Origin of the sequence: Mesorhizobium sp. B1-1-1, from assembly GCF_006442955.1 — a bacterium.
GTDB lineage: Bacteria > Pseudomonadota > Alphaproteobacteria > Rhizobiales > Rhizobiaceae > Mesorhizobium.
The window spans coordinates 285,379-343,049 of the sequence record NZ_VFWW01000007.1; the positions used below are offsets into that span (position 1 = coordinate 285,379).

The 57,671-nt window shown below is 64.9% G+C and carries 51 protein-coding genes, 1 pseudogene and 1 riboswitch (1 of these 53 running past the window's edge); of the genes and pseudogenes, 23 read left to right on the forward strand and 29 right to left on the reverse strand.

Translation table 11 applies throughout. The features are described from left to right. Window positions 1–19: 19 nt before the first annotated feature. On the reverse strand, window positions 20–559 hold the full coding sequence (locus FJ986_RS16675) for an Lrp/AsnC family transcriptional regulator (RefSeq protein ID WP_140675093.1): 540 nt from the start codon (window positions 557–559) through the stop codon (window positions 20–22). 49 nt (window positions 560–608) lie between these two features. Between FJ986_RS16675 and FJ986_RS16680 the strand changes: the two are divergent. The 4 genes and pseudogenes from FJ986_RS16680 to dhaL all read left to right on the forward strand — a co-directional run bounded on the left by FJ986_RS16680 (window position 609) and on the right by dhaL (window position 4,341). Continuing rightward, window positions 609–1,798, forward strand: a pseudogene (locus FJ986_RS16680) (MFS transporter). A 59-nt stretch (window positions 1,799–1,857) separates the two neighbouring features. Next, a riboswitch (FMN riboswitch) is annotated at window positions 1,858–2,060 on the forward strand. A 76-nt stretch (window positions 2,061–2,136) separates the two neighbouring features. After that, on the forward strand, window positions 2,137–2,610 hold the full coding sequence (locus FJ986_RS16685) for a 6,7-dimethyl-8-ribityllumazine synthase (protein ID WP_140497787.1): 474 nt from the start codon (window positions 2,137–2,139) through the stop codon (window positions 2,608–2,610). 77 nt (window positions 2,611–2,687) lie between these two features. Then, window positions 2,688–3,695 (forward strand): dihydroxyacetone kinase subunit DhaK, encoded by a 1,008-nt coding sequence (locus FJ986_RS16690; protein WP_140497785.1) that lies wholly within the window; start codon window positions 2,688–2,690, stop codon window positions 3,693–3,695. Window positions 3,696–3,705: 10 nt separating this feature from the next. After that, window positions 3,706–4,341: a dihydroxyacetone kinase subunit DhaL gene (gene dhaL / locus FJ986_RS16695; RefSeq protein ID WP_181181896.1), complete on the forward strand. Its 636-nt coding sequence runs from the start codon at window positions 3,706–3,708 to the stop codon at window positions 4,339–4,341. Here dhaL and FJ986_RS16700 read toward each other — a convergent pair. From FJ986_RS16700 to FJ986_RS16710, 3 genes are read right to left on the reverse strand one after another with little or no spacing between them, the layout of a single operon-like run. Continuing rightward, window positions 4,338–4,781: an RpiB/LacA/LacB family sugar-phosphate isomerase gene (locus tag FJ986_RS16700; RefSeq protein ID WP_140497783.1), complete on the reverse strand. Its 444-nt coding sequence runs from the start codon at window positions 4,779–4,781 to the stop codon at window positions 4,338–4,340. The genes dhaL and FJ986_RS16700 overlap by 4 nt on opposite strands. Window positions 4,782–4,815: 34 nt before the next feature. Next, the gene (locus tag FJ986_RS16705; RefSeq protein WP_140675096.1) at window positions 4,816–5,574 is read right to left on the reverse strand and encodes a triose-phosphate isomerase; all 759 of its coding nucleotides are present in this window, start codon (window positions 5,572–5,574) and stop codon (window positions 4,816–4,818) included. A gap of 18 nt (window positions 5,575–5,592) precedes the next feature. Further along, entirely contained in the window at window positions 5,593–6,363 is a 771-nt protein-coding gene (locus FJ986_RS16710; protein ID WP_140580661.1) for a DeoR/GlpR family DNA-binding transcription regulator, read from the reverse strand. A 263-nt stretch (window positions 6,364–6,626) separates the two neighbouring features. Between FJ986_RS16710 and fba the strand changes: the two genes are divergently transcribed. Beyond that, on the forward strand, window positions 6,627–7,691 hold the full coding sequence (gene fba, locus FJ986_RS16720) for a class II fructose-bisphosphate aldolase (RefSeq protein WP_140559305.1): 1,065 nt from the start codon (window positions 6,627–6,629) through the stop codon (window positions 7,689–7,691). 21 nt (window positions 7,692–7,712) lie between these two features. Here fba and FJ986_RS16725 read toward each other — a convergent pair whose 3' ends face one another. From FJ986_RS16725 to ftsZ, 14 genes are all read right to left on the reverse strand, one after another. Then, complete coding sequence (locus FJ986_RS16725; protein ID WP_140580660.1) at window positions 7,713–8,504, reverse strand: amino acid racemase; 792 nt, start codon at window positions 8,502–8,504, stop codon at window positions 7,713–7,715. Further along, window positions 8,501–9,862 carry a cation:dicarboxylase symporter family transporter gene (locus tag FJ986_RS16730; RefSeq protein ID WP_140675099.1) on the reverse strand — a complete coding sequence of 454 codons (1,362 nt, stop codon included), beginning with the start codon at window positions 9,860–9,862 and terminating at the stop codon, window positions 8,501–8,503. The genes FJ986_RS16725 and FJ986_RS16730 overlap by 4 nt, the downstream gene beginning before the upstream one ends. A gap of 2 nt (window positions 9,863–9,864) precedes the next feature. After that, complete coding sequence (locus tag FJ986_RS16735; protein WP_181168569.1) at window positions 9,865–10,698, reverse strand: transporter substrate-binding domain-containing protein; 834 nt, start codon at window positions 10,696–10,698, stop codon at window positions 9,865–9,867. A gap of 227 nt (window positions 10,699–10,925) precedes the next feature. Continuing rightward, entirely contained in the window at window positions 10,926–11,867 is a 942-nt protein-coding gene (locus FJ986_RS16740; protein WP_140623640.1) for a TIM barrel protein, read from the reverse strand. Window positions 11,868–11,915: 48 nt separating this feature from the next. Further along, window positions 11,916–13,433 (reverse strand): glycerol-3-phosphate dehydrogenase, encoded by a 1,518-nt coding sequence (locus FJ986_RS16745; RefSeq protein WP_140675102.1) that lies wholly within the window; start codon window positions 13,431–13,433, stop codon window positions 11,916–11,918. Between the two features lie 45 nt (window positions 13,434–13,478). Next, on the reverse strand, window positions 13,479–14,519 hold the full coding sequence (locus FJ986_RS16750) for a 2-hydroxyacid dehydrogenase (protein WP_140497767.1): 1,041 nt from the start codon (window positions 14,517–14,519) through the stop codon (window positions 13,479–13,481). Between the two features lie 10 nt (window positions 14,520–14,529). Beyond that, window positions 14,530–16,083 carry an FGGY-family carbohydrate kinase gene (locus FJ986_RS16755; protein ID WP_140675105.1) on the reverse strand — a complete coding sequence of 518 codons (1,554 nt, stop codon included), beginning with the start codon at window positions 16,081–16,083 and terminating at the stop codon, window positions 14,530–14,532. Continuing rightward, window positions 16,083–17,207 (reverse strand): ABC transporter ATP-binding protein, encoded by a 1,125-nt coding sequence (locus FJ986_RS16760; RefSeq protein WP_140497763.1) that lies wholly within the window; start codon window positions 17,205–17,207, stop codon window positions 16,083–16,085. The genes FJ986_RS16755 and FJ986_RS16760 overlap by 1 nt, the downstream gene beginning before the upstream one ends. Beyond that, on the reverse strand, window positions 17,204–18,322 hold the full coding sequence (locus tag FJ986_RS16765; protein WP_140497761.1) for an ABC transporter ATP-binding protein: 1,119 nt from the start codon (window positions 18,320–18,322) through the stop codon (window positions 17,204–17,206). The genes FJ986_RS16760 and FJ986_RS16765 overlap by 4 nt, the downstream gene beginning before the upstream one ends. A gap of 4 nt (window positions 18,323–18,326) precedes the next feature. Next, window positions 18,327–19,184: a carbohydrate ABC transporter permease gene (locus FJ986_RS16770; RefSeq protein ID WP_140629088.1), complete on the reverse strand. Its 858-nt coding sequence runs from the start codon at window positions 19,182–19,184 to the stop codon at window positions 18,327–18,329. Between the two features lie 12 nt (window positions 19,185–19,196). Then, the gene (locus FJ986_RS16775; RefSeq protein ID WP_013896837.1) at window positions 19,197–20,120 is read right to left on the reverse strand and encodes a sugar ABC transporter permease; all 924 of its coding nucleotides are present in this window, start codon (window positions 20,118–20,120) and stop codon (window positions 19,197–19,199) included. 160 nt (window positions 20,121–20,280) lie between these two features. Beyond that, window positions 20,281–21,726 carry an extracellular solute-binding protein gene (locus tag FJ986_RS16780; protein ID WP_140559298.1) on the reverse strand — a complete coding sequence of 482 codons (1,446 nt, stop codon included), beginning with the start codon at window positions 21,724–21,726 and terminating at the stop codon, window positions 20,281–20,283. A gap of 45 nt (window positions 21,727–21,771) precedes the next feature. Beyond that, window positions 21,772–22,746 (reverse strand): sugar-binding transcriptional regulator, encoded by a 975-nt coding sequence (locus tag FJ986_RS16785; protein ID WP_181165158.1) that lies wholly within the window; start codon window positions 22,744–22,746, stop codon window positions 21,772–21,774. Window positions 22,747–23,105: 359 nt separating this feature from the next. After that, entirely contained in the window at window positions 23,106–24,143 is a 1,038-nt protein-coding gene (gene ftsZ / locus FJ986_RS16790) for a cell division protein FtsZ (protein ID WP_140497755.1), read from the reverse strand. Between the two features lie 474 nt (window positions 24,144–24,617). Here ftsZ and FJ986_RS16795 point away from each other — a divergent pair, with 474 nt between their 5' ends. The 6 genes from FJ986_RS16795 to fhuB all read left to right on the forward strand — a co-directional run bounded on the left by FJ986_RS16795 (window position 24,618) and on the right by fhuB (window position 32,208). Further along, on the forward strand, window positions 24,618–25,973 hold the full coding sequence (locus tag FJ986_RS16795) for a glutamine synthetase family protein (RefSeq protein ID WP_140514618.1): 1,356 nt from the start codon (window positions 24,618–24,620) through the stop codon (window positions 25,971–25,973). A 124-nt stretch (window positions 25,974–26,097) separates the two neighbouring features. Continuing rightward, window positions 26,098–26,760, forward strand: coding sequence for an AraC family transcriptional regulator (locus FJ986_RS16800; protein ID WP_246681806.1), 663 nt, complete (start codon window positions 26,098–26,100; stop codon window positions 26,758–26,760). After that, complete coding sequence (locus FJ986_RS30850; protein WP_246681807.1) at window positions 26,757–26,978, forward strand: helix-turn-helix transcriptional regulator; 222 nt, start codon at window positions 26,757–26,759, stop codon at window positions 26,976–26,978. The genes FJ986_RS16800 and FJ986_RS30850 overlap by 4 nt, the downstream gene beginning before the upstream one ends. Window positions 26,979–27,114: 136 nt before the next feature. Next, window positions 27,115–29,304 carry a TonB-dependent siderophore receptor gene (locus tag FJ986_RS16805; RefSeq protein WP_140675108.1) on the forward strand — a complete coding sequence of 730 codons (2,190 nt, stop codon included), beginning with the start codon at window positions 27,115–27,117 and terminating at the stop codon, window positions 29,302–29,304. Window positions 29,305–29,326: 22 nt separating this feature from the next. Beyond that, a complete protein-coding gene (locus FJ986_RS16810) occupies window positions 29,327–30,202 on the forward strand; it encodes an iron-siderophore ABC transporter substrate-binding protein (RefSeq protein WP_140675111.1) in 876 nt (291 codons plus the stop codon). Between the two features lie 11 nt (window positions 30,203–30,213). Then, window positions 30,214–32,208 (forward strand): Fe(3+)-hydroxamate ABC transporter permease FhuB, encoded by a 1,995-nt coding sequence (fhuB, locus tag FJ986_RS16815; RefSeq protein WP_210241339.1) that lies wholly within the window; start codon window positions 30,214–30,216, stop codon window positions 32,206–32,208. Window positions 32,209–32,223: 15 nt separating this feature from the next. Here the strand turns inward: fhuB and FJ986_RS16820 are convergent, their stop codons facing one another. Then, a complete protein-coding gene (locus tag FJ986_RS16820; RefSeq protein ID WP_140675114.1) occupies window positions 32,224–33,084 on the reverse strand; it encodes a MurR/RpiR family transcriptional regulator in 861 nt (286 codons plus the stop codon). A gap of 169 nt (window positions 33,085–33,253) precedes the next feature. Between FJ986_RS16820 and murA the strand changes: the two genes are divergently transcribed. From murA to FJ986_RS16865, 9 genes are all read left to right on the forward strand, one after another. Beyond that, window positions 33,254–34,510, forward strand: coding sequence for a UDP-N-acetylglucosamine 1-carboxyvinyltransferase (murA, locus tag FJ986_RS16825; RefSeq protein ID WP_140675116.1), 1,257 nt, complete (start codon window positions 33,254–33,256; stop codon window positions 34,508–34,510). Further along, the gene (locus tag FJ986_RS16830) at window positions 34,507–35,391 is read left to right on the forward strand and encodes an N-acetylglucosamine kinase (protein WP_140675119.1); all 885 of its coding nucleotides are present in this window, start codon (window positions 34,507–34,509) and stop codon (window positions 35,389–35,391) included. Before murA ends, FJ986_RS16830 begins: the two co-directional genes overlap by 4 nt. A gap of 174 nt (window positions 35,392–35,565) precedes the next feature. Continuing rightward, entirely contained in the window at window positions 35,566–36,498 is a 933-nt protein-coding gene (murQ, locus tag FJ986_RS16835) for an N-acetylmuramic acid 6-phosphate etherase (RefSeq protein WP_140520904.1), read from the forward strand. 140 nt (window positions 36,499–36,638) lie between these two features. Then, window positions 36,639–38,153 carry an ABC transporter substrate-binding protein gene (locus tag FJ986_RS16840; protein WP_140520905.1) on the forward strand — a complete coding sequence of 505 codons (1,515 nt, stop codon included), beginning with the start codon at window positions 36,639–36,641 and terminating at the stop codon, window positions 38,151–38,153. Window positions 38,154–38,302: 149 nt separating this feature from the next. After that, entirely contained in the window at window positions 38,303–39,262 is a 960-nt protein-coding gene (locus tag FJ986_RS16845) for an ABC transporter permease (protein WP_140520906.1), read from the forward strand. Further along, a complete protein-coding gene (locus FJ986_RS16850) occupies window positions 39,262–40,101 on the forward strand; it encodes an ABC transporter permease (protein WP_140520907.1) in 840 nt (279 codons plus the stop codon). Before FJ986_RS16845 ends, FJ986_RS16850 begins: the two co-directional genes overlap by 1 nt. Then, complete coding sequence (locus tag FJ986_RS16855; protein ID WP_140520908.1) at window positions 40,098–41,846, forward strand: ABC transporter ATP-binding protein; 1,749 nt, start codon at window positions 40,098–40,100, stop codon at window positions 41,844–41,846. Before FJ986_RS16850 ends, FJ986_RS16855 begins: the two co-directional genes overlap by 4 nt. A gap of 103 nt (window positions 41,847–41,949) precedes the next feature. Further along, entirely contained in the window at window positions 41,950–42,951 is a 1,002-nt protein-coding gene (locus tag FJ986_RS16860) for a serine hydrolase (RefSeq protein ID WP_140520909.1), read from the forward strand. Then, the gene (locus FJ986_RS16865; RefSeq protein ID WP_140520910.1) at window positions 42,951–44,066 is read left to right on the forward strand and encodes an anhydro-N-acetylmuramic acid kinase; all 1,116 of its coding nucleotides are present in this window, start codon (window positions 42,951–42,953) and stop codon (window positions 44,064–44,066) included. The genes FJ986_RS16860 and FJ986_RS16865 overlap by 1 nt, the downstream gene beginning before the upstream one ends. Here FJ986_RS16865 and FJ986_RS16870 read toward each other — a convergent pair whose 3' ends face one another. From FJ986_RS16870 to FJ986_RS16880, 3 genes are all read right to left on the reverse strand, one after another. Next, entirely contained in the window at window positions 44,067–44,495 is a 429-nt protein-coding gene (locus FJ986_RS16870; protein WP_140514598.1) for a GNAT family N-acetyltransferase, read from the reverse strand. A 65-nt stretch (window positions 44,496–44,560) separates the two neighbouring features. Continuing rightward, on the reverse strand, window positions 44,561–45,952 hold the full coding sequence (locus FJ986_RS16875) for a sigma-54 dependent transcriptional regulator (protein ID WP_140514597.1): 1,392 nt from the start codon (window positions 45,950–45,952) through the stop codon (window positions 44,561–44,563). Beyond that, on the reverse strand, window positions 45,949–47,754 hold the full coding sequence (locus FJ986_RS16880; RefSeq protein WP_140514595.1) for a sensor histidine kinase: 1,806 nt from the start codon (window positions 47,752–47,754) through the stop codon (window positions 45,949–45,951). The genes FJ986_RS16875 and FJ986_RS16880 overlap by 4 nt, the downstream gene beginning before the upstream one ends. A 323-nt stretch (window positions 47,755–48,077) precedes the next feature. On the opposite strand from FJ986_RS16880, the gene FJ986_RS16885 reads away from it, so the two are divergent. After that, the gene (locus FJ986_RS16885; protein WP_140497716.1) at window positions 48,078–49,406 is read left to right on the forward strand and encodes a dicarboxylate/amino acid:cation symporter; all 1,329 of its coding nucleotides are present in this window, start codon (window positions 48,078–48,080) and stop codon (window positions 49,404–49,406) included. A gap of 118 nt (window positions 49,407–49,524) precedes the next feature. Here the strand turns inward: FJ986_RS16885 and FJ986_RS16890 are convergent, their stop codons facing one another. From FJ986_RS16890 to FJ986_RS16915, 6 genes are read right to left on the reverse strand one after another with little or no spacing between them, the layout of a single operon-like run. Next, window positions 49,525–50,535, reverse strand: coding sequence for an ROK family protein (locus FJ986_RS16890; protein WP_140675122.1), 1,011 nt, complete (start codon window positions 50,533–50,535; stop codon window positions 49,525–49,527). Then, window positions 50,532–51,254 (reverse strand): ribulose-phosphate 3-epimerase, encoded by a 723-nt coding sequence (locus tag FJ986_RS16895; RefSeq protein ID WP_140672701.1) that lies wholly within the window; start codon window positions 51,252–51,254, stop codon window positions 50,532–50,534. Before FJ986_RS16895 ends, FJ986_RS16890 begins: the two co-directional genes overlap by 4 nt. After that, on the reverse strand, window positions 51,251–52,084 hold the full coding sequence (locus FJ986_RS16900; RefSeq protein WP_140672702.1) for an alpha/beta hydrolase: 834 nt from the start codon (window positions 52,082–52,084) through the stop codon (window positions 51,251–51,253). The genes FJ986_RS16895 and FJ986_RS16900 overlap by 4 nt, the downstream gene beginning before the upstream one ends. After that, window positions 52,081–52,902, reverse strand: coding sequence for a sugar phosphate isomerase/epimerase (locus FJ986_RS16905; RefSeq protein WP_140675124.1), 822 nt, complete (start codon window positions 52,900–52,902; stop codon window positions 52,081–52,083). Before FJ986_RS16905 ends, FJ986_RS16900 begins: the two co-directional genes overlap by 4 nt. Beyond that, window positions 52,902–53,978 (reverse strand): Gfo/Idh/MocA family oxidoreductase, encoded by a 1,077-nt coding sequence (locus FJ986_RS16910; RefSeq protein WP_140675127.1) that lies wholly within the window; start codon window positions 53,976–53,978, stop codon window positions 52,902–52,904. Before FJ986_RS16910 ends, FJ986_RS16905 begins: the two co-directional genes overlap by 1 nt. Window positions 53,979–53,982: 4 nt before the next feature. Continuing rightward, window positions 53,983–54,804 carry a sugar phosphate isomerase/epimerase gene (locus tag FJ986_RS16915; protein ID WP_140675129.1) on the reverse strand — a complete coding sequence of 274 codons (822 nt, stop codon included), beginning with the start codon at window positions 54,802–54,804 and terminating at the stop codon, window positions 53,983–53,985. 178 nt (window positions 54,805–54,982) lie between these two features. On the opposite strand from FJ986_RS16915, the gene FJ986_RS16920 reads away from it, so the two are divergent. Together FJ986_RS16920 and FJ986_RS16925 are read left to right on the forward strand one after the other, a co-directional pair. Beyond that, on the forward strand, window positions 54,983–56,131 hold the full coding sequence (locus FJ986_RS16920) for a Gfo/Idh/MocA family oxidoreductase (protein ID WP_140514586.1): 1,149 nt from the start codon (window positions 54,983–54,985) through the stop codon (window positions 56,129–56,131). 23 nt (window positions 56,132–56,154) lie between these two features. Beyond that, complete coding sequence (locus FJ986_RS16925) at window positions 56,155–57,105, forward strand: alpha/beta hydrolase (RefSeq protein ID WP_140675214.1); 951 nt, start codon at window positions 56,155–56,157, stop codon at window positions 57,103–57,105. Here FJ986_RS16925 and FJ986_RS16930 read toward each other — a convergent pair. Then, a protein-coding gene (locus FJ986_RS16930) for a LacI family DNA-binding transcriptional regulator (protein WP_140497700.1) crosses the window boundary here: on the reverse strand, window positions 57,093–57,671 show its 3' portion. It continues 456 nt past the right edge of the window; only the last 579 of its 1,035 coding nucleotides appear in the window; its start codon lies off the right edge, out of view — the gene reads right to left on this strand; its stop codon occupies window positions 57,093–57,095. The genes FJ986_RS16925 and FJ986_RS16930 overlap by 13 nt on opposite strands.

A 57,671-nucleotide genomic window follows, 5' to 3' on the forward strand; every position in this document is an offset into this window, starting at 1 on the left:
CGCTTATCGGCATCAGGCCTTAGTACAGGGGCTCGGCCATGTGCTTGGGCGCCGGCCACTGCGTCGTGACGCCGGGCTGCACCGGCCGCTCGAGATAGGTCGACAGCACCACGTAGCTGCGCGTCGAGGTGACGCCGGGTGTCTCGTAGAGGCGCGACAGCAGGCCTTCGAGCGCCCGCGTGTCCTCCGTGCGGACCTTCAGCAGCATGCAGGTGTCGCCGGCAACCGTGTGGATCTCCTCGACCTCCGGATATTGCGAAACCGCCATCAACTCCGGCGTCTTGCCCCAGCCCTTGGTGTCGATATGCACGAATGCCAGCAGCGGCTTCTTGACCGCCTTGGGGTCGATGATGGCAGCCGTGCCGCGAATGGCGCCGCTGCGCCGAAGGCGCTTGACGCGCTCATGCGTGGCGGGCGGCGAGAGGCCGACACGATCGCCAAGCTCAGCATAGCTGACCGTGGCGTCGTCGACGAGAACGCCTAATATCTTTCTGTCGATCGCGTCGAGATCGCGGGGCACCGGCCTGTTCTGCGGAATGCCATTTGTTTCTTCGTCCATAATGGAAATTCCCGATTGTAGCCGAATAAAATACGGCCATTATGAATATATGTCGAACAGCGATCAAGCAGCAACCCTGGGTGCGAATGCCCGGCCGCCCATCCCGGCGCTGGCCTATCTCTTGACCGGATGCATCGCCGTCATCGGCTCGAACTCCCTGGTGCTGGGTCCGATTGCTCCCGCCGTGGCCGTGTCGTTCGCGACCAGCGTGCCTGTCGTCATGATGGCGGCCGCCGCGTTCGGCCTCGGCACCTCGGCGAGCGCCTTGTTCCTGGCGCGCTACATCGACCGGGTCGGCGCGCGCCGGATCCTTCAGGCGGCCTTGCTGCTGCTGGCGTTGGCGCTTGTCGCAAGCGCTGCGGCGCCGACGGTGACGGCGCTGGTCGCCGCGCAGCTTCTCGCCGGCGTCGCCGCCGGCGTCGCCATGCCGGCAATCTATGCCAGCTCCGCGGCGATTGCCCCACCTGGACGGGAAAGCGGGACGATCGGCGTTGTGCTGACCGGATGGACGCTGAGCATGGTGGCCGGCGTTTCGCTGTCGGCGGTGCTTGCCGATCTCGTGCACTGGCGGGCCGTCTTCGCCGCCGTGGCGCTGCTGGCGGCGCTGGCGCTTGGCAGCCTTACCGCGTCGTCACTCCCGGATGTCAGAAAGGCCGGCCCGGCGCCGGCGCCGCTCGAGGCGCTCGGCATTCCCGGCATCGTGCCGCTTCTGATCGCCTGCGGCGCCTTCATGACCGCCTTCTATGGTGTCTATGGCTATCTTGGCGACCATCTGCACAGCGGGCTGGGTCAGCCGGTCAGCGCCAACGGCCTGGCCGCACTCGCCTATGGCGCCGGGTTCGGCACGGCGGCGCTCTTCGACGGCATCATCGATCGCCTGGGGGCTCGCCGCGTCATGCCCTTCGCTTACCTGCTCGTCGCCATCGTCTATGTCGCGATCGCCGCGACAAGCAACAGCTATGGCATGATGCTCGCCATGGTGGCGGCTTGGGGTCTCGCCAATCACTTCGGTCTGAACGTGCTGGTGATGCGTCTGTCGGCGCTCGATCCGTCACGGCGCGGCACGATCATGGGCCTGAACAGCGCGGTGACATATCTGGCGGTCTTTGTCGGCACCACCGGCTTCGGGCCGCTATATTCGGATTTCGGCTTTGCCGCATCGGCAATGTGGCGGCGTTGCTGATGCTGGTCGCGGCTTCGGCCGCCGCCTGGCGCACGCGCCAGCCACACAGGACGTGATGGGCCACCAGCCCGCGCGCGGTTGACAGCGGCGCCCCTGCCCTTCCATACAAAGCCGTTAATGTTCTCAGGGCGGGGTGAAAGTCCCCACCGGCGGTAAGGACTCCTGATTGCGCATGATTTCTTTCCGAAAACCGGTCCGGTTTTCGGGGTCATGCGCGGGACCCAAGCCCGCGAGCGCTTTCCGGCAAAACCGGAAGGGTCAGCAGATCCGGTGTGATTCCGGAGCCGACGGTTACAGTCCGGATGGAAGAGAACGAAACGGAAGACGGACCGCCCCGGCGGCCGGTTTTCGTATCGTGCGTCCTGATTCTGGTTCGAAACGGAAGGATGGACCCATGAATCAGCATTCCCACAAAGACTATGAAACGACCCGCGTTGCCGTTGTCAGGGCGCGCTGGCACGCGGATATCGTCGACCAGTGTGTCGCTGCCTTCGAGGCGGAGCTTGCTGCACTGGGCGACGGCCGCTTTGCCGTCGAAATCTTCGACGTGCCCGGCGCCTACGAGATCCCGCTGCACGCCAAGACATTGGCCGAGACGGGTCGCTACGCCGCGATCCTCGGCGCTGCCTTCGTCGTCAATGGCGGCATCTACCGGCACGAATTCGTCGCCGGCGCGGTCATCGACGGCATGATGAATGTGCAGTTGACGACCGGCGTGCCGGTGCTTTCGGCGGTACTGACGCCGCACAATTACCACGACAGCTCCGAGCACCACCGCTTCTTCCTCGAGCACTTCCAGGTAAAGGGCAAGGAAGCGGCCGGCGCATGCCTCCAGATTCTGGCGGCGCGAAGGCACATCGCCGCCTGAAACAGCCGAGAGCGGGGTGGAAATCGCGGTAACAGCCTGTAGTATCTCGGGAAAATGCCGAGTTCGGGAGGATGCCGGTGCAGACCAAGAAGATCATCAATGACGGCAACCGTGCCGTCGACGAGATGCTAGAGGGGATTCTGGCCGCGCATCCCAGCCATCTCAGGAGCGCGGACGGCAGCCCGCGCTCGATCATCGCCCGCAACGGACCGCGTCCCGGCAAGGTCGGGCTCGTCGTCGGCGGCGGCTCCGGCCATGAGCCGACCTTTCTCGGTTTTGTCGGCAAGGGCCTGGCGGACGCGGCGGCGATCGGCAATGTCTTTGCCTCGCCGCCACCCGATCCCATCCTTGAATGCGCCAAGGCGGCGAACGGCGGCGCCGGCGTCCTGTTCACGTACGGCAACTATGCCGGGGACGTGATGAATTTCGACATGGCGGCCGAAATGGCCGCCATGGACGATATCGAGGTGCGCACGGTGCTGACCACCGACGATGTCGCCTCGGCACCGCGCGACCAGCGGCAGAAGCGTCGCGGCGTCGCCGGCAATTTCTTCGTCTTCAAGGCGGCCGGCGCGGCCTGTGACCGCATGCTCTCCTTCGACGAATGCGAGCGCATGGCGCGCAAGGCCAACGACCATACCTTCACCATGGGCGTGGCGCTGTCGCCCTGCTCGCTGCCGCAGACCCGGCGGCCGAATTTCGAGATCGGCGCCGACGAGATGGAGATCGGCATGGGCATCCATGGCGAGCCGGGCATCGCGCGCGGCAAGCTCGGGACCGCCGACGAGATCACCGACGAGATGCTGGACAAGATCCTCGCCGAGATGGCGCCTTCGCCTGGCGACAAGGTTGCGGTGCTGGTCAATTCGCTGGGCTCGACACCGTTGATGGAGCTCTACATCATGAACCGTCGTGTCAAACAGCGTCTCGACGACATCGGCGTTTCCATCCATGCGACCTGGGTCGGCAATTACTGCACGTCGCTCGAAATGGCCGGCGCCTCGGTGACGCTGTTCCATCTTGATGGCGAGTTGCAGACCATGCTCGACCATCCGTGCGACTGCGCCATGTTCCGTGCCGGCTGAGGAGTGATCCGTGAGCATCGATAGCGCTGACCTGAAGAGAATGTTCGATGCGATCGCGGTGGCGATCGAAGCCGACAAGGACCGGCTCTGCCAGCTCGACGGCGTCATCGGCGACGCCGATCACGGCATCGCCATGGCGCTCGGCTTCAACGCAGTGCGCGACGCGCTGGCGCCACTCGACCTGGCGGCGACCGAGCCGACCGCGCTTCTCAACATGGCGGCTAAATCGTTCCTCAACGCGGTCGGTGCGTCGTCTGGCCCGCTCTATGCCACCGCCTTCATGCGCGCCGCCGCTGCCGTCAAGGGCAAGACCACGCTAGCTGATGCGGATGTCGTCGCGCTGTTCCAGGCGATGGCGCAAGGCATGCGCGATCGCGGCAAGGCCGAGATCGGCGAGAAGACGATGATCGACGCCTGGTTGCCGGCGGCGGAAGCGGCCGGCGCCAGCAATGCGGCGGGAAAAGGTCTTGCCGAAAGCCTCGACGCGGCAGTGGACGCGGCGCGCCTGGGGGCCGAGGCGACCAAGGACATGATCGCCGCCAAGGGCCGCTCCTCGCGGCTCGGCGAACGCTCGCTCGGCCATATCGACCCCGGCGCCGCCTCGGCCGTGACCGTCATCGAGGCTTTGCGCGACAACCTGGCTTAGGCCTGCTTCGCTTCATCGAGCTTGTTGATCGCCTGAACATTGCCGGCCGACGGTCCCTTCTCGTCGAACTCCGAGGCCAACCAGGTATCGACGATCGCCTTGGCGAGTTCCGGGCCGATGACGCGGGCGCCCATGGTGATGATCTGCGCGTTGTTGGATTTGGCGGCGCGCTCCGCGGAATAGGTGTCGTGGGTGAGTGCCGCCCGGATGCCAGGCACTTTGTTGGCCGAGATCGAGACGCCGATGCCGGTGCCGCAGAACAGGATGCCGCGGTCGTTCTCGCCGTCGATGATCGTCTGGGCGAGCTTTTGTGACAGGTCGGCATAAAAGCCGGCCTGGCTGAGGTCGCTGACGGTGAGGCCGGATTTTGTCGCGAGATGCGCGGCGATGACATCGAGCAACGGCTTGCCGGCGCTGTCGGCTCCAATGGCTATTTTCATGGTCGTGTCCTTTCTTGAATGAGATTTCGTTCGTTCAGATCGTCGCCGAGGCGCGCCTGAGGATGTCGATGTAGCCCTCCGCCTGCCAGGCCGAGCGGCCGATAAAGAGGCCATCGATGCTGGGCTGGCCGATCAGCTCGGCCGCGTTGCCGGGATTGACGCTGCCGCCATAGAGCACCGGCGGGATGGACGGCAGCAGGCCGCCGGCCACTTTCTTGATCAGCGCCTGCTGTTTTTCGGCATAGGCGGAGCTGGCCGGAATACCCTTGTCGCCGATCGCCCAGACCGGCTCATAGGCAAACAGGATTTTTGCCGCCTTCGCCTCGCCTTCGAGGAACAGCAGCGCACCCTCGACCTGGCCGGTCAACACCGCATCCGCCTTGCCGTTTTCGCGCTCCGCCAGCGTCTCGCCGACGCAGATCAGCGGTATCAGTCCGTGCTTGACGGCGGCCGCCGTCTTCAGGCCGACGGTGCGATCGGTCTCGCCGAAATGCTCGCGCCGTTCGCTGTGGCCGAGTTCGACCATGTCGAGACCGCAGTCGCTCAGCATCAGCGGCGAGATCTCGCCGGTCCAGGCCCCGGCATCGGCCCAGTGCATGTTCTGGGCACCGACCTTGACCCGCGTCGACGACAGCGCCTGCTTGACCTCGCGCACCGCCGTGAACGGCGGGATGACGAAAGGCTGGATGCGCTCGTCGAAGCCTGGCACGAAGCCGGCCAATGCCCCGGCGAAATCCAGCGCCTCGGCGAGCGTCTTGTTCATCTTCCAGCTTGTACCGACCCAATAAACCACGCCTGCGCTCCTTGATCCTCAATCCTTGTTGGCGACCACCGTCAGCGAAACGCCGGCGGCATCCAGTGCGGCGCGCATTCCGGGCTCAGGCGCGCGACCGGTGAAGACGGCATCGAACGCCTCGAGTTCGGTCAGGAAATGCAGCGCCGTGCGGCCGAATTTGCCGTGATCGACCAGAAGGTATTTGCGGGTCGCTGCTTCCATCATCAGCCGCTTGATCTGCACCACCTCCTGGTCCTGGTGGAAAGCGGAGGCGCCGTGGATAGCCGATGACGACAGGAAGGCGACGTCCGCGCGCAGCGATCTCAGCGAAGCCTCGGCAAGCAGTCCGAAGAAGCCGTGGAACTTCTTGCTATACTGGCCGCCGAGCGCAATCAGGTCGATGCCCCCGGCGCCGGCCAGGTCCTGGATGACGGCCAGATTGTTGGAGATCACCGTCAGCGGCCTGAAATCGGCGAGATGCCGTGCGATGCCGCCAGCCGTCGAGCCGTCGTCGATGATGACAGTCTGGCCGGGTTCGATCATCGCCACGGCGGCCGCCGCAAGGCGCTGCTTTTCCCCTGTCGCCTGCTTTTGCCGGTAGCGAAAATCGCTTTCGAAGAGACCGCTCGGCTGGATCGAAGCGCCGCCACGCACCTTGCGCAGGAAACCGCTCTCCTCAAGGTCGTCGAGATCACGATGCACCGTCATCCTGGAGACGCCAAAGCGTGAGGCAAGATCGTCGACGCTCGCCGCGCCGACGTCCATCAGAAAGTCCATGATGCCTTGACGTCTGCTATCGCTCTTCATTGCTGCCGTTATCCGCCAACCGGCGCTGGCTCCTCGACAAGATAACATATTTCTTCCTGAAACTATCATGATTTTTGTTATAATGAGATATTTTCCTGGGATATTCCCGTGGCTTTCATCACGGCCCTGTAACAAGAATTGCTGCCGGGACGGTGTCTGACGGTTGCGGTTGCGCGGAAATCCGGCCAGAAGCATCGGTGGGCTGGACGATGCGCGGACAGCCAGCAAGCAAAGGTTAGAAACCAGATACGGGAGACTATTCGTTGGCTCGCATCACACTGAGACAATTGCTCGATCACGCCGCCGAATACGGCTATGGCGTGCCGGCCTTCAACATGAACAACATGGAACAGGGCCTCGCCATCATGGAGGCTGCGGAGGAGACCAAGTCGCCGGTCATCCTGCAGGCAAGCCGCGGTGCGCGTGCCTATGCCAATGACGTGGTGCTGGCCAAGCTGATCGATGCGCTGGTCGAGATCCATCCCGACATCCCGGTCTGCATGCACCTCGACCACGGCAACAACGAGGCTACCTGCGTCACCGCGATCCAGCATGGTTTCACCTCGGTAATGATGGATGGATCACTCAAGGAGGACGGCAAGTCGCCGGCCGACTACGCCTATAATTCGGGCATCACCAAGCGCGTCGTCGACATGGCGCATTGGGGCGGCGTTTCGGTCGAGGGCGAGATCGGCGTGCTGGGCTCGCTGGAGAGCGGCGGCGGCGAACAGGAGGACGGCCACGGCATCGAAGGCGCGATCAGCCACGACCAATTGCTCACCGATCCGGTGCAGGCCGAGCAGTTCGTGCGCGACACCCATGTCGACGCGCTGGCGGTTGCCATGGGCACCAGCCACGGCGCCTATAAATTCTCGCGCAAGCCGGATGGCGCGGTGCTGGCGATGAACGTCATTGAGGAAATCCACCGCCGCCTGCCGAACATGCACCTGGTCATGCATGGTTCGTCCTCGGTGCCGGAGGATCTGCAGGAGATCATCAACAAATATGGCGGGCAGATGAAGCCGACCTGGGGCGTGCCGGTGGAAGAGATCCAGCGCGGCATCAAGCATGGCGTGCGCAAGATCAACATCGACACCGATAACCGCATGGCGCTGACCGGCGCGATCCGCAAGGTGCTGACGGAAAATCCCTCGGAATTCGACCCGCGCAAATATCTGACGCCGGCGATGGCGGCGATGAGGAAGCTGTGCAAGGAGCGTTTCGAGCAGTTCGGCACCGCCGGCAACGCGCCGAAGATCAAGCCGCTGCCGGTCTCGGAAATGGCCAAGCGTTACAAAGCGGGCAGCCTCGATCCGAAATTCGGCTAAACGACCAGTTCCTGGAGCGGTTCAGTGTTGGATAGAACCGCCGAACCGCTCCAGCTCTTTACGGGATGAGAACACCGGCCGAGGTCGCGGAACGTCCTGCGCGGCGAAGCCCAACCGTGTCAAACAGGCTCGCGCCAAGGCTGCATTGCTGTCGATGACGACCAATCCGTTCGTAGGCTTGAGGCTGGCGGCCACCACCGATAGTTCGGTGCAGCCGAGAATGGCCGTGTCGGTGCCGGCCGATCGCGCGATTTCAAGCGCGCGCTCGGTTTCGCTCGCCGCCTCCGCGATCGAACCGGCCTTGACGAGGCCGATCGCTCTATCGACGCGACCCTGGAATTCCGTGACAGCGGGAAAGCAGAGCTCAAATCCCGCCGCCGACATCCTGTCCCGATAGAAGCCGGAGACCAGCGTGCCCTGCGTGGCGAGGATCGTAACCTTGCCTCGGCCCAGGCTACGATGGGTTTCAGCTACGACCGCGTCGGCGATATGGATGATCCGCGCCTGCGAGCTCGCCGCCAACTGCTCATACCAATGATGGGCGGTGTTGCAGGGCATTGCGATACAGGCAACGCCGAGCGCATTGAGCGTCGAGACCGCGGCTTTCAAAGACGCCAACGGACCGTCATGGCCGGCAAGGATCGCCTCGGTCCTGTCAGGCAGCTGTGGCACGCTGAGGATGACGGCGGGCACATGCTCATTGTCCCGGAACGCCTGGGTCATTCGGGTCAGCTTGAAGTAGAAGTCAGCCGATGCCAACGGCCCGAGGCCGCCAATGACGCCGAGCTGGAGGCTGATGCCATGGTCGATCATCGAGCGGGCTCGGCTTCGAGCTGTTCCGACGCCGCTTCGACAGACTGCGTTGTCTCCCTGTGGCTGGGCGCGATCATTGCGGTGCTCGCCGCAACGGTGCAGACGCTAGACAGCGTCATGAACGTGTCGACGGCCGCGTCGACCGCGACGAACAGGGCGAACGCCGCCTCGAAGGGAATCTTCAGGTAGCCACAGACGATCGACATCTGGGACAGGATGAGCAGGCTGCCCATGCCGCCGGTCGTGAGCGCGAGAAGCGCCGAGGTGATGCCGACGAGCAGGAGGTCGGGGATTGCCAGCGGACGGCCGTAGAGCTGAGCGATGAAAAGAACACCAGACGTGTAAAGCAGCGCCGGGCCTGTCCGCAGCAATGCCGCCTGCAGCGGCACGAGCAGTTCGACGACCACGAGGCTGAACCGCAGACGCTCGCTCAGCAGGTTGATGACCCACGGAAGCGAGGCGACGGTAGAGCGCGTGGTGATGGCTACCATGAGAAGGGGCTGACAGGTCTTGATCGTGGCCCAGTAGCTTCGCCGAGAGCGGATGGCGATAACGCCAAATGCGCCGGCGATGAATGTGAGGCAGGAAAGACCCATCACCAGCAGATAACCGCCCATCAGCGTGAGCGGCTTGGTTCCGGTCGACGCGGTCTGATCCGCGATCAGGATGAAGGTTGCAAACGGCAATCCCCAGATGAACCAGTTGGTAAGGACCGTGCAGGCCCGGTAAACCGCGTTCAGCGCCTGAGACAGGCTCATGGACGAAGGCTGGGGAATCTTGCCCATCGCGAGCCCGAAAAGCAGGCAGAACAGCAGGACCTGGATGGTTTGACCGGAGGCCAGCGCGCTGAAGACGTTGTTCGGTACAAGATCGAGCAGTATCGAACGCCCGGTGTCGGATCCCTCATTGGGTGGTGGTTGGTAGGGGAATGCGAGATCGGTGGATACACTGCCCTGCGAATTGATGAACTCGCCAAGCTCGATGCGCGATTGAGGATTCTCGATCTGGCCCGGCTGAAGGACAAGCGAGTAGGTGCCACTCACCAATACGCTCAGGAACGACACGACCAGCACCGCCATACCCACGCGGCCAAGGTAACGGACCGAGTTGGGATCCTGAACCATCGACATGATCGAGAAGATGACCGACGAGACCAGGTAGGGCAGGACGACCATCTTGAGGAAATTCAGGTAGAGCTGCGCCACCGGGCTGATCGCATGGGCAAATGCTGGATAATAGAGGCCGCAAAGGATTCCCGCCCCGATCATCGCAATCGTCGTCGCGGGCGAGCGCAATATGCGCCTCGCCGCCAGGCCCCAATCGAAAGCCAAGGGTCCGGCTGCTTCCGTGACAGCCATCGTCAGGCTTTGCTCCCCAACCGGTAGCGCGCGATGATCTCGTCAGTGTTGAGAACCTGCTGACCGCGCGCGAGATCGAGGTAAAGGTCGATAAACGCCGCGAGATGCGGATTGTCCGGTCGCACACCGATTGCGATCGTGTCTACCTTGTCGGTCAGCGTGATCGAGCGCGCGGCGACCGTCATCGACGGATCGTCGACCATCAGCTTCTTGATCTCGAAATCGTCGCGATACGCCATGTCGATCGTCCCATCGCGGATCGCATCGACAACCATGTCCCAGCCTGCAAAACGATGAACTTGTGCATGCGGGAAGGTCGTCGCGGCATAGGTTGCGAATGAAGAGCCCTCGATCACGCCGAGATCGCCCGAGAAATCGCGGATGATCTGCTCGGGTGGTTTGCCTTGCGCGATGCGCGCCAGGTTGAGGCGATTGGCGATGAGGCCTTGGTGCAGCATGGCATAGGGCCGGGAATAGAGGATTGAGCGGCCACGGCGAAGGGTTCGGCTGAGCTTGCCGATGGCTATGTCCGCCTGGCCGGAAGTCAGCTGTTTCACCATGCCGTCGAACGTTGCGGCGGATCGGTCGAACACCGGCTCGACGCCGAGCTCCGCTGCTATGCCGCGGGCCAGTTCCATGTCTATGCCGCTGTTCCCCGATCCATCGGCCGGGAAGAATGGATCGGAGGCAAAGGCCGGCATTGCAATGCGCAGCGCATTGTCGCCGACGACGGGAGCGATCTCCGCCTGCTGTCCTGGAGTATTGGCCGCCCGAGCTTGCGCGACCAGCAAGCCGACGCTTCCGGCCGTGAGCAGCGTACGACGTGTAACCGACATGCGGATTCTCTAGTTCGCGAGGGAAGCCGGACAAACAAATCGGATCAATTCGCAGTATGCATGGCGAAGTTAAACAAAAGTATCTTTCGCATTGTACTTTTATAGCAATCAGCAGCGCAGGCTGCCGCAATACTCGCATTATCTAATATGTCATCTGGTTGCTTCGCTGGCGGGCCAACTGGTTGGACGTCAACAGCGCGAGTGGCATCGGCTCCCCACTCCGACCTCTACCCGTTTTTCGGCAGCAGGTCAGGCCTGCCCGTGTCGATAAAGGGCGCCCAGTAGTCGACCGATTCGCGGATCATGGCGACCACCTGGTGGTCGACCGGTTCGCGCTCGCGAAACGACAGTTCGAGGCAGATCTCGTTGTCGGTGCCGCCGCCGCGCCGCACCGTCTCCAGCAGCTTTTCAGGCGTGATGCGGCCGTCCCTGTTGTGAGCCGCGGTGAACGGCCAATGGCCACCCTTGTTCATCGACGATTGCTTGATGTGGATGATCGGCGACTTCCTGGGGAAAGTCTCGGCCCAGGCATAGGGATCGATATCGGCCGGGTTGCTGGAGGTGACGTCGCCATGGTCGATGTCGACCATCATCTCCAGCGGAATGGCCATCCCGGCCGCGTCGATCGCACCCTGCAGCAGCCGGCAATTCTCGATCGTGTGGCCGAACTCGCGGCCGACTGACATCGGCTCCCAGAACAGGTAGTTAAGCCCGGCCGCGCGGGCGTGTTCGGCGACCTCGCGCCAGCATTCCAGTGCAATGTCGAACAGGCGCGCGCGGCGCGCGGGATCATCATAATCGCGATGGGTGAAGATCGCGAATTGGGTACCCATGCCGCCGGCGCCAAGCTCCGCCGAGATGTCGGCAAAGGTCTTGAACCAGTCGACATAGTAGCGGCGCACGTCCGCGTCTGGATGGCCGAAATGGTTGAGCCGGCCGTAAGGACCGGTCATGCCCGAGGTCACGCGCACGCCCGTGCGGGAGAGTGCGCCACGAAACAGGCGGACGAATTTCACGATCGTCGCCGCCGGCCAGCCCGGATTGACGAATTCATGCGTGAGCTGAATATCCCTGATGCCGATGTCGTAGGCGATGGTATCGACCAGGTCGTCAGGCTCGGCAAAGCGGTTGACCAGCGGATTGGTGTTGAGGGAGAGCGTGAATGCCACGATCGCGATCCTCTCAGCCCTGTCGCGCTACATTGGCGATGATTGCCATCACCCTGCCCTCGCCAGCCGGCTCGCGCACCAGTGTTCGAAGGCCGATCTCTCCTCGGCGGAAAGATGCAGGCCGTGCTTGGTGCGCCGTTCGAGAATGTCGGCCGGTGTCTCAGCCCATTCCAGCTCGAACAGGTAACTGGCCTCGCGCTCGAAGAAATCCTTGCCGAAACATCGCCCGAGTTCCGCGAGCGAACGGGCCGCGCCGACCACAAGACGTGTCCTGGTGCCGTAGAGCCGACCGTAATGCTTGAGCAGCGATGCCGGCATCCATGGATACTCCCGCCCGAGATCTCCTAGAAACTGTTCGAAATCGGCATTGGCGATGTCGCCGCCAGGCAGATGCGCCTTCGCCGTCCAAGGCTTGCCCATCCGGGGGAAGAACGGAGCGATCCTGTCCAGCGCATGCTCGGCGAGCTTCCGGAAGGTGGTGATCTTGCCGCCGAAGACGGACAGCAGCGGCGCCTCAGCATCCGGCGCGTCGAGTTCGAAAATATAGTCGCGGGTCACGGCACTCGGGTTGTCGGCATTGTCGTCATAGAGCGGCCTGACGCCGGAGAACGAATAGACGACATCGCCGCGCGCGAGGCCGCGCTTGAAATAGCGGTTGACCACCCTGATCAGGTATTCGATCTCGCTCTCATCCGCCGCCACGTCCTCGGGTCGGCCGTCATAGGGAATGTCGGTGGTGCCGATCAAGGCGAGATCGCCCTGATAAGGATTGATGAAGATCACCCGCTTGTCGCTGTTCTGGATGAGGTAAGCTTGGCGGCCCTCCCAGAATTTGGGCACGACGATATGGCTGCCCTTGACCAGGCGGACATTGCGCGTCGAGTTCTGGCCAGCAACGCGGTTGATGATGTCGTTGACCCAAGGGCCAGCGGCATTGACCAGCGCCCGCGCTCGCACGGTGGTTTTCACGCCGGTCTTGCCGTCGCGCATCTCCACCGACCAGAGGCCGCCTTCCCGGCGGGCGGCGGTGCAGGCGGTTCGGGTGAAGATCTTCGCTCCGCGCTCGCGCGCATCCAGCGCATTGATCAGCACGAGACGGGCGTCGTCGACCCAGCAATCGGAATATTCGAAACCGCGCTTGAACTCGTCCTTGATCGGCGCGCCCTCGGGCGCGGTGCGCAGGTCGAGCGTGCGGGTGGCCGGCAGCCGCTTGCGGCCGCCGAGATGGTCGTAGAGGAACAGGCCGAGCCGCACCAGCCAGGCCGGCCGGTCGTCAGGACTGTGCGGCAGCACGAAGCGCATCGGCCAGATGATGTGCGGCGCCGATTCCAGGAGTACCTCGCGCTCGATCAGCGCCTCGCGCACCAGGCGGAACTCGTAATATTCGAGGTAGCGCAGGCCGCCATGGACGAGCTTGCCCGATCGCGAACTGGTGCCTTCCGCCAGATCGTCCTTTTCGCACAGGATGACGGAGAGGCCGCGGCCTGCTGCATCGCGGGCTATGCCGGCGCCGTTGACGCCCCCGCCGATGACGAAAAGGTCGACGATTTCGGGTCCGCCACTCATCTCGTCACGATCTCGCTGCCGGATTTACACACCATGGCTGCCGCCTCAGCACGGATTGACCGGAGGCAGCCCGGCGATATAGCGGCGCACTTCCTCGGCGGCCTGCTCGGCCGCATAGGTCACGGTGCGCACCGAGGCGCCGGCGATATGCGGCGTCAGCGTCACGTTGGGAAGCTGCAGCAAGGGCCAGTCCGACGGCACAGGCTCGACCGCGAACGTCTCCAGCATGGCGCTGGCGATCTGGCCTGAAACAAGCGCCTCATAGAGTGCGTCATAGTCGACCAGCGGCCCGCGCGCCGTGTTGACGAAGATCACCCCGGGTTTCATCCGCGCGATGGTGTCCTTGCCGATCAGGCCGCGCGTCTCCGGCGTCACCCGCGAATGCAGCGTGACCACGTCGGAGCGGGATAGGAGATCGTCAAGCGCGACCAGTTCGACGCCGGCGTTGCGGTCCTCTGCGCTCAACTGCACATAGGGGTCGCTGACCAGAACGTGGCAGCCGAAAGCGCGCAGCAGCCTGACTACCTTTGTTCCGATATTGCCGTAACCGACGACGCCGACCGTCATCTCGCTAAGCTCGCGGCCGGTGCGGTCGGCGCGGTAGAGATCGCCGCGCCATTCGCCCCTGCGCAGCGCTTCGTGGCCGACCCGGATCAGCCGCGTTTCGGCCAATATGGCGCCGATGGTGAATTCGGCCACGGCGGTCGCGTTGCGGCCGGGCACGTTGACGACGGTGATGCCATGCGCGCGCGCCGCTTCCATGTCGATGTTGATCGGGCCGCCGCGCGACACCGCGACCAGCTTCAGGGCCGGCAGGCGGCGCATCATGCCCTCCGACAATGGTGCAAGCTGGGTGACGAGGATCTCGGCATCGCCAATGAACTCGACGACCTCGTCGGGACGGCCGAAATACTCCTTGACCTTGTCGAGGCCGAGCGCCGGATCGCCGAATTCCATCGGCTCGTCGGGCCAGGCGGTCTGCAATGTCCTGACATCGAGGTCACCGCTCGCGACCTTCTCGATTTTGGCGCGAAACACCTCCGGAAGCATGAAGTTGTCACCAATGATCGCTATTTTCCTGGGCATACTCGACTTCTCAATTTGCCTGCACCGAAGCCATCGCGCGCCAGACCGGTCGCAGCGCCTGGTGCGCCAACACGTAGGACGGGGTCATCCTGTCGTAGATCGCGGCGAGGTCCCGATCACTCGGCTCCGCCTCGCCAAGCAGCGGCGTCACCCATTCCGCGACGCATTCGTCCATCGACTTGTACAGGCCGACGCAGACCGCGGCTATCATCGCCGCGCCGGCCGCCCCGGCCTCCTCGCGCTGGCTGGTGCGGATGTCTGCGCCGACGGCGGCTCCGAGGATCTTGCGCAGCGCCGGGCTTCGGGCGGCGCCTCCGGTCAGCCGGATCTCGCGCGGCAATGGCCCCATGGCGGCGTAGCAATCGCGCGCGGCGAAGGCCAATCCCTCGAAGACGGCGCGCACCAGGTCGGCATAGCCGTGGCGCGAGGATATGCCGACGAAGCCGGCCCTGGCATTGGCATCGACGAACGGCCCCCGCTCGCCGGCCTCGGACACATAGGGCTGGTAGAGCAGCGAGGCGGGCTGCGAGGCCGCGATCCAGGCATCGACGAGCGCGATCATCTCGCCATTGCTGCGGGTGATGCCTTGCGAGGCGAGGATGCCGGAGGCAAGCCCAAGCACCCAGTCGATGTTGAGCGTCGCCGCCATGTTGGACTGCATCTGCGCGAACACGCCGGGCGCCGGCATGGCCATGGTATAACCGGTCGCGGCCTCGTTGAGCTGCACGTCGTCCGGCGTCTCGGCCAGCCGCATATGCATGCCGGTGGAGCCGATGATTGTGCAGCCGGGCTTGCGCTCGCGGTCGAGCAGGCCGGCGCCAAGCGCGGTGCAGACGACGTCGACATAGCCGAGCACGACCGGCGTGCCGGCAAGCATGCCGGTGGCGGCGGCCGCCGCCTGCGACAGACCGGCGCTGTGCCTGGTGCCGTCTGTGACCGGCGGTAGCAAATGCCTGAGGTCGGCGACGCCGAGCACGTCGAGCACATCCTCGCTATAGTCGCGGGTGCGGAAATCGCCAAAGGTGAAGGTTCCCTCGGAGGGGTCGGTGGCGCGCTCGCCGGTCAGCTTGAAATAGAGCCAGTCCTTGCAGTGAAACGCCGTCGCCGCCTTGCCAAGCATTTCGGGCATGTTGCGCTTCATGAACACGAACTGCGAGCCCTGCTGGCAGGCGGCGAGCCCGCTGCCGGTCTTTTCGAAGCGCAGTCGGTCCTCGGGCCGCGCGCGGATCTCCTCGACGACGCCGGCGGCGCGCGCGTCGAGCCAGAGCCAGCCCTTCGCCACCGGCTCGCCCTTGCCGTCGATCAGCCAGGTGCCGTCGCCCTGCCCGGTCACCGCGATGGCGATGGTCCGGCCGGCGAGATCGGGCACTTTCTCGGCGAGCTGGCGCAAGGTCGCCGCCGCATCCACCCATGTGCGCGCAAGATCCTGTTCGGCGCCGCCGCCCGGCAGCGTCTCGTAATGGTTCGGCGTTGCCGCGGCGGCGATCTGCCGGCCTTTCGTGTCGAAGGCGATGGACTTGATGACGGAAGTACCGGCGTCGATACCGATCAAGAGATCACGCATCAGGCGAGCTCCATGCCGTGCGAAATGGCCTCGCCGCTCGCCTGGTCGAAGACATGCAGGTTCTTCGGGTCGATGCTGACATTGATCGGCGCGCCAAGGTCCAGCCGGGTGCGGTCGTGCTCGACCAGGACCAGCGAGCCGCCGGCGAAATCGGCCGCTATATGGGTCTGGTCGCCAAGCCATTGATTGGCCGAAACCCTGGCGGGGACCCCTTCCTTCGAGCGCCGCACCGCGTAAGGCCTGATGCCGATGACGACGCGCTCGCGGCTGAGCAACTGGTCGCGGACGGGAGCGCTGAAGGCGTCCTTGTCGTAGTCCAGCGACAGCCCGTCGGGAAGCCTGAGATTGATGCGCCCGGCGGTGGCGCCGACATAGGCCTCGAAGACATTCATCGGCGGCTCGCCGACGAAGGTGCCGGTGAACAGGTTCGCCGGACGCTCCTTGATCCTGTCCGGCGTATCGAACTGCTGCAGCACGCCGCCTTCCATCACCGCGATGCGGTCGGCAAGCGCATTGGCCTCGGTCTGGTCGTGCGTGACCAGGATCGCTGTCAAGCCGCGCTCCTTGATGAAATGCTTGATGCGGCCGCGCAGCACGGCGCGAAGCTGCGGCTCGAGCTGCCCCATCGGCTCGTCCAGCAGATGCAAATCGGCGTCGCGGATCAGCGCCCGGCCGAGGCTGGCGCGCTGCTGCTGGCCGCCGGAGATAGAGCTTGGGTAACGCTCCAATATATCCTCGATCTCGAGCAGCTTGGCGATGCTGGCGACCCTGGCCTCGACCTCGCTTCTGGGCAGCCGGGCCGCCTTGAGCGCGAAGGCCATGTTCTCGCGCACCGTCAGCGGCGGGTAGAGCGAATAGCCCTCGAAGGCCATCGCCACGTTGCGCCTGACCGGCGGCAGCGTGTGCACCTGGCGGCCGGCGACCGAGATCGCGCCGCGCGACACCTCCTCGAAGCCGGCGATCATGCGCAAGGTCGAGGTCTTGCCGCAGCCGGACGAACCGAGCAGCGCCACGATCTCGCCCTTGCCGATCTCCATCGTCAGCTTCTTGACGGCGTGGACGCCCCGGTCGATCGGGCCATAGAATTTGTCGACGCCGGAAATGGTGAGTGCGCTCGCGCTCATGCGGCTTCTCCGTTGCGCAAACTGACGACATTCTTCGAGCCGATGCGCTCGCCGCCGGCGCGATCGAACAACAGGGCGCTCTTGCCGTCGACGGCAATGTGGGCCTTGCCTTCGCTGCGGCCCGGTGTTCCGGCCGGCCGCGAAACCAGGATCTCGCGGCCGCGCAACGTGCGCACCAGCGTGACGATCTTTTCGTTGAGCGGGGTTTCGGCCTCGACCGTCACCGGAATGGCGCCGGGTTCATTTTCTCCGACGAAATGCAGTGCTTCCGGCCTGAGCCCGATGATGCAGTCGCGGCCGACCGCGGTCTCGGGAGCCCCGCCGAGATGGACCTGCACATTCGACAGGGCGACATGGATTCCCTTGGCGCCAAGCGCCGGCTTGACGTCGAGCAGGTTGATGGTCGGGTCGCCGAACAGCCGCGCGATCTCGATGTTGGCCGGCTCGCGATAGATTTGTTCGGGCGTGCCGAGCTGGCTGATGACGCCTTGCGACATCACCGCGATGCGGTCGCCGAGCGCCATGGCTTCCTTATAATCCTGGGTGACGTAGACGACGGTGGCGCCGCGGTCGGCTAGCAGGCGCGGCAGTTCGAGACGCATCTCGAAACGCAGCTTGGCATCGACATTGCGCAAGGGATCGTCGAGCAGCAGCAGCGGTGGCGAGCCGACCAGCGCACGGGCAAGCGCGGTGCGCTGCTTCTGGCCATTGGAGAGCGCACGCGGCTTGTGGGAGAGCACATGGGCGATCTTCAACAGCTTGGCGACACTCTCGACGCCGGCCTTGATCGCGCCTTGCGACGAGCGCTTGGCCTCCAGCGGCGTCGCGATGTTGTCGAACGCGCTCATATGCGGAAACAGTGCGAAATTCTGGAACGCCATGCCGACGCCACGAAATTCGGCGTCGACGTCGGTCATGTCCTCGCCGCCGATGAGGATCTTGCCTTCGTCGGGGTCGATGACGCCGGCGACGAGGCGCAGCAGCACCGTCTTGCCGGCGCCGGAGGGTCCGAACAGGACCAGCGTCTCACCGTCGGCGACGGTCAGCGAAAGATTGTCGAGCACGGTCTGGCTCTTGTAGCGCTTGACGAGGTTTCTGAGTTCGAGGCTGGCCATGGAACTACCCCTTCACCGCGCCGAGCGACAGGCCTTCGACCAGATAGCGCTGTGCATAGAGGGCGAGCGCCAGCGTCGGCGTGATCGACAGGACGATGGCCGCCGAGATCTGGCCGTACTGGATGCCCGAGGAGGTGATGAAGGCGAGCGCGCCGACCGTCACCGGCTGCTTGTCGGCCGAGGCCAGCACCAGCGCGAAGACGAAATTGTTCCAGGCGAAGATGAAGGCAAGCAGGCCGGCAGCGGCGATGCCGGGGCCGGCGAGCGGCAGCGCGATCTTGCGGAAGGTGGCAAACCAGGAATGGCCGCCGATGCGATAGGCATATTCGATGTCGGCCGGAATATCCTCGAAATAGCCGCGCACGATCCACAGGATCAGCGGCAGGCAGATCAGCTGGTAGACCCAGATCAACCCGATATAGGTGTTGGCCAGCCCGAGCTTCTGGAAATAGAGCGTGAGCGGCAACAGCACCAGCAGGGCCGGCGCGAACCTGAACGACAGCAGCGTGAAGGCGATGTCCTCCGAGCCGCGGAACTTGTGCCGCGCGAAGGCGTAGGCCGCCGGGACGCCGAGCAGCAGCGAGACCGCGACCGAGGTCACCGACAGGAACACCGAATTCCACAGGTTGCGCATGAAGGCGATGTCGAGCGTGCCGGCGGCGGTCGTCAGCTTGCCGGTGATCAGCGCGGTGTAGTTGGCGAGCGTCGGCTCGAAGACCAGCTGCGGCGGAATGCGCAGGATGGTCTCGTTGGTCTGGAACGACATCATCAGGATCCAGACGATCGGGAACATGAAGAAGACCACGACCAGCGTGAGTGCCGCGCCGCGCAGGGTGCGTTCAAGCAAGGAGGTGTGTTCCATGGCTGCCTCCTCCTATGCCTGGCCACGGGCGCGCTCGCGCAGCCTGAGCCAGTTCTTGATGAAGATGTTGGAGAGGAAATAGGTGATTGCCCACAGGATGATCATCAGCGCCGCCGAGCGGCCGACATTGGTCGACTGGAAGAAGTTGAGATAGGCCTCGACCTGGAAGACGGTCAGCGTGTCGCCCGGTCCTCCTTGCGTCATGGCGTAGATGATGTCGAACTGCTGGATGGAATCGAGCAGGCGGAACAAAGTCGCCGTCAGGATATACGGCGTCAGCATCGGCAGCGTGATGCGGAAGAAGACGAAGCTCCTCGGCACGCCATCGAGGGCCGCGGCCTCGAAGGGCTGCGTCGGCAGGCTGCGCAGGCCGGCAAGCAGCAGGATCATGATGAAGGGCGTGTAGACCCAGATATCGACGAGAACGACGGTGAACAAAGCCGTCGACGGCGACGAGGCCCACCGGAAGTCCTGTAAGCCGATGAGGCTGGCAAGATAGCTCAGCACGCCGAAGCCGGGATTGGTCATCAGCTTCCACATCAGCGCGGCCAGTGCCGGCGCCGTCATCAGTGGCATCAGCAGCATGATCGAGATGAAGTTGTTCAGGGTCGAGCGCTTCTGCAAAAGCAGCGCGATGGCGAGGCCGAGAAGCAGTTCCAGCACCACCGTGGTGCCGGCATAGAGCAGCGAGATCTTGAGCGTGTTCCAGAACTTCGGATCGGTGAAGAAGGAGATATAGTTGTCGCCCCAGTTGAACTGCCGCGCCCAGGGCTGGCTCAGCCGATAGCGCTGGAAGGAATAGACGACCGAGGTCAGGAACGGAATCAGGATGCCGATGCAGACCAGCAGAGCCGGCAGGCTGAGCACGTAGGGCAGCACTCTCTTGCTGATCCTGAAGCCCGAGGGCTTGGGCCTTTGCGATACCACCGCAGTCATCGTGCTGCTCCGTTGTCCCTGTCGCTCCGCCCTGCCGGCCGCCCAAGGGAGCAAGGCGGCCGGTCGGGCGAATTGGCGGCCACCTTACGGCCCCGCGTCGCAATCTTGAAAAGGTCAGGTGAGGACCGGCCTGCCAAGGCTGGCCGGTCCTCTGTTACATCTAGCCGAGGCCGGCTTCCTTGAGCTGGCCGTTGATGCTTTCGGCCAGCTTGTCGAGACCCTCGTCCACCGGCACTTCCTTGGCCACCATCTTTTGCAGCGTCGCCGCCCATTCGGTGGTGAGATCGAAGAACAGCGGCTGCGCCGTGAACTTGATCGAGGCGCCCGGCGCCGAGGCGTCGAACATTTCGACATAACCGGGATAGCTCTTGTTCAGCTTCTCGCGGAACGTCTCATCCTTCCAGACCGACTGGCGGACCGGATTGACGAAATCCATCTTGGTGGCGCCGAACAGAGCATGCTCGGGTCCGGAGGCCCACTGCATGAAGTACCACGTGGCGTCCTTGTCCTTGGAGAAGTTGGACATCGACAGCGACCAGATCCAGATGTTCGGCGTTGGCGCCTTGGCCTCCGGGTTGGCCTTGAAGGCGGCAAAGGCAAGCTTGCCGGCCATCTTGTTGTCGCCGCCATTCATGAAGTAGCCGAGGATGTCGGCGTCGAAGATCATCGCCGAGGCGCCGGCGCCGAGATCGGCGCCGACCTGGTACCAGGTGTAGGTCGACCAGTCCTTCGGACCGCTTTCCTGGATCATCTGCACCCATTGCTTGTGGAAAGCCTTGGACTGGGCGGTGTTCATGGCGGCCGACAATTTGCCGTCGGCCGACACGTTCAGGTCCTTCTGGTCGAAATTGGCGTAGGCCGAAAGGAAACCCGGATGGATCGTCGCCCAGGAGCGCGACCCGCGCACGCCAATGCCGTAGACGCCGCCGCCGACATCCTTGGTGAGCTTGGCGGCCGCGGCCACCATCTCGTCCATATTGCCGGGAACCTTGACGCCTGCCTTGTCGAACATCCCCTTGTTGTAGGTGATGTTGTTTTGTTCGAAGCCCCACGGAATGCACCATTGCTTGGCGTCTTCGGACCCCAGGGCCCCGCCCGGCTTGCCGTTCCAGGCGCAGGAGTTCTTGACGCCGGGCAGGAAGTCATCCCAGGCATAGTTGGGGTTGGTCTTGGCCGGATCCTTGATCCATTCATTGAGGTCGGTGATCCAGCCGGCTGGGCCGTAGGTCCAGGTCATATAGGCGCCGGTCATGAAGGCATCGTATTCGGGCGAGCTCGCCGACAACGCGGCCGTGACCTTGTCGAAATAGACGTCTTCCGGGAACACGTCGTAGACGACATTCATGCCGGTCAACTGCTTGAAGTTTTCGAGGTTGGCGATCATCGCATCCGCATAGGGATGCTTGTTGAGCAGGAGCTTGATGGTCTTGCCCTGGTGCGCCTTCCAGTCGAAGTCGGCGGCCAGCGCCCGGGTCTGCCCAAAATTGAGCAGCGTACCGGCCGTGCCGGCGGCAAGGCCCATCGCACCCAGGCCCTTGATCAGCCCACGACGGTCGACTTGTCCGCGCAGGAAAGCGTCAATGAGGTCTTTCTCTTTCTCATGCATTTGGTCTTCTCCTCCACAGGGTAGTTTTAACTGAACCGACGCCGGCTACCCGACTGGCGTCTCCTCCACGAGCGATCGCGCTGTCCGCTCATCAGTTATCAGGCCCTTGAGATAGCGGCCCTCCAGCACCGCTTTGACGGCTCGAACCTTGACCTTGCCGCCGGCGACCGCGACGATCCGGCGGCTGGCGATGTCCTCGCGCGCCAGCGCCAGCGCCCGATTGGAAAGGGTTGTCGCCACCGCTTTGCCGGCATCGTCGAAGAAATGGCCGAGCAATTCGCCGACGCCGCCATTGCGGCGGATCTCCTCCATCTCGCCCTTCTCGATCATGCCGGTGGCGACGAGCGAGGCTTCGCGTTCGGCCGTGCCGATGCCGGCAAACAAAAGGTCGGCGGATCTTGCGAGATCGAAAACCTCGCTGATGCCCTTCTGTCCCAGCAACACCGCGCGGTCGTCCACCGTGTTGGCGAACATTGGCACCGGCATCACATAGGCTTCGGCGCCGGTGCGCTCGGCGAGGCGGTGAATGACGTCATGCGGGTTGGCCGAGAACTTCCGCGTCAAGCCGCCGAGCAGCGAAACGAAGCGGATCTTGTCTGTCGAGCTGCGCGGCAGGTATTCCACGCAGGCGGCGAGCGTGCGGCCATGGCCGACGCCGATCAGCGCCTGCTCGCCGCGTTCGATCTCACGCTTGAGGAATTGCGCGCCGGCGATGCCGAGCGCCTTGAGCGGCAACTCCTCGGAATCGAAATCGGGAACCACCTCGCAATAATCGAGGCCGTAGCGGCGCGACAGCTCGTCCTCGAGCTCGACGCATTCCGAGACTTCGCCGTCGATATAGACCTTCACCAGCCCTTCCTGATTGGCCTTGGTGATCAGGCGGTGGGCCTTGAGGCTGGTCAGCCCGAGGCGCTTGGCAACCTCGGATTGGGTCAGGCCGCCGGCGTAATGAAGCCAGGCGGCGCGTGCCGCCATGCCGGTTTCATCATCGCGCAAGAGGCCGTTTCCAAATCCAACCACGTTCCGCCCTCTGATATTTTTTTCAGTTTCTGCAAAATTTTTCACATGGACGCATCGGAGTCAAGCGCCAAGCGCCTGCAAACGCTGATTTTCAACGAGAATGGACGAGCGAACACCGGGCGTGGCACCGGTCAGGGTCACAGCGGCAGCGAAAGAAAGCGGTGTCGACTTACGTTTCGCACAGGAACTCGATCACCATCGTCGCCGTCCAGGCGAAGCGGCGGCGCCCAGCATTCGCCGGTGAGCGGATCGCACCATTCGGCAAGCCGCTTTCGGGTGATCAGGTCCAGGCTGAACTTGGTGGTGCGCCGGCGACGTCGAGGTGCCCGGCAGCGGCCAAGGCCGCCGGCGAGCAGCGCCTATTGCAACGTCCGCGCCGCGAATGGCATGGAATGGTCGTGCGCCATGCCGGCATCGGCATCTTCCACGCCGAGCCCGCGGTCGAGGCCGGTGGCCACCACCGAAACCCTGAACCGGCCTTCCATGCTCTTGTCGAAGATGGCGCCGACGATGATGTCGGCGTCTTCATAGACCTCTTCACGGATTCTCGTGGCGGCCTCGTCCACCTCGAACAGGGTCATGTCGCGGCCGCCGGAAATCGAGACCAGCACGCCCTTGGCGCCCTTCATCGACATTTCGTCCAGCAGCGGGTTGGCGATGGCGGCTTCCGCCGCCTTCATCGCCCGGCTATCGCCTGACGCCTCGCCGGTTCCCATCATGGCGCGGCCCATGCCGCGCATCACCGATTTGACGTCGGCGAAGTCGAGGTTGATCAGGCCTTCCTTGACGATGAGATCGGTGATGCAGCTGACGCCGGCATAGAGCACCCGGTCGGCGATGACGAAGGCATCGGCGAATGTGGTCTTGGCGTCGGCGATCCGGAACAGGTTCTGGTTGGGGATGACGATCACGGTGTCGGCGCTTTCGCGCAGCCGCTCGATGCCCTCTTCGGCCATCTGCATGCGGCGCCTGCCCTCGAAAGTGAACGGCTTGGTGACGACGCCGACCGTCAGGATGCCTGCCTTGCGCGCCGCCTGGGCGATGACCGGCGCGGCGCCGGTTCCGGTGCCGCCGCCCATTCCGGCGGTGACGAAGCACATGTGGGTGCCGGCCAGATGGTCCATAATCTCGTCCAGCGATTCCTCGGCCGCGGCGCGGCCGATCTCGGGAAGCGATCCGGCGCCCAGCCCTTCGGTCACATGCGCGCCGAGTTGGATCAGCCGCGTCGCCTTGGACATGGTGAGCGCCTGTGCATCTGTGTTGGCGGCAATGAATTCGGTGCCCTGAAGCTGCTCGGCGATCATGTTGTTGATGGCGTTGCCGCCGCCGCCGCCGACGCCGACAACGGTGATCTTGGGTCTCATCTCGGAGATCTCGGGCTTCTTGAACTCGGCCATGCGTCTTCTCCTTCGCCAGTCGCTCGCGCTTCACGCCCCGCCAGATCGATCACACCGCAAAACGGCAATCGACGCAGAGCGGCGTGACGAATCAGTCCGCTCGGATGGGTGTCCCAAAAAGCCAGAGAGCGGCCAGAGGTGCAAGTGCGGGGAAGGTCAAGATTTGTGATAGGGACGTTTCATATCCCCACGACGGCCGCGCATGCCCGAGAGTGATGCCGGCATCCCGGCTTCACCCTGCGCGCGCCAAGCCCGATGCCGAGCCTTGGCTTTCCACGCTCTTGCCTCTATGTTTCGGTCGCAGATCGCGCAACTGGTTTTGAAATGCCTCCCGACATCCCAGCTATTGACTTGAATAAATAGGGAAACATCCGGCTGCGGCCAGATATGGATCCCGAAAACTCACAAGCCATTTTTACCAGGGACAGCGCGGCCGATCAGGGCTCGGGCACCTTCGAAACCAGAGGTTGGAAATTGGGCGATGCAATTGCGGACGTTCTGAGCTGGCTTGAGAGCCGAAACGACATCCAGAGCCTGAGGGCCGCGGTGTGCGACCTCAACGGCATCATGCGGGGAAAGCGCATCCCCGTCGAGCAGGCGCGCAAGGCACTGGAGGGCAAGCTGCGCATGCCCTATTCGCTGATCGGGCTGGACATCTGGGGCGAGGATATCGAAGGCAACGCGCTGGTGTTCTCGACCGGCGACGCAGACGGATTGTGCCAATGGACCGGCCGCGGCATCCTTCCGGTGAACTGGACGGCGCATCCGACCGCCCTCATCCCGCTCTGGCTCGCCGACGAAGGCGGCGCACCGTATCTCGGGGATCCCCGGCGGGCACTGGCCCGTATCCTCGACCGCTACAAGGCTTTGGGCCTGACGCCTGTGGCCGCCACCGAGCTCGAATTCTATCTTGTCGACCCGCAATCGCAGCGACCGGTCGGGCCTGTCTCGCCGGTCACCGGGCGGCGTCTGGATTCCGACGCGGCACTGTCAATCGACGAGATCGACGACTTCGAGGCCTTCATCCACGACATCTACGAAGCCTGCCGAGCACAAGGCATTCCCGTCGATACCGCCATTGCCGAGAACGGCGTCGGCCAGTTCGAGATCAATTTGAACCATGTCGCGGACGCGCTGCGGGCGGCCGACGACGCCGTCCTGTTCAAGCGCACGGTGAAGGGCATTGCCCGCAAGCACGGCTTTGCCGCCTGCTTCATGGCCAAGCCTTATGGCGACCGAGCCGGCAACGGCTTCCACGTCCATTTCAGCCTTGTCGACGCCAACGGGCGCAACGTCTTCGACGACGGCACCGACCAGGGCTCCGGCATTATGCGCCACGCTGTCGGCGGACTGCTGGCGGCGATGGCCGAGAGCACGCTGGTGTTCGCGCCGCATTTCAACTCCTACCGCAGGCTCCGGCCGAGATCCTACGCGCCGACCGCCGTCGCCTGGGGTTACGAGAACCGCATGGTCGCGATCCGCATTCCCGGCGGCCCGACTGGTGCGCGCCGGATCGAGCATCGCGTGTCGGGAGCGGACGCCAATCCCTATCTTGTGCTTGCCGCCATACTGGGCGCGGCACTGGTCGGCATCGAAAGGCAGATGTCACCGGGCGACCCAACCGGGAACGACGGGCAAGGCCTTGCCCCGGCCAAGCTGCCGCCGGACTGGGCATCCGCGATCGCGGCCTTTGAAAGCGGGACGCATGTGGCGGAGATCTTCCCGGCGATCCTGCGCCACTCTTTCATCGCCTGCAAACGCCAGGAACTGAATACGTTCGCGCTCAACGTCAGCGACTTCGAGATCGAGACCTATCTCGAAAGCGTCTGAGGCTGCGCTGACCGACAGCAGCGGCGTCGGCTCAGCACGACCTTCGACGCAAGGGCTTGCGGTGCTGTCGCTGACCGGGCATAACATGATAGTTTCTATCATGTTATGCCCGGGATAAGCAGAATTGACCTTCGTCGCGCGCATGGAGAGCCGGATTCAGGGATTTGCCGTAATTGGCGACCTGAAATGGCACGTCTGGGACGGCGTGGTCGCCGACCTCTGGGACGTCTCATGCGGTGACAATGCCGAGGGTTACTACATCTCTCCCGACCCCCGGCTGTTCGTTGCTCTCGATATCGACGGCGACGGTGCCTTCGTCGTCGAAGGCGCCCAGAGCGAACCGCGCCGCCACAACCAGGCGTTTTCCATAGCCTATATACCGGCCGGGGTGCCGATCCGCGGCCGCGTCGAAGGACTCAAACGGATCAGGCATCTCGACCTTCATTTCGACGCGGCGACACTGACCCGCCGCTTCGGCCGCAGCCTCGATCGCGATGCCTTGCAGATATCGCGCCTACAGTTTCGCGATGATCGGATCGCTACGCTTGCCGGGCTTATCGCCGCTGAATGCGGCAGCGAGTGGAACCTGCATGATCTTTATGGCGAAGGTCTGCTCAACGCCTTGTTCGCATGCCTTTTCCAGATAGACCGGCCAAGTGCCGCCAGGCGCCGGTCGCCCCTGCCCCGCCGCAAACTGCGCCTCGTCACGGATTACATCGACGCCCACTGCCTGGACAGGATCCGCCTTGCTGATCTTGCCGCGCTGACCGGCCTGTCCGAAACATGAGCCATGCCTTCAAGGCAGCAACGGGCGTGCCGCCGCATCGCTGGCAGATGCAGGCGCGGATCGACAGGGCAAAGGCGATGATGGCGCATGAGGCTGCCTCGCTTGGCGACATCGCGCAGGCCACCGGCTTCTTCGACCAGGCGCACCTTACCCGCGTGTTCAAGTCCGTGGTCGGATTGACCCCGGGTGCGTGGATGAAGAGCGCCGGCCGCCGGTGACATTTCCGCAACACGGCACCGCGATATCAGTGGTTTGGACAAGAATGGACAAGCCGCCCAAATCAGTCCAATGACCCGTTGATAAGTTGATGTAAATCATCAAGTATCTCAACGACGACAGGCGGGGACTTTCCTGATGAGCAGAATTTACCGGATCAAGGCGCTTCTGGCGGCTGGCATCGCCGCTGCCGCGACGATCCCGCCAATGCCGGCGTTCGCGCAGACGGCGCAATCCAGCACCCAGCTCGAACCGGTCGTGGTCGAGGGCGAGGCCGGAGACAGCGCGACCGGGCCGGTCGACGGCGTCGTCGCCAAGACAACCAGAACCGGCTCCAAGACAGCGACCGACATCAAGGAGGTCCCGCAATCCGTCTCAGTGGTCGGACGGCAGGAGATCGAGGATCAGGGTGCACAGAAAGCTGACGAGGCGCTGCGCTACACCGCCGGCGTCTTTGCCCAACCCTTCGGTCCCGACAGTGACACCAACTGGATGTACATTCGCGGCTTCGATGCAACGGCCACCGGCACCTACATGGATGACCTCCAGCTGTTCAGTTATGGTTTCGGCGGTTTCTATGTCGACAGCTTCGGCCTTGAGCGCATCGAAGTGCTGAAGGGGCCGGCCTCGGTGCTTTATGGCGGCAGCAATCCGGGCGGCCTGGTCAACTATGTCAGCAAGCGCCCGGATTTCGAACGCACGCGCTATGTCGAAACCGGCATCAACGATGCCGGCAATGTCTATCTCGGCTTCGACATCGGCGATGTCGCCAGCAACGGCACGGTCAGCTACCGGATGACGGGCAAGGTCGCCGGCGGCGATACCTACAGCGACCCGCAGAACGGCTGGCGCGGCTTCATCTCGCCGAGCATTAGCTGGAAGCCAGACGAAGCGACCACGCTAACCATACTGGCCAATTACAGCCACATCGACGAGAACCATAATGGCGGCAGCTTCCTGCCCTACGATGGCACCGTGGTCGATCACATTGTCGGCGGCGTGAACTATGGCCGCATCGATCCCGATGCGAACTTCACGGAGCCGAGCATCGATCTCTACAAGCGCGAACAGGGCTCCCTCGGCTACGAGTTCGAGCACACGTTCGACAATGACTGGACCGTTCGCTCCAGCGCCCGTTTCACCGCCGCCGACATCAACGAGGTCAGCGTCTATCCGAACGGCTGGTCAACGATCGGAGGGCCGACCGAGCTGGCGCGGATCAATTTCGATCATGACACCACGGCCAAGACGTTCCTCGCCGACAACCAGATCGAAGGCAAGGTGGCGACCGGAGCGATCGAACATACGATCCTCGCTGGCGTCGATTTCAAATATTACAACATCGACCAGGTACAGTCGTCCGGCCTCTACGATCCCAATTATGACAATCCAATCGACGCTTTCGATCCGGTGTACGGTTCGCCGCTGACACCTCGCGTCAGCTATCTCAATCAGGACCTGACGCAGAAACAGCTTGGCTTCTATGCACAGGATCAAATGCGCTTCGGCGACGGCTGGCTGGTGACGCTGAACGGCCGCTACGACCGTGGCTGGCTCGAAGCCGACAACCGCCCGACCTATTACTCGGCGGGCTCCAGCACGCAGAGCAGCACGGTTGGCGATTTCTCCGGCCGCGCCGGCCTGGCCTATGAGTTTGCCAACGGCGTAACCCCCTATGCCAGCATCGCCACCTTCTTCAATCCGATCATCGGCACCGATGCGATGGGCAATCTGTTCAAGCCGGAAGAGGGCACGCAATACGAAGTCGGCGTGAAATACGTGCCGACTTTTGTCGATGGCCTGTTCACCCTGTCGCTGTTCGACCTGACCCGCCAGAACGTGCCGTCGAATGTCACTCCCTTCACCCAGATGCAGACCGGCGAGGTGCGTTCACGCGGCGTCGAACTCGAAGGCAAGGTGAACGTGACGGAGGATTTCCGGCTTACCGGTGCATTCACAGCTTACGACATCGACATCACCAGGGACGCCAACCCGGCCCTCGTCGGCAAGACGCCTTTCATCGTGCCGGAAGTGATGGCTTCCGCATCGGTCGATTACACCTTCCGTGGCGACTGGTATGACGGCATCTCGATTGGCGGCGGGTTGCGCTATATCGGCTCCTCATGGGCAGACAATGAGAATACAGCGAAGGTTCCGGCGGTGACGCTGGCCGACCTGAAGCTCGGCTACGAGAAAGAGAACTGGGGCGTCGACCTCAACATCACCAACCTTTTCGACAAGAGCTATGTGTCGAGTTGCCAGACAACGCTCACCTGCTCCTACGGCGAAGGCCGCTCCTTCAAGCTGAAGGCGCACACGAGTTGGTAGTCATGGACCGAACCCACCGGCGATGATCCATCCGCCCAACAGACGGCGGGTGCTTGCGCTGACGGCCGCGGCCTTGCTGCCGCCGGTTGCCGGCAGGACTGCGACGACAAATGTTGCCGCGATCGATTGGGGCATGCTGGAAACGCTTCTGGCGCTCGGCGTCGAGCCGGCGGCGGCGACCGAACTGATCCAGTTCCGCAGGATTGCGGTCGAGCCTGCCGTTCCCCAAACCGTGACCGATCTCGGACTGCGCGGCACGCCCAACTACGAGCTGTTGCGCATCGTCGCGCCGGACCTGATCGTCATCTCCAATTTCTACGAGTACCAACGCCCGATTCTGGAACGCATAGCGCCGGTGTTCGCGCAAACCGTCTACGAGGCCGGAGTACCGCCCTACGCTCTTGCCGAGGCAGCGACGCTGGCGCTGGGCGAGAAGCTCGGACGACCGGCCGAGGCGAAGCGTTACCTCGACGAAACCGCCGACGACATAGCGCGGCGTCGCGCCGCCTTGCCAACCAGGTCCGCACGGCCGGTCTTTGTCATTAGCCTCGGCGACTCCAGGCACTTCCGCGCCTTCGGCCGCGACTCCATGTTCGGTGACGTGCTCACACGGCTCGGCCTGGTCAATGCCTGGTCCGAAGAGACAAGTTACAGCGCGGCAGCACCCGTTGGCCTGGAGGCGCTGGCGCGGGTGCCCGAGGCCTCCATCCTGATCGTCTCGCCCTTGCCGGCGGACGTCGGGCGCTCGCTTCCCACCAATGCGTTGTGGAACGCGCTGCCGGCCGTGAGCAAAGGCCGCGTCGCGGTGCTCGAAGCGATCAACCATTTCGGCTGCCTGCCGTCGGCGCGCCGCTTCGCGCGGCTGGCGACGGCGGCGCTTGCGGGTCATGCTTCGTGACGGAGCGCGCTGTGGCCCGAAGCGAGATACCTCACCGCACCATCGGCGGCGCGCTGTCGCCCATTATCCTGTGGGGCCTGCTCGCGGGGCTGGCCGCACTCTTGTTCGCATGGCGCGTCGGCATGCAGCAGCCGGCATCGGTGCCGGGCGATCTCCGCCATGTCATCCTGTTCTACAGCTCGCTGCCGCGCGCCTTCGTCGCGGTGCTGGCGGGGGCCGTGCTCGGCCTGTCCGGCCTGCTGTTGCAGCATGTGCTGCGCAATCCGCTGGCGGAACCATCGACGCTCGGCATTTCGGGCGGCGCGCAACTGGCGATGACGCTCGCCTCGCTTTACGCGCCGTTGCTGATGGAGCGGTCGCAAGGGCTGGTGGCCTTTGCCGGCGGCACCGCCGCTGTGCTGCTCGTGCTCGCGTTGACCTGGCGGCGCGGGCTGGAGCCGGTGTCGGTCGTGCTCGCCGGAATGATGGTGGCGCTGACCGCGAGTTCCGTCAGCGCCGCGCTGATCCTCGCCAATGGCGATTACCTGTTCTCGCTGTTCATCTGGGGCGGCGGGTCGCTGGTGCAGCAGGATTGGCGACCGGCCATCGCGCTGACGATCAGGCTGGCGGCCGGCGCCGCCGCGGCGCTGATGCTGCTGCGGCCGCTGACCATCCTTGGCCTCGACGACGCCTCGGCTCGCGGCCTTGGCGTTGCCCGCCACACCAGCCGCTTTCTCATCATCGCGCTTGCGGTGTGGATGGCAACGACTGTCGCGGCGCAGATCGGCGTCATCGGTTTCGTCGGCCTTGCCGCGCCGGCGCTCGCCACGCTTTCGGGCGCGCGCACCCTGCGGCAGAAGCTGGTCGCCGCGCCGCTGATCGGCGCAGTACTGCTGTGGCTGACGGACGGGCTGGTCCAGCTCGCCGCCGGAGCCGGCGGCGAGCGCATTCCGACCGGCGCGGGAACCGCGCTTCTGGGCGGCCCACTGCTGCTGTGGCTGTTGCCGAGGCTGCGCATGTTCGAATGGCCGCATCTCGGTTCCAATGGCGCGGCACCGCGCAAGGCTCGCCGGCCATGGCTCATCATCTTCGTCCTGCTTGCGCTCACATTTGCCGCCGCCGCCTTGGCTCTCGTCGTCGGGCGTGGACCGGCAGGGTGGTCGATCGCCGGCTGCGACCTGCTGGCCGATCTCGTCTCCTGGCGCGCGCCGCGTGTCGGCGTGGCCGCGGCCGCCGGCGCGATGCTCGCGGCGGCGGGCGTGGTCATCCAGCGCGTTACCGGCAACCCTCTGGCGAGCCCCGAAGTGCTTGGCGTCGGCACCGGCGCGGGCGCCGGCCTGACCGCCGTGCTGACGGTCAGCGCAACGGCCGGGCTTGGCTGGCAGCTCGCCGGCTCGGCCGCGGGCTCACTGGCGGCACTGGCCGCCATGCTGGCCATCGCCGCCAAGGCAAAGTTCGGCGCCGACCGATTGCTGCTTGCCGGCATTGCCATGAGCGCGCTGTGTAGCGCGCTGATCACCGCGACGATCGCGATGGGCAATGCACAGTCCTATATGCTGTTGCGCTGGCTGAGCGGTTCGACCGGCCAGGCGACCGCCCTGGACGCAGCCGTTGCACTGGCCTGCCTGTTGCCACTGACGCCGCCGCTTTTTCTTGCCGCGCGCTGGCTGGACATCCTGCCGCTCGGGGCCGACAGCGCGCGCGGACTTGGCGTGCCCGTAGCCGGCGGGCGGCTGATGCTGGTCGTCGTCAGCGCGCTCCTGACCGCGCTGGCCGCTTTGATCGTCGGCCCGTTGAGCTTCGTCGGCCTGATCGCGCCACACCTTGCCCGGCTCCTCGGCTTTTGGCGCGCACGCATTCATCTTGCCGGGGCGATGCTTCTGGGCGCCTTGCTGATGACCATATCGGACTGGCTGTCGCGCATGGCGGCTTTCCCGTACGAACTGCCTGTCGGCCTGTTCGCCTCATTGCTTGGCGGGCCGTATCTCGTCTACCTGCTTGCCAGGGGCGTGCCGCGCCAGGGCTGACGCGGTCCGGGCATGTCAGGAAGACCGTTCGGCCTTCAGCACCGAGACCGCCGCCTCACTGTTGTGGACGTAGTCATTGGCGTCCGGCTGCTTCTGCACCATGAGGATGAACAGAAGGTCGGTCAGCGTCAGCTGCGCATCGCGCGCGGTGATGGACGATGAGCGCGCACGCTCCTCGTCGGCGATGGTGTAGAGGCAGATATCGGCAACGCGGCCCAGCGGGTTGTCGTGCAGGCCGGTGACGGCGATCACCACGGCGCCGCGCTTGCGGGCGAGCTCGGCGATGCGCAAGGTTTCGATGCTGGCGCCCGAATGGGAGAGCGCGAACAGCACATCGTCAGGCCCGAGCGTCGAGGCATTGGCCATCTGGATATGGCTGTCGCTGTCATGCAGCACATTGCGGCCAAGCTTCATCAGCTTGTAGGAGAAATCACGCGCCACCAGCGAGGAGGCGCCGACGCCGGCCAGATGTATGCGGCGCGCACCATCCAGCAATTCCAGCGCCCTGGAGATGATCCGCTCGCTGTTGGCGGCGACGGTCCGCTCCATCGACAGAAGCTTGCTGCCGATCAGCTTCTTCAGGATGACCTGGTAGCCGTCGCCGACCTCGATCGAACCGTGGATCATACCGGCCGGCACCTGCCATTCCCGCGCCTTGGCTTCGCTGACGGCGAGCTTGAGCTCCTGGTAGCTGGCATAGCCGAGCTTCTGGCTGAATTTGACGACGCTCGACTGGCTGCGCCCGATCTCAGCCGCAAGAGCAGCCGTCGACAGCCGCAGCATCTCCTCGGGATTTTCGACGATGTACTGGCCGATCTCACGATCGCCGGGCGCCATGCCGTCGAGCTTGGCATTGATCCTGTTCAGAACGGACATGATCCCCCTTGCGCTTTGGCGTCCAGCCGCACGGCCAAGGAATAATTTATTCCAATTTCGATTGACAGCCAAGAACGCGGAATTAATTCTCAAGCGGGCCGGATTGAGCTCGGGAACAGCTTTCGAGAGCGCCGCGCCCGGACGCGGCCCGGCGCACAAGGTTTCAGCCATGGACAGACTGCGCATCGTCGGCGGGCAAAGACTGCAAGGCGCGGTCACCATATCGGGCGCCAAGAACGCCGCTCTGCCGCAGATCGCGGCGGCGCTGCTCAGTCCCTACCCGCTCGAACTGACCAACCTGCCCGATGTGACCGATGTCGAGAACATGCTCGGCGTGGTGCGGCTGCACGGCGCCGAGGTGACGCGATCGGCCCATGCCGCGATGATCGACACCAGTGCCGCCGTTTCCAGGGAGACGTCCTACGACACCGTCAGAAAGATGCGCGCGACGGTGCTGGTGCTGGCGCCGCTGCTCGCCCGTTTCGGCCATGCGCGGGTTTCGCTGCCCGGCGGCTGCGCGATCGGCGCGCGGCCGGTCGACATGCATGTCGCCGCACTCGCGGCGCTGGGCGCCCGGATCGCCATCGAGAACGGGCTGATCGTCGCCTCGGCGCCAAACGGGCTCACCGGCACGCGCATCGTGCTGAGCTCGCCATCGGTGGGGGCGACGGAAACCGCCATGATGGCGGCGGCCACGGCCAAGGGCGAAACCGAAATCCTCAACGCGGCGCGCGAGCCCGAAGTGGCCGACCTCGCCGCTTGCCTCAACGCGATGGGCGCGCGCGTCGAAGGCGCCGGCACGCATCGCATCCTGATCGCCGGCGACACGGACTGGCGCGCGGCCAGGCACGACATCATTCCCGACCGCATCGAGGCCGGCACCTATGCCATCGCCGCGGCGATCACCGGCGGGCAACTGGAACTGACGCATGCCCGGCTCGAGCACATGGCCTCCGTGGTGCAACTGCTGGAGGCGACCGGCGTCGGCGTCTGGCCGGGCGACCGCGGGCTCATCGTGTCGCGCGAGCGGCCGCTCAAGGCCGCCGACGTCACGACGGAACCCTATCCGGGCTTTCCGACCGATCTCCAGGCGCAGTTCATGGCGCTGATGTGCTGCGCGCAGGGCGCGTCGCTGCTGCGCGAAACCATTTTCGAGAACCGCTTCATGCATGTTCCCGAACTGATGCGGCTCGGCGCCAACATCAAGCTGCAAGGCACCACCGCGCTGGTGCGCGGCGGCGAGAAACTGCATGGCGCGCAAGTCATGGCCACCGATTTGCGCGCCTCGGTGTCGCTGGTGCTGGCGGCCTTGGTCGCCGAGGGCGAGACGACCATCAACCGGGTCTATCATCTCGACCGTGGCTATGAGCAACTGGACCGCAAGCTGCGTCTGTGCGGCGCCGACATCGAGCGGCTGAGCGCATGAACAACGGCCGCCCCGATTATTTTCTCGGCGTCGACGGCGGCGGGACCGGCTGCCGCGCCCGTATCGAGGACGCCGAAGGGATCGTGCTGGGACAAGGCCTCTCGGGTCCGGCGTCGACGCGGCTCGGCATCGACGCGGCCTGGGCGTCGGTTGCCAAGGCCTTTGGCGCGGCGATCGAGGAGGCAGGGTTCGGCGCGGCGGAAAGCGCCCGGATTCACGCCGGCATCGGCCTTGCCGGGATCGGCCGCAAGGGCGCGCTGGAGGCGCTGCGGGCGATCGCGCATCCCTTTGCCAGTATCGATTTCGTCAGCGACGGCGTCGGCGCCTGCCTCGGCGCGCATTCCGGCCAGGACGGCGCCATCGTCGTCGCCGGCACCGGTTCGATCGGCCTCGGCTTCGTCGAGGGCCGCGACCTGCGCGCCGGAGGCTATGGCTTTCCGATCTCCGACGAAGGCAGCGGCGCCGATCTCGGGCTGAAGGCCGTGCAGCTGGCGTTGCGCGCCCATGACGGCCGGCATGAGCGCACGGCACTGCTGGCGGAAGTCATGCAGCGTTTCGAGAACGACCCGATGCAAGCCGTGGCCTGGATGGACCGCGCCAGCGCCACCGACTATGCGGCCCTGGCGCCGATGGTGATGCGCCACGCCGACCAAGGCGATCCGGCAGGGCGGCGCATCGTGCAAAAGGCCGCCGAACAGATCGACACGCTGGTGCGGGTTCTGTTCGAAAAAGGCGCGCCGCGCGTGGCCCTGCTGGGCGGGCTCGCCAGTCCGCTCGAACCATGGCTCGCACCCGACGTTCGCCGGCGCCTGAAAGCCGCCGATGGCGACGCGGTTTCCGGGGCGATCATTCTTGCCCGCAGGTCACTCGGCAAGCATTAGCGCGGAAGGAATAATTTATTCCATCTTTCCGTTGACGGAACGAATATTGAATTCTAAGACGTTAACGAAACGGGGTAGCATAACGAAATACGCGTGTGCCGGAGCCAAAGAGGAACCACTTCCGAACAGGCTGAGCGGCCTGATTTTTGAAAGCACTGATTTGAAAGCACTGGGATGAGCGAGCAAGGTTTGATGTCCGAGCTGGACCGGCTGGTTTCCGAAGGCCGGAATCCGCGGACCATGGACATCGACCTGCTGCCGACGATCGATGTGCTGCGCAAGATCAACGACGAGGATCGGGTGGTCCCGGCAGCGGTCGAAAAGGTGCTGCCGGACATCGCGGCCGCGGTCGACTGCATCGTCCTCGCCTTCCAGAAAGGCGCTCGGCTCGTCTATATGGGCGCAGGCACCAGCGGCCGGCTCGGCGTACTCGATGCCTCGGAATGTCCGCCCACTTTCGGCGTGCCGGAAGGCATGGTCGTCGGCCTGATCGCCGGCGGGCCCGACGCGCTGGTGCGCTCGACCGAAGGCGCCGAGGATGATCCCAAGAGGGGCGCCAGGGCCTTGCAGGACATCAAGCTCACTCCGGACGACGTGGTGGTCGGCATCGCGGTCAGTGGGCGCACGCCCTATGTGATCGGCGGGCTGAACTATGCCAAGCAGGTGGGAGCAACGACGGTCGCCCTGTCCTGCAATCCGGCATCGACCATAGCGGGCATTGCCGACATCGCCATCTCGCCTGTCGTCGGTCCCGAGGTGCTGACCGGCTCAACGCGGCTGAAATCCGGAACGGCGCAGAAGCTGGTGCTCAACATGCTGAGCACGGCCTCGATGATCCGCATCGGCAAGAGCTACCAGAACCTGATGGTGGACCTCAATCCGTCCAACAGGAAACTGGTCGCCAGGGCAACCAGGATCGTGATGCAGACCACAGGCTGCACGGCGGCGCAGGCGCGCCAGGCGCTCGGCCGGACCGGCAGCGACGTGAAGCTGGCGATCCTGCTGACCATCACCGGGCTTGAGGTCGAGGAGGCGCGCGCAGCCCTCGCCAAGGCAAGGGGTTTCCTGCGAAAGGCAATCAGCGACGAGACGCATGAAGGCGCTTGAGACCAGACGGCGTGAAGCCGCTTTACACAAGACGGCGCGAGGCCGCATAGACTGGGCCGATAGTCCAAAGCGCGTGTGTCTTGGAAGCGGTCCGCAGAAACTGCAAGGGCATCGGGTTCAAGCAAAGATGGGAGACGAGAATGGTTCACCTCACAAGAAAGCTGCTGTCGGGCATCACGCTGGCAGCCATGCTCGGCATCGCCACGGTCTCGACGCAGGCGGCGACGCTGCACATGGCCTGGTCGCAGGACGCAACGGGACTTGATCCGCACAAGCAGACGGCCTTTTCCTCGCTGCGGCTCCTGGAGCTGATCTATGAGCCGCTGGTGCGGGTCGATGCCAGCCTGCAGATCGTCCCGGCCATCGCCACCTCCTGGGAATTCTCCAAGGACGGCAAGGAGCTGACCTTCAAGCTCGATCCCAAGGCGAAATTCCAGGACGGCGCTGCCGTGACTCCGGCCGACGTCAAGGCATCGTTCGAGCGCATCCTGGACGAGAAGACAGGCGCCGCCGCCCGCGCCAACTTCGTGTCGATCGCCAGCATCGACACGCCGGACGTTGGAACCGTCGTGTTCCATTTATCGCAGCCCGACGCGCCGATCCTGACGGCGATGAGCGACATCAACGCGGCCATCGTGCCGGCGGCCGAGATCAAGGCCGGCTCGATCGGCACCAAAACGGTCGGCTCCGGCCCGTTCAAGCTCGACAAATGGGACCCCAACGCCAAGGAAGTCTTGAGCGCCAACAAGGAATGGGCCGGCGGCGCGACCGGCGTCGACGGTATCGAAATCAGCGTGCTGCCCGATGAAGCGGCGATCCTCGCCGCCATGCGCACCAAGCAGGTCGATTTCGCGCTGCTCAACGATCCGCTCGTCGCCACGCTGGTGCCGAAGGAGGCTAGCCTGCAACTGAACCGCGCGCCGGTGCTGGCCTATAACGTGCTGCAGCTCAATCCGTCACGCAAGCCGATGACCGAACTCAAGGTGCGCCAGGCGATCTCCTGCGCCATCGACCGGCAGGAGGTTCTGGACACCGCCGCGCTCGGTGAAGGCAAGGTCACCGGACCGCTGACCATCCCAGCACTTGCGACCGATCCAAGCCAGCTCTTCTGCTACAAGCGCGATGTCGAGAAGGCCAAGAAGCTGATGGCGGAAGCGGGCTTTGCCGACGGCTTTTCGGCGACCGTGATCGGCGCCACCGGCGAGCCGCCGACGGCGGCGGCGGAAGCCCAGGTCATCCAGTCGCAGCTCGCCGAGATCGGCGTCAAGCTCGACATCAAGATGATGGAGCTCAACGTCTATGTCGACGCCTGGCTGAAGGGCGATTTCGACATGGCGATCGCGCTCAATGGCGGCCGCGCCGACCCCTACACCATGTACAACCGCTACTGGACCAAGTCAGGCAATCTGCAGAAGGTGGCCAACTACATCGATGACACGCTGGACAGCCTGATGCAGAAAGGCCGCGCCGAGACCGATCCGGCCAAGCGCAAGGCGATCTTCACCGAGTTCGAGAAGCACCTCGCCGAAGTCTCGCCCTGGATCTGGCTCTACACGTCCTACAGCTATACCGCCCAGCAGAAGAACATTGCCGGGTTCGTGCCGACGCCGACGGGCACGCTGTTCAGCCTCAGCAAGGTTACCATCCAGCAGTAGCCGTCGCCGGCCCTAGAGTCCGATGATTTCAGGTTGAATCGACCTGAAATCTGAATCCGCCTCTAGATCAAAGGGATAGAAGCATGATGTCGTCCGAAAACCGCTTCACACTTTTCGGCATCATGCTCTAGACGAGAGGTCTTCTTCGCGTGAATTATCTGATGCGACGACTTGCGGCGTTTCCTCTCGTCCTGCTTGGCGTGTCGATCCTGGTCTTCGTGGCGATCCGGATGGTGCCGGGCGATTCGATCACCGCGATGCTGGGCACCGAAGCCGGCCTGCTGACGCCGGCACAGCGCGATGCGCTCGCCGCCTATTTCGGCATCGACCAGCCCTGGTTCGTCCAGTACTGGCGCTGGATCGGCGGCATCCTGCACGGCAATTTCGGCATCTCCGTCACCTATGGTAGGCCGGTATTGGACGTCATCCTCGAGCGCTTCCCGCTGACGCTGGAACTGGCCGTGCTGTCGATGATCATCGCACTCGCCGCCGGCATGCCGGCGGGCATCTACGCCGCCACGCATAGCGAGAAACTGTCCGACCTCGGTGTGCGCGTCGTCGCTATGATCGGCCAGTCGACGCCGAGCTTCGTGCTCGGCCTTTTGATCATCTACGCGCTGTCGGCCGGCTTCGGCGTGCTGCCGGCCATGGGCGAATTCGCGCCGCTCCGGCAGGATCCCTTGCGTAATCTCAGCCAGCTGATCCTGCCTGCCATCACGCTCGGCTTCGCCTTCGCCGCCTCGGTCACCCGCATCTCGCGCTCGGCCATGCTCGACGTGTTGAGCGACGACTATGTGCGCACCGCCCGCAGCAAGGGCGCCTCGGCGCGCAGCGTCATCTGGCGACATGCGCTCCCCAACGCGCTGATCCCCGTAGTGACGCTGAGCGGCATCGAGTTCGGCTATCTCCTGGGCGGCGCGGTCATCGTCGAGCAGATCTATGCCCTGCCCGGCCTCGGCCGCATGGTGCTCGACGCCATCCTCCAGCGCGACTACGCGCTGGTGCAGGGCAGCGTGCTGTTCATCGCCTTCAACTTCATGATCGTCAATCTCCTGGTCGACCTCGCCTATGTCGCGCTCGATCCGCGCATCCGGCTGGGCGAGCAGTGATGCGCATGCTGCGCGCCATCTTCGGGCACGGCAGCGGCCGTGTCGGCGGCGTGATCGTCGGCGTCTATCTCCTGGTCGCCATCCTCGGCCTGTTGGGACTGACCCCGCACAATCCGATCACGCAATACCGGGTCGACCGGCTGCATGCGCCCAGTGCCGCCTACTGGATGGGCACCGACCTGTTCGGCCGCGACGTGGCGAGCCGGCTGATGGCGGGCGTCGGCCAGTCCTTCACCGTTGCCTTTCTTTCGGTCGCCTTCGCCGCGCTTGCCGGCACCGTGCTGGGGCTCGCCGCCGCCTGGCTCGGGCGTCGCTGGGACGGCGTGCTGATGCGGATCATGGATGTGCTGCTGGCTTTTCCTGCCATTCTTCTGGCGCTGCTGATCGTCACCGTTGCCGGACCGGGCACATGGACCAGCGTGGTCGCCATCGGCATCGTCTATACGCCGATCTTCACACGCGTGGTGCGCGGCCCTGCTTTGTCGCTCAAGGCGCGCGAATTCGTCGACGCCGCGCGCACCTTCGGCAGCAGCTCCAGCTACATCATCACGCGGCACCTGCTGCTCAATCTGATCGCGCCCTTGACCGTCCAGGTGACGCTGGCGCTCGCCTGGGCATTGCTGACCGAGGCTGGCCTCAGCTTCCTCGGTCTCGGCACGCAGCCACCGGCCGCCTCGCTCGGCCTGATGCTGAGCGACAGCCGCAATCTGATGGAAACCGCCCCATGGCTGATGATCTTCCCGGGCCTGGCGATCATGATCAGTATTCTGGGCTTCAACCTCTTGGGCGACGCCTTGCGCGACATCCTCGATCCGAAGATGCGGAGAGCGCTCGCATGATCCCGCTTCTGTCGGTCCGCAACCTGGGCGTCGGCTTCGGCCGCGACCCGAGAGCCAATGAGGTGGTGCGCGGCGTCAGCTTCGATCTCGCCGACGGCGAAACGCTGGCCATTGTCGGCGAAAGCGGCTCGGGCAAGTCCGTCACCGCACTGTCGATCAACCGTCTCATCGATTTCGGCGGCGGCCGCATCACCGGCGGCGCCATGACGCTGAAACGGGCCGACGGTAGTCTCTTCGACCTGACGACCGCGACCGAGCCGCAACTGACCGGGATTCGCGGCGCAGAGATCGGCATGATCTTCCAGGAGCCCATGACCTCGCTCAATCCTGTGCTGACGATCGGCACCCAGATCGAGGAATCGTTCCGGCTGCATCGCGGCCTGACCGGCCGGCAGGCCACGGCGGCGGCCAAGGACGCGCTCGACCGGGTGCGCATCCCCGATGCGGCAAGGCGGCTAAAATACACGCCCAACCAGCTGTCGGGCGGCATGCTGCAAAGGGTAATGATCGCCATTGCGCTCGCCTGCAATCCGCGTCTGCTGATCGCCGACGAACCGACCACGGCGCTCGATGTGACGGTACAGGCGCAGATCATGGCGCTGCTTGCGGAGCTCAAGCAGGAAAGCGGCATGTCGATGATCTTCATCACCCACGACATCGGCCTTGTCGCCGGGATCGCCGACACTGTGATGGTGATGCAGAACGGGCAGGCCGTGGAACAGGGCGAACTGAACCAGGTCCTCGACAGGCCGCAGCACGCCTACACGCAGCATCTGTTGCAGGATGTGCCGCATTTCGCCCACGGCCGCTCGACACGCACGGACGGGCAGCGCGACAAGAACGCAAGGACGGACCCGGCCCTTGAGGTCAACGGCCTCGTGGTGCGGTTTCCGCTCAAGAGCAGTTTCTTCAGCCATGCCAGCGGCGCGGTGCACGCCGTGGACGGTGTCGACTTCGACCTGATGCCGGGAGAGACATTGGCCATTGTCGGCGAGAGTGGCTCGGGCAAATCAACCACCGCGAAAGCAGTCCTTGGGCTGGTGCGCTCGACGCGCGGCAGCTTCTCGGTCGGCGCCCGGACGGCCTCGGCAAAGCACGGCGCCAAGCCCGTGCAGATGGTTTTCCAGAATCCCTACGCTTCGCTCAACCCGCGGCTGAGCATCGAGAGCATCCTGGCGGAGCCGGTGATCGCCAATGGCGGCCGGGCGGACGCCGAAACGCGAGCCAGGATGGCGAGCCTGCTGGAGCGCGTCGGCCTGCCGCAGAACAGTTTGCAGCGCTATCCGCACGAATTCTCCGGAGGCCAGCGGCAAAGGCTGTGCATCGCCCGCGCGCTGATGCTCAACCCGTCGGTCGTCGTTCTGGATGAAGCGGTTTCCGCCCTCGATGTTTCAGTGCAGGCCAAGGTGCTGGAGCTGCTGGTCGACCTGCAGCGCGAGTTCGGGCTGGCCTATCTGTTCATCTCGCACGATATGGCTGTCGTCGAGCGGATCGCTCATCGCATCGCCGTCATCTATGCCGGCCAGATCGTCGAGATCGGAGACGCGGCCTCGGTGCTGTCGGCGCCGAAACATTCCTACACGAAGAAGCTCATATCAGCGGTTCCGGCCATCGACCGGCGGCATGAGCGTTTCGAGGTCGACACACGCCAGGTGCCTTCCCTGGTGCGCCCGCAAGGGTTTGAGCCGGCGCCGGCGAGATGGGAGGAATTTGGGGTAGATCATATGGCGAGGGTGGAAGGGTGATGCATGGTGCCCTGGGCTCGGTTAGGTCGGCGGGACAGCACCCCCCTCTGTCCTGCCGGGCAGAGGGGGGTGTGACGGAACTCGGCCTTTCAGGAGGCCCGCATTGACCAACCTCGCCCAGATCTTCGACCGCGCGTTCCAACCACTCGCAGCGGCAGTTGCCGCCAAGCGCATCCCCGGTGGCGTGCTCGGCATCGTTGACAGGAATGGCGACCGCATCACCAGGGCGATCGGCTCAGCCCAACTCGTGCCTAAGCAGCGACCGATGCGTGAGGAGACCTGGTTCGACCTGGCATCCCTGACCAAGGTGATCTTCACCACGCCGCGCATTCTGGCGCTGGCTCAGGACGGTGCCATCGATCTCGACGCACCACTCGTCTCGGTGCTGCCGGACCTTCGCCAATATGACGCGAGTGCCTGGGAGCGGAAGGTGACGTTTCGCCAGTGCCTCGGGCACCAGACGCCCTTCCCGGCCGTCGAACCGATCTACACTTACGGGCGCGACCCCGACTTGCTGCGCGCCTTCATCCTGCAACGGGAATGGCGGGCCCGCGATCCGGTCTATTCCGACATCAATTTCATCCTGCTCGGTTTTGCGCTCGAGCGGCTGTCGGGCAAAACCATCCGCGACATGGAGCCCGGTCCGGGCTTTGCGTGGTCCGCCGAGCCAGATCTCGCCGCTGCAACAGAAGACTGCACCTGGCGCCATCGGGTTCTGTCCGGCGAGGTTCACGACGACAATTGCGCGGCGCTGCAAGGGGCCGGCCATGCCGGCCTGTTCGGCACGGCGGCCTCGGTGCTCGATTTCGCCCAAGGGCTGCTGACCGGCGCATCCGAACGGTCGATCGCGCCGATGCGCACGCCCTTGTCCGCCACCCGCACCCATGGCTGGGAGCGTCCCTATGACGGCTGGTCCGGCGGCGCTTTGTGCGGCCCCGGAACGATAGGCCATACCGGCTTTACCGGCACGGGGCTGTGGATCGACTTCGACAGAGGCAAGGCCTGGACCTTGCTTACCAACCGGATCCATCCGACACGTCACTTCGACAGCGGAATCGTCGCGCTTCGCCAAGCGGTCGGCGATCTCATCAATGGAGTTCGATAATGGAATCCATCTGGGCCGTCGGCCTGATGACCGGCACCGTGCTGGACGGCAACATCGATGTCGCCCTGATCAAGACCGATGGCGAGCGCATCGACGATTTCGGCACCTACCGGCTGATGCCCTACCCCCCGTCGATCCGCTCGCTGCTGGAAGAGACGCTGAAGCAGGCGCGAGCCTGGAATTTCACCGGACCGGAGCCGGCGATCTTCCGCGACGCCGAGGAGGCGCTGACGCGCGCGCAATCGGCGGCGGTCGGGGAGCTCGTCGAAGGTTATGGGATGACGATGGCTGACATCGGCGTCGTCGGCTTCCACGGCCAGACCGTGCTGCATCGCGCGCCGCAAATCGGCCGGCTCGGCCAGACCCGGCAGCTCGGCGACGGCGAGTTGATGCATGCGATCCTCGGCACCAAGGTCGCCTATGATTTCCGCTCTGCCGACATGCGCGCCGGAGGACAGGGCGCGCCGTTGGCGGCCGCCTATCACACCGCGCTGATGCGCAGCGCCGGCGCCAGCGGCGAGGTAGCCGTGCTCAACCTGGGCGGCGTCGCCAACATCACCTGGTGGGACGGCGGCGACAATGTCGTTGCCTTCGACACCGGCCCCGCCAACGCGCCGCTCAACGACTTCATCAAGTCAAAGGGGCTCGGCGAAATGGACCGCGACGGCGCGCTTGGCCGGGGGGGAACGGTCGACGAAGCCCGGCTCGCCAAGCTGCTGCAACACCCCTATTTGACCAAACCCTATCCGAAATCGCTGGACCGTTTCGACTTCGGCGCCACCATGGCGGATGGCCTGAGCGCCGAGGACGGCGCCGCGCTTTTGACCGCCTTCACCGCCGCCGCGGTCGGCAAGGCACTCGACCTTCTGCCGAGCCGGCCGAAAAGACTGGTGGTCAGCGGCGGCGGTCGCCACAACCCGACGATGATGGCAATGATCGCCAGCCGCGCCGGTATCGAGGTGGTGCAGGCCGAAAGCCTCGGCTGGAGCGGCGACGCGGTGGAGGCAGAATGTTTTGCCTTTTTGGCGGTGCGCGTGCTGCGCGGCCTGCCGATCAGTTTTCCCAGCACGACGGGCGCGCCGCAGCCGATGCGCGGCGGACGGCTGGCCGGTTGATCAGCCCGCCGACAGTTTTTTCTGCAGGAAGACGCGGCTGCGGCCGACGGGGAAATCGGCGAGTGTTCCGAAGGGCTGATAGCCCTGGCGCTGATAGACCCTGGCGGCGTTGGGGTTGAAGGTGTCGATCCAGGCGTTCTGGCAGCCACGCGCCATCGCCTCCTTCTCAGCCGCGTCCAGCATCGTGCCGGCCATGTGCCGGCCGCGCAGCCTTTCGTCGACCCACAGCCATTGCACGTAAAGCCAGCCCCAGGCGGTGTAGCCCGAAATGCCCGCGACAATCGCGCCGGCCTCATCACGCACGAACACCGCAAGGGCCTTCCTTTCGGAAGCGCCGACATCGCCGTCGTTGAACGCCATCAAACGCTCGCCGAGAAAGGCGAGCTCCTCGGGCAAGGGGGTTGCCGTCGTTTCAAGTGTCGTGATCATGGCTCATCCGAAATGTGCAACGGGAGACGAACAGAGTTACGAAGGCCGGAGCGCCTGCGCAACGCCTATGTCCGTCCCCGAACAGCGTGCCGGTCCGGGTCGCCACCATTGCGGAATTCGGAGGCGGAAATGCCGTAGCGCTTCAGCTTGTCGTAGAAGGTCTTGCGCGGCACGCCGAGTGCGTCGATGGCCCCGCGCACGTCGCCGGCATGATCGCGCAAGGCTTCCCGGATGAGTTGCGCCTCGTAGCGGCCGACCCGTCCGGGCAGCGCCGCTGAGGGCTCCGGCAAGCGCGCGGACGTTGCCCTGGCCTCCTCGTCGGGCCCGAGGCCGAGCGCGACGCGGTCGGCAAAATGCGCGAGCTCGCGCACATTGCCCGGCCAGTCATGCGACTGGAGATGGTCGCTCACCGCGGCATTCACCGCCGCGACCGGGCGGCCGAAACGCTGCGAGGCCTTGCCCAGGAAATGCCCGAACAGCATCGGGATGTCGCCGCGCCGCTCGCGCAGCGGCGGGATGCGCAGCGTCACGACGTTGAGGCGGAAATAGAGATCCTCGCGGAAATCGCCGCGCTGGTCCGGCCGACCCAGATCGACCTTCGTTGCCGCGACGACCCGCAGATCGAGGCGGCGCGTTTCGTTGGAGCCGAGCGGGGTGAGGCTGCGCGTTTCCAGCACCCGCAGCAGCTTGACCTGTAGCGGCGGCGGCATGGATTCGATTTCGTCGAGGAACAGCGTGCCGCCGCTCGAATGCTCGATGCGACCGATTCGCCGCCGCTGCGCCCCGGTGAACGCGCCCGGCTCGTGGCCGAACAGCTCGCTCTCGATGACGGTCTCCGGCAGAGCGCCGCAATTCAGCGCCACGAAAGGCTTTGCGCGGCGCCGGCCCCATCGGTGCAGGAGATCCGCCACCACCTCCTTGCCGGTGCCGGTCTCCCCTTCCACCAGCACGTCGACATCCATGTCGGCGATCTGACGCAAGGTCTCGCGCAGGCGGCGGATGGCGGGCGCCTCGCCGATCAGCGGCAGGCCGTCGGCGGCCTGTGCGGCGGCCTCGTGCAGCCGCCGGTTCTCCATCACCAGCCGCCGCTTTTCGCTTGCCCGCTTCAGTGCCTCGACAAGGCGCTCGCCCGCATAGGGTTTCGGGATGAAATCGTAGACGCCGTCCTTGAGCGCCGCCACCGCGAGATCGACATCGCCATGCCCGGTGACCAGGATCACCGGTATGTCGATGTCGATCGCCCTGATGCGATCGAACAGCTGCAAGCCGTTCATGCCGGGCATGCGGATATCGCTGACAACCACGCCCTGGAAATCCCGGTCGACGGCGGCAAGCGCTGCCTCCGCGGCCTTGAACGCGATCACGCCGAAGCCGGCAAGCTCGAGCAATTGCGTGGTGGCGTGAAGCAGATCCGCGTCGTCTTCGACGAGCGCGACCAGCCCTGATCCCTCAGTCATTCAATTCGCCTCAGATCTATGGTGAAGGATGCGCCTTTCGTGCTGCCCGGATCGAGGCGCAGCGTGCCGCCCAGTTCCTGGGCGATCTCCTGCGAGATCACCAGACCGAGGCCAAGCCCCTTTTCCTTGGTGGTCTGGAACGGCATGAACAAATTGCCGGCCGCTTCCGGCCCGAGGCCAGGTCCATTGTCGCGCACCGAAACCAGCACCCTGTCGTCGCGCTCGGCAAGCTCGATCTCGATGCGCGGATCGGGCCGGTCCTTCAGGGCATCCAGCGCATTCTGCAAGAGATTGACCAGGATCTGCTCCAGCCGGATTCGGCTGGCCATGACCGTCGGCGAGGCGGTGCCGCGCGGCTTGACGACGGTCACGCCGGAATCGCGGATGCGGCCGGACAGGAGCGACAGCGCGCCGTCGATCGCTTCGCGCACGGGCAATGGCGAGGCGGCGACGCCTGGCCGCCGTGCGAAGGTGCGCAGCGTGCTGGTGATGGCGCCGATGCGCTCGGTCATCGACACGATCGATGTCAGGTTGCCCGAGACGGATTCGACTTTGTCGCCATGCAGGAAGCGGCCGGCATTCTCGGCGTAGGTGCGTATCGCCGCCACCGGCTGGTTGATCTCATGCGCGACGCCGGCGGCGATCTGGCCGAGGATGGAAAGCCGGTTGGCCTGGGCGAGGTCGTCGCGCAGTCGGCGGACCTTGGCCTCGGCGTTTTCGCGCTCGGCGATCTCGCCGGCAAGGGCGGTGTTGGAGCGGGTCAGTTCCGCCGTTCGCGTGCTTACCCTGCTCTCCAGTTCAGCATTCATGCGCGCCAGCGCTTCCTGCCTCACGCGGCGCGCACGGCGGCGCCTGAGAAGCACGTAGGCAAGTAAACCCGTGAACAGCAGCGCCAGCAGCGTGGTCAGGCGTGCCGTGTTGGCTGCCGACGTCAAAGCGGCATCGGCAGGCGTGAGCAGCCACAGACGCCAACCGGGAACGGCGCCGGGCAGGTCCTGCGCCACTTCGACGAACTGGCGCGATTTTCCGGCATTGTCGATTGTCGCCAGGCCGTCACCGGCACCGCGTCGTATCGGCAGCGGTTCGAAGCCGGTTTCGGCAAGTTGAAGCTGCGCGTGAGCTGTCGCGGCATCCGCGGCCGAGAGCGGCGCAAGCGCGTGGAACCGCCACTCGGGCCAGCTGGTCGCCAGCACGACACCGCGCTCGTCGGTGACAAATACGACAAAGCCGCTGGAGCGCCAATTGGCTTCGACGCCGTCGAGTTCGACCTTCAGTACGGCGACGCCGAGCGGCGTCTTGCCGTCATCGACGCGGCTGGCGAGATAAAGTCCCGGCCTGCCGCTGATCGTGCCGAGGCCATACTGGCTGGCGGCGCCCTTGGTCATGGCGTCGGTGAAATAGTGGCGGAAATTGTAGTCGATGCCGACGAAGCTGCCCGGCTCGCCGGCGTTGCTGGCCGATATCGCGATGCCTGCCGTGTCGATGACATAGATGGCGGATGCCGAGGCGTCGGCGGCAATGGCGCGGAGCTTGTCGTCGAGCGCTGTCTCTTGCGTTTTGCCGGCCCGGCGCAACGCGTCGCGCACGGCATCGTCGCGTGCCAGCACCAAGGGAACGAGACGCTGCTTTTCGATTTCGCCGGTCAAGGTGCCCGCCGCCAGCGGCAAGGCTGCCAGTGCTCCGTCGCGGAGATCGCCGGCAGCCTGGTTGGCGGCAAGGCGCCCGGCAATCGCGACCGCTCCCGCCAGCATTGCCAGGCCGATCAGGAGAATGAGCCAGCGGCCGTCACGCAGCCTGGCCATCGCTTCACGCAGCAGGTCGCGGCCGGCGAATTCCGGGGATGCGCTATCGATGTCTGCCTGCGGCGTCTGCCCTCTCCACCGTTCGCTGTTCAGCAGCCACTGTAATGCGAAACTCCGCCCAGGCAAACAAGGGTGAGTGCGGAAATCCGCACAGGCCTCCATTGAAACGGGGACAAAACCGCCGGAAATCCAGGGTTCCGGCCTTTTCTCGATCTGGCACGGCGCTTGCAAAACTCTCGACAGCGGCGAGCGACCGGAGCGCCGCGATGGGAGAAGTCTTGCGGGGCGGCGCGTGCCGTTCCCTCCGGCCAGGGAGATAGCAGATGCACATGGCAGACCAATCACGCGCGCCCGCCGCGCAGCGCAAGCCGCTTTACGCCCAACTCTACGTGCAGGTGCTGGTGGCGATCACCGTCGGTATCCTGCTCGGCCATTTCTATCCGTCGCTCGGCGAGAGCATGAAGCCGCTTGGCGACGCCTTCATCAAGCTGGTCAAGATGATCATCGCCCCGGTTATCTTCCTGACGGTCGCCACCGGCATCGCCGGCATGAGCGACCTGCAGAAGGTAGGCCGCGTCGCCGGCAAGGCGATGCTCTACTTCCTCACCTTCTCGACACTGGCGCTCATCATCGGCCTGATCGTGGCCAATGTCGTGCAGCCCGGGGCCGGCTTCAACATCGACCCGGCGACGCTCGACGCCGCGACCGTCAACAGCTACGCCGCCAAGGCGCACGACCAGTCGGTCACCGGCTTCCTGATGAACATCATCCCGACGACCATCGTCGGCGCCTTCGCCGACGGCGACATATTGCAGGTGCTGTTCTTTTCGGTGCTGTTCGGCATCGCGCTGGCCCTGGTCGGCGACAAGGGCGCGCCGGTGCTCAATTTCCTGCAGGCGCTGATGGCGCCGATGTTCAAGCTGGTCAGCGTGCTGATGAAGGCAGCCCCGATCGGCGCCTTCGGTGCCATGGCCTTCACCATCGGCAAATACGGCATCGGCTCGGTCATCAACCTCGCCATGCTGGTCGGCACCTTCTACATGACCGCTTTTCTGTTCGTGTTCATCGTGCTGGGCGCCGTCTGCCGCTACAACGGCTTCTCCATCCTGTCGCTGATCCGCTACATCAAGGAGGAGCTGCTTCTGGTGCTGGGCACCTCGTCTTCGGAAGCGGCACTGCCCTCGCTGATGGAGAAAATGGAGAAGGCCGGCGCGAAGCGCTCGGTGGTCGGGCTGGTCATCCCGACCGGCTATTCCTTCAACCTCGACGGCACCAACATCTACATGACGCTGGCCGCGCTGTTCATCGCGCAGGCGACGAACATCCACCTCTCCTTCGGCGACCAGATCCTGCTGCTCCTGGTGGCGATGCTTTCCTCCAAGGGGGCGGCCGGCATCACCGGCGCCGGCTTCATCACCCTTGCCGCCACGCTTTCGGTGGTGCCGGCTGTGCCTGTCGCCGGCATGGCGCTGATCCTCGGCGTCGATCGCTTCATGTCGGAATGCCGGGCGCTGACCAACTTCGTCGGCAATGCGGTGGCGACGCTGGTGGTGGCGCGCTGGGAAGGCGAGCTCGACGAGGCCAAGCTGGCCAGGGCGCTGGCGGGAACGGCCGACGACAGCCTGCCGGCGGACATCGTTCCAGCCGAGTAATCACAACGGCCGCACAGCGATAGCAAATGGCCGGAGGCATCGCCGCCTCCGGCCGTTTTTCGTGTGCTCACCGTGTGAGGCAGCAGGACGCGCACGCCGCGCAGCTTGAGCTCGGCCATCAGTGTCCGCCCTCGTGTCCGGGATATCTGCTTGGCCCTTCGACAGGCACGCGGGCTGTGCCGTCGTCGAACAGGACAAGGCTCGCCGCGCCGATCAGCCCGGCGTGGCGGCCGAGCTGGGCCTGAACCACCGGCACGTCGCGATAGGCGCGCATGGCGCGCTGGCGGATGGTCGCCTCTATTGCCGGAGCCATCAGATCGAGGCCATTGGCGATGCCGCCGCCGACGACCAGCACGTCGGGCGAATAGAGATGCAGGAGGTTAGTGAAGCCGACGCCGAGCCAGCGCGCTTCCTCCTCGAGCAGGGCCAGGGCGAGATCGTCCTGCAGCCGCGCCGCATCGACGACATGGCGGCCCGTCACCTCGCCGTTGGCCGAGAGGCGGCGCAGCGTCGAGCCGTCGAAGGCCGACGTCGCGGCATTGGCGCGGCGGCCGAGCGCGGTGCCCGAAGCGATGGCCTCGAAACAGCCGACGACACCGCACATGCAGCGCTCGCCTCCATCGGTGATGGTCATATGGCCGATCTCGGCGGCAAGGCCGCGGCGGCCGTGCAGGATGCGCCCGTCGGCGACGACGCCGCCGCCAATGCCGGTCGAGACGGTGACGAAGACAAGCGAACGGGCACCGTGGCCGGCGCCGAAGCGCCACTCGCCAAGTGCCGCGGCATTGGCGTCGTTCTCCAGCCGCACCGGCAAGCCGAGCCGCCGCTCGAGGATGTCGGCCAGCGGCACGTCCAGCCAGCCGGCGAGCGTCGGCGGCCCGACGGCGATGCCGGCCAGCGGATCGAGCGGTCCCGGCGCACCGACGCCGACACCGAGGATGGCGAGGGCCGGCGCCTCGGCATGGATGGTCGCGGCGAGAGCCTCGATCTGGCCGATCACCACTTGGGGACCGGCCTGCGCCTGTGTCGGCACCGCCGCGAATGCCAGTATCTTGCCATCATGGTCGACCAGGGCGGCACGAAGCTCGGTGCCGCCAAGATCGATCGCGAGAGCGGCCTCGTTGCTCATGCCGCGACTTTCAGCCCGTGCAGCCAGCCGATGCGGCCGGCCAGATCCTTGTCACCGAAGGCGAGCGAACCAAGAACGACGGTCTCGGCGCCCGCGGCACGCAGCAGCGGCACCGTCTCGTGGCGGATGCCGCCGTCGGCGGCAAGAACCACGTCCGCCTCGCGGCCGGTCTTGCGCAGGATGGCGCGGGCCTCAACCAACCTGTCGCAGGCTTTCTCCGAAAGGCCTTGCCCCTTGACGCCGATCGCGGTTCCCAGAAGCGTGACGAACGCGACTTCGGACACAAAGGGCCCCACCGCTTCGATCGGCGTTTCCAGCCGCAGCACGACGCCGGCCCCGGCGCCGAGTTGCCGTGCCAGCCGAACCGCGCGCAGACCCGCCTCGCCGTTCTCGGCATGGACGCTGATCATGTCGGCCCCGGCCTCGATGAATTGGCGCGTCTGTTCCTCGACGATTGTCCCGTCGACCATCAGATGGACATGGATGGGCTTGGCCGTCAGCTTGGCGATGCGAGCGACCAGATCGGGGAAGAACAGGAAGGACGGCGCGAAGTGGCCGTCAGCGACATCGATGTGGTGAAGGTCGACATAGGGTTCGATGCGCTTCAAGTCGCTCTCGAAATTGGCGAGATTGGCAGACCAAGACGAGAATTCAGCGATCAGACGATCGCGCGGCAATGCGGCGATAGCGGCCGGGCCTGAAAGGGGTTTCGAGATCATGACTGGTCCTGGTTGTTGAAATTTTTATCGAGAAAGCCGCCGATCGCGGCACGGATTTCGGCGAAGTGGCGATCCTTGTCGGTGGCCTTCGGTGTCACCTCGGTGAAGATCGCGTTGAGGATTGTCTTCGCCAGTTCGCGCGCGGTCGCCAAGGGATGGACGAGATCGACGCCGCTTCCGACGACGAGTGTGGGGATTGAGAGCGCAGAGGCTGCGGCCCGCGAAACGCCGGGCCCATCGCCGGCGATTGCCCGCATCATTTCGGCGAAGTCCGCTGCATTGTCGCGTTCGAAGAAACCGAGCAAGGACGCTAGATTGTCGGGTGCCTCGGCGCGGAACCGGGCCGCCGTGGCCGAAGCGGCAAAGATGGCGCGCGCCTCGTTCGGCGGACGGTTTCGGATGAGCTCGGCCACTTCCGCATAGGGACGCATGTTTTCAGGGGCCGCGTCGAAGGCCCAGGCAGGCCGGACCAGCACCAGGCCGGTGACGCGCTCGGGATGCCGGACGGCCAGGCGCAGCGCGATCGCCGCACCCATCGAGATGCCGCCGGCGACGAAGCGTTCGATGCCGGCCGCATCGGCGGCGGCCAGCACGTCGTCGGCGAACATGGCGATCGAAAAGGGGCGCTTGTGGCCGGCACCGGAGCCGCCTTGGGCCCGGCATTCGACGGTGAGCCGGCGTCGCGACGGGCTGTCGGAAAAATTCTGCGCCACCTGGGCGGCGTCACCGCCGAGACCGTGCTGGAAGACGACGGAAAGCCTACCTTGCTCCGTGTCGAAGACACGAAGCGCAGCATCGTCGCGAAGCATCATTGTCGGTGCGACGCTCATCGGAGCAGCCCGCGCAGAAACGCGGCGACGGCGGGAGCTTCGTCGGCCGACAATCCGTGCGTGACAAGCGGGCCATCGAATTTCACAGCGTTCAGCCGCGCGACGAAATCCGGAAAATCGACAATGCCCTCCCCTGTTGTGGCGAAGCGGCCGTCGCCATGCCTGTCCTTGGCATGCGCCATGGCTATATGGCCGGCGGCCTCGTCGATCGCCGCCGCAACGATGGCGCGCGCCTCCTCCGGCGTCGCATGTTCGAACAGGTTCGCAGGATCGAGCACGATCTTCAGATGCTTCGAGCCCATGTCGGCGATCAAGCGGGTGGCATCCTTCGCCGAGGTGACGATGTTGGCCTGTTCGGGCTCGATGCCGAGATCGACGCCTGCCCCTTCGGCCAGCGCCAGCGCCTTTTCCATCTCAGTGGCCATGTCGGACCAGGCGGCCGGTGTGGCGTTGTCGGGATGATAGGCCCATTGGTCGGCTGCATTGCGCGAGCCGGTGCAGAGCGTGACCAGCGGAATGTCGAGGGCGGCGGCTGTATCGATGACGACGGCAAGGCGGCGAAGACCATCATCGCGCACCGCCTTGTCTGGATGCGCCATGTTGTAGGTGCCCGACAGGGCGGCGAGCGATACGCTTGTTGATCGGGCGGCGGCGCGGATGGCCGGAATGGCTGCGTCAGGCACCGCATCGGGCATCGACGGCAGGCCGGCGCAAGCGAGATTGAATTGCGTCGTCTCATAGCCCGCCTGCCGCACGGCCGCCAGCACAACAGCCGGCTCGGTGCCCGCAAAGGTCTTGGCGAAGACGCCGAGACGCATCAGACCGCACCCGAGACTGAAGCGAGCTCAATCCGTTCGCCGGTCTCGACGGAGCGGGCAATGGCGACCATGGCGCGGATCGAGGCAATGCCGTCCTCGACATTGGCACCGCGCATCGGCGCGCCGTTCAGCACCGTGTCGGCGAGACCTTCCAGTTGGCGGCGGAAGAAATGGCCGTCGGCGCCGAGCGGTTTTCGCGAGGTCGCGTCCTTCTCATGGAAGATATCGACCTCGCTGGCGCGGAAGTACCAGGGATTGAACGTCTTGGCGATGACGGAGCCGTTCTCGCCATAGAGCTGGAAACCCTCGTGCCAGTCCATGCGTACGGCGACGGTGAGATCGAGATGGCCGAGCGCGCCGCTGGCGAACTCGGTCTCGACGAACCAGCAATAGGCGCCGAAGCGTTCGTTGAGACGGGCGCGTACGGCCGTGATCTCGCCGCAGAGGAAGCGGGCCGTATCGACGAGATGCGAGCCGTGCGCCAGCATGAAATACTGCCGGAGATCCGCCTTCGGATTGCCGGACGGTTTCTTCGCCAGCTTGCTGGTGACAGGCAGCGGCTGCACCGCATCCGTGTTGGTGTAGCGGTGGGTGGAATCGCAATACCAGGCCTTCAGCGCCAGCACCTCGCCCATTTCGTCGCGGACGAAGTCGCGCGCCGCCTCCAGCGCCGGATCGAAGCGTTTCATGTGGCCGACCTGCAGGATCCTGCCGGAGCGTTTCACCGCCGCCGCCAGCGCCTCGCCTTCCTCGACCGAAGTTCCGATCGGCTTTTCGCACAGCACATGCTTGCCGGCGTCGAGCGCCTTGATCGACATCGGCACGTGATAGGCGTCCGAGGTGGCGACGATGACCGCTTCCAGCTCCGGATCGGCGAGCATCTCGTCATAGTCGGCATACATCTTCCGCGGCTCATAGCTGACGCCCATGCGGGCGAGCAGGTCGGGTGCGGCGTCGCAGATGGCGTAGAGGTCGGCATTGCCTGCCTTGACGCAGGATTCCAGATGCGCGAACTGCGCGATGGGGCCGCAGCCGAGCACGCCGACCCTGAGGCGCCTGTCCTGTTTCCTGATCATCGTCTCAGGCTCCGTAGCCGCGCATCGTCTGGCGGTTGGTCTTGACCGCGCCGGCAGGATCGGCGGCGGCCGTGTCGGATTCTTCCTCAAGCACCAGCCAGCCGTTGAAGCGCGGCGCCCTACCGACGATCTCGATCACTTCACGGGTGTCGCAGACGCCTTTACCCAGCATCGCCCAATCGCCCTTGGCGTCGACGTCCTTCAGATGGATGTAGCGGATGCGGTCGCGGTAGGTGGTAAGCGTATCGGCCATGTCCTTGTGGCCGCGCAATATGTGGCCGGTATCGGGCACCCAGCCGACCAGGTCGGGTTCGAGCAAGGCAAAGATCGCGTCGTAGTCGGCGCGGTCGAACAGCAGCGTGTTGTGGTGCGAACTCGGATGCACTGCGACCTGGACGCCGGCCTTGCGCCCGAGCTCGCCGGCCCTGTTGTAGACCTCCGCGGCGATAGCGAATTCGTCGTCGCGCGAGCCGTTGGAGACGACGGTCGCCGAGCCCATCGAGACAAGCGCACCTGGGAACGCGGCAGCGAAATCGATCCAGCGCCTCGCGGTTTCGAGATCGGCGCCGATCTCGTCCTTCAGCGTGAAGCCGCTTTTCGAACCGAAGGCGAAGGAGACCAGCGTCAGGCCGGATGCTCCAAGCGCCGCGGCGAACTCCGTCGGCTTGCCTGCATAGCGGCCGATCATCGTGTCGGTGATCTCGATGCCGGCATAGCCGCCATCGGCGATCGCCTTCAGGAGATCGTTGGGGCCGCCGGTCCAGGCCTTGCCGAGCATTTCCCAGGTGAAGGTCTGGCAGCCGACCTTGAGCTTCGTCTTCGTCATGTTGTTCATTCCTTGACGCCGCCCTGGGTTTCCTTGGCGCCCCTGGGTTTCGCATGGTCTATAAAAATTTTACGCGCGTCAATATTCAAAATGTTGTATAGCGGCTTGCGGGGAGTGATCCGTTGCCGGCGCAATGGATCCGGCAGAGCGTGGCCGCATCGGAGGAATGACACAGAAAATGCACGGACGATCGAAGACGAAGCTTGGGATCGGCGTCGTCGGATGCGGCAACATCTCGATGACCTACCTGCGCAATGCCGCCCTCTTCGGCAGCATCGAGCTGCGCGCCTGCGCAGACATCTCGGCCGACATGGCGGCGCTGCGGGCGAAGGAATATGGCATCCGCGCGCTCGGCGTCGACGCCATGCTGGCCGATCCCGAGATCGATCTCGTCCTCAACCTGACCATCCCGGCTGCGCATTTCGACGTTTCGCTTTCGGCGCTTTCGGCGGGCAAGCATGTGTTCACCGAAAAGCCGCTGGCGACCTCGGCCAGCGACGGGCGCCGCCTGGTGTCGGAGGCGGCCAAGCGAGGGCTGCTGCTCGGCTCGGCCCCCGATACTTTCCTCGGCGCCGCCGGGCGGCGGGCGCGCCGCCTGATGGATGAAGGCGCCATCGGCCGCGCCGTGACCGGCACAGCCTTCATGATGGGCCGCGGCATGGAGCACTGGCACCCCAACCCACAATTCTACTACCAGCCGGGCGGCGGCCCGGTGTTCGACATGGGCCCCTACTATCTGACCATGCTGGTCAATTTGCTCGGTCCCGTCCAACGCGTCATGGCAATGGCGACGCGGGGCCAGCAGGAGCGGCTGATATCAGCCGAGGGACCGTTCAAGAACACGACCTTCAAGGTCGGCACGCCGACCAACGTGCTGTCGCTGCTCGAATTCCGGTCAGGCGCGACAGTCACCTTCGGCGCCTCATGGGACGTCTTCAAGCACTCCAACCATCCGATCGAACTGCACGGCACGGAGGGCTCGCTGCGCCTGCCCGACCCCGACACGTTCGGCGGCACCGTGTCCTTGTCCGAGCGCGGCGCCGAGTGGAAGGATTTCCCCAGCGAGGGCGAACTCTACGGCGCCCGCAACTGGCCCTATGCCGCGCCCGACCGCGCCAACTATCGCATGCTCGGCGTCGCCGACCTCGTGCGTTCGCTCGCGACAGGTGCCACGCCCCGCGCGTCCGGCACTCTGGCGCTGCATGTGCTGGAGATCATGGAGGCGATCCTGCACTCCGGCGAAACGAAAAACCCGGTCGCCATTGCTGGCGATGTCGTCCAGCCGGCCCTACTCTCGGAGGACGAGGCGCGCGACCTGCTCGCCTAGATGCAATCATGACGGAGATTGCGATGACGCTCGATCCTGATGCTCTGCGTGCCCTGGAAATCGGCCGCGCGGCCGGCGGTGCGCCGTTCGAGAACGGCAGCGTGGCGGCGGCGCGGGCCGCCTACAACGCTTCGTTCCCGGCGCAGCAGGGCGAACATGAGCCGGTCGCGGCGACGTCGCAGCGGCAGATCGACGGACCGAACGGCCCGGTTCCGATCCGCATCCATCGCGGCATCGGCGCACCGCGAACCGGCGCGCGCGCCGTGCTCTATCTGCATGGCGGCGGCTGGGTCATCGGCAATCTCGATTCGCATGACGAGATCTGCCGCTGGCTGGCCAATCTGGCCAATGCCCTCGTCGTCTGCCCCGATTATCGACTGGCACCAGAGCACAAATTCCCCGCCGGGCTCGAAGACTGCGCGGCAGCGCTCCGCTTCATCGCGCAAGACGCCGGGGATCTCGGCATCGATCCTGCCCGTATCGCCGTTGCCGGCGACAGTGCCGGCGGAAACCTTGCCGCCGTGCTGGCACTGCTCGCCCGCGACGGGCAAGCACCGCCGCTTGCCGCACAGATCCTGATCTATCCCAACACCGATGCCCGCCAGACGGCGGACAGCTACCGCCGTTTCGGCAACGGCTTTGGACTGACCGCCGCCACCATGGCCTGGTTCCGCGACCACTATGTGCGCACCCCGGACGACATCAAGGACTGGCGCGTTTCGCCGCTGCTGGCACCGAGCCTTGCAGGCGCGGCGCCGGCGTTTGTCGTGACCGCCGGTCACGATATCCTGGCCGATGAAGGGACCGCCTATGGCGAACGCCTGCTTGCTGAAGGGGTGCCGCTGGTCCTGCGGCACTGGCCGGGCCAGATCCACGGCTTCGTCTCGATGGGCCGCTATATTCTCGCCGCGCGGCAAGCGATGAGCGAGGCCGCCGCCTGGCTCCAATTGCAGACGCGCGCTCAGGCCGACTGACGCATCACCAGGGTCGCGCCGAGCTTGACGTTTCGCACGAGGTCATGCGCGGGCGGGCGGGCCTCGTCGAGCAAGGCCAGCAGGATCTCGACGCTGCGGCCGGCCATTGCGGCGAAGTCCTGCGCCATGGTGGTGAGCGGCGGACAGGTGTAGCGGCTCAACGGGTGGTCGTCATGGGCGGCGACACGGAAATCGCAATCGGGCTTGCGGCCGATCTTCAGCCCGCGCGTGAAAGCGGCCGACATGATGCCGAAGGCGAGCCGGTCATTGGCGCACAGGATCGTGCGACCAGGCAGGCCTCCCTTGTCGAGCGTCCTTTCCATCCATTCATGGCCGATCCGCTCGAAGTCCCAGGTGTAGTCGCGCGCCGCGTTGATGACGACAGGCTCAAGGCCGGCGGCCCGCATCGTCTCGATATAGCTTTGCAGTCGCTCGCCCGAATTGTGGTTGACGTGCGGGATGTCGACATACACCGGCGGCTCGCCGGACCGGCAGAGATAATCGACCATGATCGACGTGCTCTGGTGGTTGTCGTTGCCGACGAAGGGCGTGTCACCCTCGATATA

Coding starts and splice junctions, on each gene's coding strand:
- FJ986_RS16675 (WP_140675093.1), bottom strand. CDS start 559: ATGGACGAAGAAACAAATGGCATTCCGCAGAACAGGCCGGTGCCCCGC.
- FJ986_RS16685 (WP_140497787.1), top strand. CDS start 2,137: ATGAATCAGCATTCCCACAAAGACTATGAAACGACCCGCGTTGCCGTT.
- FJ986_RS16700 (WP_140497783.1), bottom strand. CDS start 4,781: ATGAAAATAGCCATTGGAGCCGACAGCGCCGGCAAGCCGTTGCTCGAT.
- FJ986_RS16710 (WP_140580661.1), bottom strand. CDS start 6,363: ATGAAGAGCGATAGCAGACGTCAAGGCATCATGGACTTTCTGATGGAC.
- FJ986_RS16725 (WP_140580660.1), bottom strand. CDS start 8,504: ATGATCGACCATGGCATCAGCCTCCAGCTCGGCGTCATTGGCGGCCTC.
- FJ986_RS16730 (WP_140675099.1), bottom strand. CDS start 9,862: ATGGCTGTCACGGAAGCAGCCGGACCCTTGGCTTTCGATTGGGGCCTG.
- FJ986_RS16735 (WP_181168569.1), bottom strand. CDS start 10,698: ATGTCGGTTACACGTCGTACGCTGCTCACGGCCGGAAGCGTCGGCTTG.
- FJ986_RS16745 (WP_140675102.1), bottom strand. CDS start 13,433: ATGAGTGGCGGACCCGAAATCGTCGACCTTTTCGTCATCGGCGGGGGC.
- FJ986_RS16750 (WP_140497767.1), bottom strand. CDS start 14,519: ATGCCCAGGAAAATAGCGATCATTGGTGACAACTTCATGCTTCCGGAG.
- FJ986_RS16755 (WP_140675105.1), bottom strand. CDS start 16,083: ATGCGTGATCTCTTGATCGGTATCGACGCCGGTACTTCCGTCATCAAG.
- FJ986_RS16760 (WP_140497763.1), bottom strand. CDS start 17,207: ATGAGCGCGAGCGCACTCACCATTTCCGGCGTCGACAAATTCTATGGC.
- FJ986_RS16765 (WP_140497761.1), bottom strand. CDS start 18,322: ATGGCCAGCCTCGAACTCAGAAACCTCGTCAAGCGCTACAAGAGCCAG.
- FJ986_RS16770 (WP_140629088.1), bottom strand. CDS start 19,184: ATGGAACACACCTCCTTGCTTGAACGCACCCTGCGCGGCGCGGCACTC.
- FJ986_RS16775 (WP_013896837.1), bottom strand. CDS start 20,120: ATGACTGCGGTGGTATCGCAAAGGCCCAAGCCCTCGGGCTTCAGGATC.
- FJ986_RS16780 (WP_140559298.1), bottom strand. CDS start 21,726: ATGCATGAGAAAGAGAAAGACCTCATTGACGCTTTCCTGCGCGGACAA.
- ftsZ (WP_140497755.1), bottom strand. CDS start 24,143: ATGGCCGAGTTCAAGAAGCCCGAGATCTCCGAGATGAGACCCAAGATC.
- FJ986_RS30850 (WP_246681807.1), top strand. CDS start 26,757: ATGAGCCATGCCTTCAAGGCAGCAACGGGCGTGCCGCCGCATCGCTGG.
- FJ986_RS16805 (WP_140675108.1), top strand. CDS start 27,115: ATGAGCAGAATTTACCGGATCAAGGCGCTTCTGGCGGCTGGCATCGCC.
- FJ986_RS16810 (WP_140675111.1), top strand. CDS start 29,327: ATGATCCATCCGCCCAACAGACGGCGGGTGCTTGCGCTGACGGCCGCG.
- FJ986_RS16820 (WP_140675114.1), bottom strand. CDS start 33,084: ATGTCCGTTCTGAACAGGATCAATGCCAAGCTCGACGGCATGGCGCCC.
- murA (WP_140675116.1), top strand. CDS start 33,254: ATGGACAGACTGCGCATCGTCGGCGGGCAAAGACTGCAAGGCGCGGTC.
- FJ986_RS16830 (WP_140675119.1), top strand. CDS start 34,507: ATGAACAACGGCCGCCCCGATTATTTTCTCGGCGTCGACGGCGGCGGG.
- murQ (WP_140520904.1), top strand. CDS start 35,566: ATGAGCGAGCAAGGTTTGATGTCCGAGCTGGACCGGCTGGTTTCCGAA.
- FJ986_RS16840 (WP_140520905.1), top strand. CDS start 36,639: ATGGTTCACCTCACAAGAAAGCTGCTGTCGGGCATCACGCTGGCAGCC.
- FJ986_RS16850 (WP_140520907.1), top strand. CDS start 39,262: ATGCGCATGCTGCGCGCCATCTTCGGGCACGGCAGCGGCCGTGTCGGC.
- FJ986_RS16855 (WP_140520908.1), top strand. CDS start 40,098: ATGATCCCGCTTCTGTCGGTCCGCAACCTGGGCGTCGGCTTCGGCCGC.
- FJ986_RS16865 (WP_140520910.1), top strand. CDS start 42,951: ATGGAATCCATCTGGGCCGTCGGCCTGATGACCGGCACCGTGCTGGAC.
- FJ986_RS16870 (WP_140514598.1), bottom strand. CDS start 44,495: ATGATCACGACACTTGAAACGACGGCAACCCCCTTGCCCGAGGAGCTC.
- FJ986_RS16875 (WP_140514597.1), bottom strand. CDS start 45,952: ATGACTGAGGGATCAGGGCTGGTCGCGCTCGTCGAAGACGACGCGGAT.
- FJ986_RS16880 (WP_140514595.1), bottom strand. CDS start 47,754: ATGGCCAGGCTGCGTGACGGCCGCTGGCTCATTCTCCTGATCGGCCTG.
- FJ986_RS16885 (WP_140497716.1), top strand. CDS start 48,078: ATGCACATGGCAGACCAATCACGCGCGCCCGCCGCGCAGCGCAAGCCG.
- FJ986_RS16890 (WP_140675122.1), bottom strand. CDS start 50,535: ATGAGCAACGAGGCCGCTCTCGCGATCGATCTTGGCGGCACCGAGCTT.
- FJ986_RS16895 (WP_140672701.1), bottom strand. CDS start 51,254: ATGATCTCGAAACCCCTTTCAGGCCCGGCCGCTATCGCCGCATTGCCG.
- FJ986_RS16900 (WP_140672702.1), bottom strand. CDS start 52,084: ATGAGCGTCGCACCGACAATGATGCTTCGCGACGATGCTGCGCTTCGT.
- FJ986_RS16905 (WP_140675124.1), bottom strand. CDS start 52,902: ATGCGTCTCGGCGTCTTCGCCAAGACCTTTGCGGGCACCGAGCCGGCT.
- FJ986_RS16910 (WP_140675127.1), bottom strand. CDS start 53,978: ATGATCAGGAAACAGGACAGGCGCCTCAGGGTCGGCGTGCTCGGCTGC.
- FJ986_RS16915 (WP_140675129.1), bottom strand. CDS start 54,804: ATGACGAAGACGAAGCTCAAGGTCGGCTGCCAGACCTTCACCTGGGAA.
- FJ986_RS16920 (WP_140514586.1), top strand. CDS start 54,983: ATGCACGGACGATCGAAGACGAAGCTTGGGATCGGCGTCGTCGGATGC.
- FJ986_RS16925 (WP_140675214.1), top strand. CDS start 56,155: ATGACGCTCGATCCTGATGCTCTGCGTGCCCTGGAAATCGGCCGCGCG.